Source organism: Sphingopyxis sp. Geo48 (assembly GCF_949769155.1).
In the GTDB taxonomy this organism is placed as follows: Bacteria; Pseudomonadota; Alphaproteobacteria; order Sphingomonadales; family Sphingomonadaceae; genus Sphingopyxis.
Genome location: NZ_CATKPA010000003.1, coordinates 1 through 53,565, shown reverse-complemented (window position 1 = coordinate 53,565; position 53,565 = coordinate 1). Strand labels below are relative to the sequence as shown.

Genomic DNA, 53,565 nt, shown 5'->3' with positions numbered 1-53,565 from the left:
GATGCTCACCTCGGGAAAGCGGAGCAGTTCGACACGCGTGCGCTGCGCCCCGTCGCCGGGGATCGCCATTCCGATCATCGCATAGTCGGCACTTGCAACGGGCGCCGCGAGCAGTGCTTCCGCCCTCTTCCGTTCCGCCTGCCGCGCGTCGAACAGCGCGGCGGTCGCGGGCCGGACGAGCCCGATCGCGATGCCTTTCGGCGTCAACCGCGTCGCGGCATTGTCGGCGCGCAGCCGCAATCGATATTCGGCGCGTGCGGTGAGCATGCGATAGGGCTCGGTCACCCCTTGCAGCACCAGATCGTCGACCATCACCCCGATATAGGATTCGCTGCGGTCGAGGATCAGCGGCGCGCGCCCTTGCACCGCGAGCGCGGCATTCGCCCCCGCGACCAGCCCCTGCGCCGCCGCCTCCTCATAACCCGTCGTGCCGTTGATCTGCCCCGCGCAATAGAGTCCGGCGATCGCGCGCACCTGCAAGGTGCGGTCGAGCGCGCGCGGGTCGATATGATCATATTCGACGGCATAGCCCGGCACGGTCATTTCCACCCCCTCGAGCCCTTCCATCGTCCGCAGCATCGCGAGCTGGACGTCGGCGGGCAGCGAGGTCGAGATGCCGTTGGGATAGACGAGGGGCGAATCGAGTCCCTCGGGTTCGAGAAACACCTGATGTCCGTCGCGGTCGGCGAAGCGATGGATCTTGTCCTCGATCGACGGGCAATAGCGCGGCCCCGCCGCGCCGATCGCACCGGTGAACAGCGGCGAGCGGTCGAGATTTGCCGCGATGATCGCATGGGCCTCGGCGTTCGTGCGCGTGATCGCGCAGAAAATCTGCGGCACCGTCCGCGCCTTGTTCCACGTGGAACAGGTCCAGTCGGCGCCCTCGACGCTGTCCGACGGCTGCTCCTCGAGCCGCGCCCAGTCGATCGTCCGCCCGTCGAGCCGCGGCGGCGTCCCCGTCTTGAGCCGCGCCATCGGCAGATCGGCAGCACGAAGCTGCTGGGCGAGTTTATGCGCCCCCGCTTCGCCGATGCGTCCGCCCTCCATCCGCTCCTCGCCACGGAACAGCTTGCCACCAAGGAAGGTACCGGTCGCGAGCACAACCGCTCCGGCGACCAACCGCGATCCATCGCCGAGCTCGAGCCCTTCGACCCGCGCGCCATCGGCCGCCAGCGCCAAAGCCGCCGCTTCACCCGCAACGACGGTGATGCCATCCTCGGCCGCGAGCAGCGCCTGGATCGCGTCGCGATAGAGTTTTCGGTCGGCCTGGATGCGCGGCCCCTGCACCGCCGCCCCCTTCGACGCGTTGAGCATCCGGTAGTGGATCGCCGCGCGGTCGGCGGCGCGCGCCATCCAGCCATCGAGCGCGTCGACCTCGCGCATCAGATGGCCCTTGCCGAGCCCGCCGATCGCCGGGTTGCACGACATCGTCCCGATCAGCGCCGGATCGAAACTGACCAGCGCCACCCGCGCGCCAAGCCGCGCCGCGGCGGCGGCGGCCTCGGTCCCGGCGTGGCCCCCGCCGACGACGATGACATCGAAAGTTGCTTCAGAGTTCATGATTGCGGCCGCGCATAGCCGAAACCACGGCCCGAATCCATCCACGCTCAACGCCAAAGAGTCGCCCGCACAGGCAAGAGGACTACCGTCTTCTTCGCGCCTTCACGCCTTTGCGTGAAAAGGCTGTGCGCCCGGCCGTTGTGTCTGTGCCCTTATGGTGGGTGCCAATATGATCTCACACAAAGACACAAAGATGGCGCGTCGGGCCGCGGGTAAACGCGCCATCTTTGTGTCTTTGTGTGAGAAATTCGCGCTTACGCGCAGCCCTGCGGAATAATCTGTTCCACGTGGAACATCATTTCCCGATACAGAAACGCCCGAACAAGGCATCGAGCATATCCTCGACCCCCGCGCGTCCGGTGATCCGGTCAAGTGCGGTCGCGGCGAGCCGCAGCCGCTCGGCGATCAGGATCAGATCGCCGGCCTCGCGCGTGCCCGATTCGATCGCAAGCCATTGTTTTGCTTCGGCAAGCGCCGCGCGCTGCCGCTGGCGCAGCGCCGCCTCGCCCTCGCGCGGCAGCAAGGTCCGCGCCATCTCGACGATATAGGCGTGGAGCCTGTCCATCCCCTCGCCCGTCGCCGCCGACAGGCTCAGGTCGCATCGCGCGGCGTCGGCCTCGGCCGCCGCGTCGCCGCGCCAGCGGTCGGCCTGCGCCGCGATCAGGATCGCGCGCGGATGCTCGGGGACGTCTTTTGGCGGTCCCAGCCACAGCAATATGTCCGCGGCATCGACGGCCGCCTTCGCCCGGTCGATCCCGATCGCCTCGATCGCGTCGGCACCCTCGGCGCGAATCCCCGCCGTGTCCGAAAAGCGCATCGCAATCCCGTCAAGCGCGAGCGGCGTCTCGATCACATCGCGCGTCGTCCCCGCGACCGGCGACACGATCGCCAGTTCACGCTGCGCCAAGGCATTGATCAGGGTTGATTTTCCGGCATTGGGCGGCCCCGCGATCACCACCGACAGTCCCTCGGCAATCACCTCCGCCGCGGGCCGCGCCAACCATGCGCCGAGCTCCGCCCCCAGCTCGGCCATCCCCTCGATCAAACGCTGCGCGGCACCTTCGTAAACTTCGACATCATCCTCATCGGCAAAATTGAGCTCGGCCTCCGCCCCCGCCATCAGCGCGAGCAGCCGATCCTGCCACCCCGCAACCGCGCGCGACACATGCCCGCTCGCCAGCCCCAGCGCCTGCACCCGCTGGCTCTCGGTCTCCGCCGCAAGCAGGTCCGCGAGCCCCTCGGCCTCCGCCAGATCGATCCGGCCGTTCAGGAAAGCCCGCCGGGTGAACTCACCCGGCGCTGCATGGCGCAGCCCCGGCAACGCCGCCAAAGCCGCCTCGACCGCGGCGACCACCGCGCGGCCGCCGTGAAGATGAAGTTCGGCAAGATCCTCGCCCGTCGCCGTCGCCGGCCCCGGAAACCACAGGACCAGCGCCCGATCGAGCGGTGCGCCCGCCGCGTCGCTCAGCGACGCCAGCGAAGCCCGCCGCGGCTCGGGCAACCGCCCGGCGAGCGCGGTCAGCGCTTCCCCCGCCCGCGATCCGCTGATCCGCACCACGCCGATCGCTGCCGGCGGCATCCCGCTCGACAACGCGAAAATCGTGTCACTCGCTGCATCCTGGCTCAGCTCTTGCGCCCCTTGGAGCCTTTGTCGTCGTCGTTCGATTTCGGCGATCCGCCCATCAGCCCACCGCCGAACTGGCCGAGCAGCGACTGGACGAGTTCAAGCCCGCTGCCGCCCATCGGCACCCACGTCTTGACCATTTGCTGCACCACGTCGGGGGTTATTCCCTTGGCCATCAGCTCCTTCACGCGGCTCAGGTAGATATCGTGCAGCGGCTCGAGGTCGGGAAGCCCGAACAGCCGCCGCGCTTCCTCCGGCGTGCAATCGATCTCGATATTGAATTTCATCGCCGTGCCTTTCGCCCCTTTCGGCGCTTGAGCCGCGCCCTGACGGCGGCTAGCTTCGCGCTTTCCCTCCCAATTGGCAAGAGTCAGGAGCTTCCCCATGTCCGCGACGAACATCACCATCCCCGCACTCGACGGCGAAGGCGATATCCCAGCCTATGTCGCGCGCCCCGACGCCGATTCGTCGCGCGCGATCATCGTCATTCCCGAAATCTTCGGTGTGAACGCCGGCATCCGCGAGAAATGCGACGATTGGGCGGCTGAGGGCTATCTCGCGATCGCCCCCGACCTTTTCTGGCGCTTCGCCCCCGGCGTCGAACTCGATCCCGATGTCGAGGCCGAGCTTCAGGAAGCGTTCGGCTATTTCGGCCAATATGATGCCGACCTCGGCGTGAAGGATATCGAAGCCGCAATCCGTTGGCTCCACGCACAAGGCGCGAACAAAGTGGGGTGTGTAGGCTTCTGCCTCGGCGGCCGCCTCGCCTACATGACTGCCGCGCGCACCGATATCAACGCTTCGGTCGGCTATTATGGCGTCATGATCGACCAGATGCTGAACGAAAGCCACGCGATCGCGCACCCGCTGATGCTCCATGTGCCGACCGCCGACCATCTCGTCGGACCCGAAGCACAGGCGAAGATGCACGAAGGCCTCGATCCGAACCCCAAGGTCACGCTCCACGACTACGAAGGGCTCGACCACGGGTTCGCCGCAACGAGCGGCAACCGCCGCGACGAGGCTGGTGCGCAACTCGCCGACAGCCGTACCCGCGCTTTCTTCGCCGAGCATCTCGCGTGAGCCGCCACCCCGGTCTCGCCGCCTGGCACGCCTATATGGCGGGCGGCGGCGATCCGCAGGCGCTACGCGACCTGCTTGCAGAGGATGCGGTGTTCCACTCGCCCGTGGTCCACACGCCGCAGGAGGGCCGCGACAAGGTCTTCGCTTATCTCCACGCTGCAAGCCACGTCCTTGGCGGCGATGATTTCCGCTACCTGCGCGAGATCGTCGACGGCGACCAGGCGATGCTCGAATTCCAAAGCGAACTAGACGGTATCCAGATCAACGGTGTCGACATCATCCGCTGGAACGACGAAGGAAAAATTGAAGATTTCAAGGTGATGGTTCGTCCGCTCAAGGCAATCAACAAGGTGTGGGAGAAGATGGCCGCCATGCTCGCGGCGCAGGCAAGCTAGTCCGGCTCGCAAGCGATGCTCCGGCTGATCGCCTATCCGATCCTCATCGTCGCGATCGCACTGGCAGGCTGGTGGGCGCCAGCGCGCTGGACGCTACTGTTGTGGATCCCGCTGCTGCTGGTCGCCATCTACGACAGCGTCCAACAGCACCACAGCCTCCGCCGCAACTTCCCGCTGATCGCGCGCATCCGCTGGCTGTTCGAGGAGCTGCGCCCGTTTCTCTATTCGTATATTGTCGAAGGGCCGCTCGACGGCCGCCCCTTTGCACGTACCGAACGCGACATCGTCTACGCGCGCGCCAAGGGTGAGCTCGACAGTCATCCGTTCGGCACCGAGCTTGACGTCTATTCGGACGAATATGAGTGGATGAGCCACAGCATGGCACCGACGCCACACGCCGATCGGGCGCAGCGGGTGAAGGTCGGCAGCACGCAATGTTCGAAGCCTTACAACGCCGCCTTGCTCAATATTTCGGCGATGAGCTTCGGATCGCTCGGCGCGAACGCGATCGAAGCGCTCAATCGGGGTGCGAAGCTCGGCGGCTTTTATCACGATACCGGCGAAGGCGGCTTCAGCCCCTACCATCGCATCCACGGCGGCGACATTGTCTGGGAGCTTGGCAGCGGCTATTTCGGCTGCCGCGACGATGCCGGTCGCTTCGATCCCGATCGCTTTCGCGATCGCGCAACCGATAATCAGATAAAGATGATCGAGATCAAGCTGAGCCAGGGCGCGAAGCCGGGGCACGGCGGTGTTCTTCCCGGCGCGAAGGTCAGTGCCGAGATTGCTGCAACCCGCGGCGTCCCCAAAGGCCATGATTGCGTTTCGCCCGCCACCCATTCCGCCTTTGCGACCCCGATCGAACTGGTCGAATGGGCCGCGAAACTGCGCGAATTGTCGGGCGGCAAGCCCGTCGGGATCAAACTCTGCGTCGGCCAGCCGCATGAAGTTTATGCCGTCATGAAGGCAATGATCGAGACCGGCATCCGCCTCGATTATATCGTCGTCGACGGGGCCGAAGGCGGCACGGGCGCTGCCCCGATCGAGTTTTCGAACAGCCTTGGCATGCCGCTGCGCGAAGGCCTCATCTTCGTGCGCAATGCGCTCGTCGGCTGCGGACTCAAGGACGAGGTGAAGCTGGCGGCGTCGGGGAAGGTCCACTCGGGCGCAGGGCTTGCGATGAACTGCGCGCTTGGCGCCGACTGGTCGAATGCCGCGCGCGCCTTCATGTTCACCTTGGGATGCGTCCAGTCGCTCAAGTGCCACACCGACAAATGCCCGACGGGCGTCGCGACGCAGGATCCCGGCCGCCAACGCGGGCTCGTGGTCGAGGACAAGGCCGAACGGGTTCGCCGCTTTCAGGCCGCCACAGTGTCGGCGCTCTGGGACATCAGCTGCGCGATGGGGCTCGACAGCCCCTGGCAGATCCGGCCGCATCACCTGCACGAACGGCTCAATTCGGCTCGCTCGGATTCGATCGACCGTATCTATAAATTCTATGATCGCGGCGTGCTGCTCGACGATCCGGACTCGGTATCGGGTGCGCGTTACTGGGCGATGGCACGCGCCAACAGCTTTCGCGCCGCCCTCTAGATAAGGCTGAGTTCAGCGAGTTCGCGATACAATTCGGGCGGCAGTTCACCAAGCCCGCTCGCGTCATCGACGCCCTTCGGCGCTTCTGCATCGGTCAGATAGCGCCAGCCCTGATGCGCACGCTTCGGTTGCGGATGCACGCGTTCCAGTTCGGCGGCGCAGACGATATCGATGCGCCCGTCATCGCGATCGTCGAACCGCAATATCTCGACCCGCCCGACCAGCGTGTGCTTCACGATAAAGTGGAGCTTGCCGCCGATCAGTTCGTCGGCGCGCTTGGGTTTGAACCGCGTCGTGAAACGAATTTCGCCGCCTTGTGCATAGTTTGCGATCCGCGCCTGAAGCGCCGGATAGTCGGCGCAGCCGACGGCGACGCGGGTCATGTGAAGCAGGGGCATGAGCGTCAAATGGGGAGCCGATAGGAAAAAAGCCAGCCCCGCGAAGGACTGGCTTTTCCTTTTCTAGCCGAACAGCGTTCCGATCCCAACGCCGGGATCGATCCAGCCCTCGTAGATCATCTTTACGGCGACATAGAGGATCACGGCGAGCCCGATATAGGCGATCCAGCGATAGCGCTCGATATATTTGGCGATGACATTCGCTGCGAGGCCCATCAGCGCGACCGCGAAGATCAGCCCGACGATCAGTATCCCCGGATGCTCGCGCGCCGCTCCGGCAACCGCAAGAACATTGTCGAGGCTCATCGACACATCGGCAACCGCGACCGCCCACGCGGCGGCAGCAAAGCTCTTGGCAGGCTTGAGCCCCGAATGCTCGTCACCCTCGATCTCGGGCGAACCTGCCGAATGCGCACCTTCGCGCAGCTCGCGCCACATCTTCCACGCGACCCAGATCAACAGCAGTCCGCCGACGAAGATCAGGCCGACGATCTGCATGAGCTGCGTCACGACGAGCGCGAAGGCGATACGGAGCACCAGCGCCGCGAGCACGCCGATCAGGATCACCTTCTTGCGCTGGTCGGCGGGAAGCCCCGCGGCGAGCGCCCCGACGACGATCGCATTGTCGCCCGCGAGTACGATGTCGATCATCAGCACCTGGAGAAACGCCGAGAAAGCCGCTGGCGATGTGATGTTGGAGAAATCCTTGACGATCGCGGCCCAGATATCGCCGGGGCCGCCAAAGCCGCTCGCCGCTGCGCCGGCATGGGTCAAGATTTCCAGGATCACAGTGGCTCTCCGAAATAGCTGACCTCTGGCATAGGGTCATAAAAGCGATGCAGCAACGTCCGCCATTGCTGGTAGCGGTCCGATTGCCGGAAGCCGTCCCGATGATCCGCGATCGACTTCCATCCTGCCAAAAGCAGATAAGGCTGTCCGGTTCCTGTCGGGCGGCGAATTTCGATCGAGATAAATCCGGGCGAAGCCTCGATCAGTGGCCGCGCCTCGGCAAAGGCCGCCTCGAACCCGGCTTCGCTTCCCGCACGAACGGGAAACAAGGCGTGCTCAATGACGGCCATTTTGCCGGCTTACTGGTTCATGCTGTCGAAGAAATCTTCGTTGGTCTTGGAATCCTTGATCTTGTCGAGCAGGAATTCCATCGCGTCGACCGTCCCCATCTGCATGAGGATACGGCGAAGCACCCACATCTTGCTGAGCTTGTCCTTCTCGACGAGCAGTTCTTCCTTGCGGGTGCCCGACTTGCCGACGTCGAGCGACGGGAAGATACGCTTGTCGGCGACCTTGCGGTCGAGCACGATTTCCGAGTTACCCGTGCCCTTGAATTCTTCGAAGATCACTTCGTCCATGCGGCTGCCGGTATCGATCAGCGCGGTCGCGATGATCGACAGCGAACCGCCCTCTTCGATGTTGCGGGCAGCACCGAAGAAGCGCTTCGGACGCTGGAGCGCGTTGGCGTCGACACCGCCGGTCAGCACCTTGCCCGACGAGGGCACCACGGTGTTGTAGGCGCGGCCGAGGCGTGTGATCGAATCGAGCAGGATCACGACGTCCTTCTTGTGCTCGACCAGGCGCTTCGCCTTTTCGATCACCATTTCAGCAACCTGGACGTGGCGCGTCGCGGGTTCGTCGAAGGTCGAGGATACGACCTCGCCCTTCACACTGCGCTGCATGTCGGTGACTTCCTCGGGACGTTCGTCGACGAGGAGGACGATGAGGTAAACCTCGGGATGGTTGTCTGTGATCGCCTTGGCGATATTCTGGAGCAGCACCGTCTTACCCGTGCGCGGCGGCGCGACGATCAGCGCGCGCTGGCCCTTGCCCTGCGGGCTGACGAGGTCGATCACCCGTGCCGACTTGTCCTTGACGGTCGGATCGACGGTGTCGAGCGACAGCTTCTGGTTCGGATAGAGCGGGGTCAAATTGTCGAAATTGACGCGGTGACGCACCGCCTCGGGATCGTCGAAATTGACCTTGATGAGCTTGGTCAGCGCAAAATAGCGCTCGCCGTCGCGCGGCGCGCGGATCTCGCCCTCGACGGTGTCGCCGGTGCGCAGGCCATATTTGCGGACCTGATTGGGTGAGACATAGATATCGTCGGGGCCGGCCAGATAATTGGCCTCCGACGAGCGCAGGAAACCGAACGAGTCCGGGAGAACCTCGATCGTGCCCGACCCGATGATTTCCTCGCCCTCTTCGGCGAGTTCCTTCAGGATCGAGAACATCAGGTCCTGCTTGCGCAAGGTCGACGCGCCCTCGACACCCAATTCCTCTGCCATTTCGACGAGTTGGGCGGGCGCTTTTGTTTTGAGTTCTTTGAGGTGCATGGGATAGATTCCGGGTAGAAATTCAGTAAGAAATTTGGACAAAAAATTCGTCGCACCGGCTGGTGCCTATCCGGCCGTGGGACGACCGTTATCGATAGATCGGCGTATCGAGGCGCCGCCCGCTGAAAAACGGGGTTGATCGGCCCCTATAACCGGCCGCCAGCCAAGTCAATCGCGGCTGCGCCGATCCGAAACCTCAAATGGGCCGAAGCCTCAGAAGGGACGGACGATCACCAGGATGACGACGAGCGCCGCGGCGATGCCGGGAACTTCGTTGAGCATCCGCAGTTGCCTTTCGGTCAGCGGGCGCTCGCCCTTCGCCAGCTTCTTGAAATAGCCGATCATCCAGCCATGGTAGCCGGATAGCGCGACAACGGTCAGGAATTTGGCAATGAACCAGCCCTCGTGCCAATAATCGCCGTCGAACGCGAGCATCAGCCCGAAGATCCAGACGAACAGGATCGACGGATTCAGGATAATCTTGCGCAGGCGATCCTCGCGCTCGATCCACTTCCTGTCCTCGTCCGACCCCACGGGGCATTGGTGGTGATAGACGAAGAATCGCGGCATCATGAACAGCCCGGCCATGAAAAAGATCACGAAGATGACGTGCGCGGCTTTGACCCAAAGCATCGTCACCCCCAAGAATCCTGCCAATTCCATAAGTCCCGCCTATCCACGGACGCGCCGGATCAGATGCTCGACATGAGCGATCGGCGTGTCGGGGACGATGCCATGACCGAGATTGAAGATATGGGGACGATCGGGGAAGGCCGCAAGGATGCGGTCGATCGCCGTATCGAGCGCTTCACCACCCGCCACGAGCGCCAGCGGGTCGAGATTGCCTTGCACCGGCAGATGCGCCGGCAGCGCCTTGTCGGCCCACACCGGATCGACCGTCTCGTCGAGACCGATAGCATCGGCGCCGACCTCGTTCGCATAGTCTGGAAGCTTGCCCCCGGCCCCTTTCGGAAAGCCGATCACCGGCGTGTCGGGATGCAGCGCCTTCAATCGACGGACGATCTCGGCATTGGGGGCGATCACCCAGCGTTCGAACTGCGCGGGGCTGAGACTCCCCGCCCAGCTGTCGAAAAGCTGGACGGCTTCGACGCCATTCTCGATCTGGCCCGAAAGATAGGTGACCGACAGGTCGACGATCGCGTCGATGATCGCCTGAAACGCCACTGGATCGCCGAATGCCATGCGGCGCGCCTGCGCCTGGTCCTTCGATCCCTGCCCCGCAACCATATAAGTCGCAACCGTCCACGGGCTGCCCGCAAAGCCTAGGAAGGTCGTTTCGGCCGGCAGCGACGCCGCGACGCGCGCAACGGTACCATAGACCGGATCGAGCCGCTGCGGCATCGCCTCGAGCGACGCCAATGCGCTGTCGACGAGCGGGGGCGCGAGCCGCGGCCCCTCGCCTGCCTCAAACCATAGCTTCTGGCCCAGCGCATGCGGGACAACGAGAATGTCTGAGAAGAGGATCGCGCCGTCGAAACCGAACCGCCGGATCGGCTGCAGGGTGACTTCGGCCGCCGCCTCGCTGTCATAGCAAAGCTCGAGGAACCCGCCCTTGGTTTCCCTGAGCGCGCGATACTCGGGAAGATAGCGCCCCGCCTGGCGCATCAGCCATAGCGCTGGCTTTTCCTGCCGCACCCCGCGCAGCGTTGCCAGCAAGCTCTTCGACGACGCCCTCACACGGCCCCTCTTTCTCTTCTCAATAAATATATAAAAATGATTGTGGTGGATTGTTGGTCGGCGAACAGCGCGGCTTTAGGCCGCAGCGTCCCTTTTGCCAACATATTGACTCCCCATGTTGCGCGTTCCGTCGCGGAGTCGTTCTGCCCTCTCCCCCTAATTCACAGCCTGTGGATAAGATTCATCCCTTGTGCACAAGCGGTGGAGCGGAATCGGCAGTGCCGGGGACGAATTCGCCGTGCCGATCTTGTCCCGGCACTTATTCGGCAAACTATCCACAGGGGGTAGTTTCAGCCTTTCGGGGTAGGTCGGCGACGATGTGCGGGCAAAGGCTTTGCTTGCCTTTTATGCCGCCGCCGCGAAAGGATGCCGCATGGGCCGGCTCCACTTGCATCTTATATCCGATTCCACGGGCGAGACGCTCGAAAACATCGCCAAGGCGGCGATTGCGCAGTTCGACGACGTCGAGGTTGTGCGCCATTTCTGGCCTATGGTGCGCTCGGAATCGCATCTCGACCGGATCATCGGTGAAGTGCAGGCGAGCCCCGGCATGATCCTATTCACTCTCGTGAACGGCGAGCTGCGTGCGAGCCTCGAACGACGCGCGGCGGCGCTCAACCTGCCGACGGTTCCGGCGCTCGATGCGGTGACCGACGCGCTGTCGCGGATGCTGGGGCAACAGGCCAAGGCACGGCCGGGGCGCCAACACCAGCTCGACGCCGCCTATTTCGCGCGGGTCGAAGCAATCCAGTTCACGGTCGCGCACGACGACGGTATCGGATGGGAGAATTGGGAGCAGGCTGATATTGTCCTCGCCGGCGTGTCGCGGACTTCGAAGACACCGACGAGCATCTATCTCGCGAACCGCGGTTTCAAGACCGCGAACATTCCGATCGTTCCCGAATCGCCGCCGCCCGATGCGCTTTACAATCTCAGGAAGCCGCTCGTTGTCGGACTCACCACCGGTCTCGACCGCCTTGTGCAGGTGCGTCGCAACCGGCTGCTTTCGCTCAATCAGGCGCCCGAAACCTCCTATGTCGACGACGAGCGGGTGAAGGCCGAGCTTGCTTACGCGCGCCGCATGTTCGCCGATAACGGCTGGCCGGTGATCGACGTGACGCGCCGCTCGATCGAGGAAACCGCGGCGGCGGTGATCAAGCTCGTCGAGGATCGTGGCGCCGCATGACCCCTTCGACTTCGCTCAGGACAGGCCTGCTCCTCGCTTCGCAAAGCAGCGGCCGCGCCGCGATGTTCCGCGCCGCCGGGCTGACATTCGAAACCAGCGCTGCGCATGTGGACGAGGAGGCACTCACCGCATCGCTGCTCGACGCCGGCCAGACGCCGCGCAACGTCGCCGACGCGCTCGCCGAGGCGAAGGCGGTGAAGATTTCCTCGCGGCTTCCCCGCGTCACTGTGATCGGCGCCGATTCGACGCTCGCGCTCGACGATGGGTCGATGCTGTCGAAACCGGAAAGCCCCGACGAGGCGGCCGATCATCTGCGTCGCATGGCGGGTACGCGCCACCGGCTTTTCAGCGCGGCGGTCGCCGCGCGCGACGGGGCGCCGGTGTGGCGTGCGATCGGCGAAGCCAAGCTCTGGATGCGTCCCTTGTCCGACGCCTTCATCGCCGACTATGTGGCGAAAAACTGGGACAGCATCCGCTGGACCGTCGGATGCTACGAGATCGAGGGGGCAGGCGTGCAATTATTCGACCGGGTCGAAGGCGACCCCTGGACCATCATCGGCATGCCGATGCTTCCGTTGATGGCATGGCTGCGCGCGACCGGATTGGCGCCGCGATGAGCAAGCCTTATGCCGAAGTGATCGGCGATCCGATCGCCCATTCGAAGTCGCCGCTCATCCATGGTTTCTGGCTCGACGCGCTTGGCATCGACGGCGACTATCGCCGTGCGCATGTGAAACCCGAAGCGCTCGAAGCCTATATCGCCGATCGCAAGGCCGATCCCTACTGGCGCGGCTGCAACGTCACCATCCCGCACAAGGTCGCGGTGATGGATGTGGTGAACGATCCCGGCGATATCCGCGGGACGATCGGCGCGATGAACACCGTCGTGCGGCAGCCGGACGGCGCGCTGATCGGCACCAACACCGATGCCGCGGGATTCTATGCCCCGCTCGCCGAGCTCGACCTCGACGGCGCCGCTGTGGCGGTGGTCGGCGCCGGGGGCGCAGCGCGTGCGGTGCTGTTCGCGCTTGCGCGGGCGGGCGTCGCTCATGTCACGATTCTCAATCGGACGCCGCTCAAGGCGATGGGCCTGCTTGCCACCTTCGGGCTCAAGGGCGAGGTCGTCGGGCTCGCTGCCGCGCTGCCGCCGGTGTCGCTGCTGGTGAACAGCAGCAGCCTCGGCATGACCGGCCAGCCGCCGCTCGATCTCGACCTGTCCCCCCTGCCCGAAGACGCGATCGTCTATGATCTCGTCTATGCCCCGCTTCGGACCGGTCTCCTCAAGGCCGCCGAGGCGCGCGGGCTCGACACCGTCGACGGGCTCGACATGCTGGTCGGCCAGGCCGCGCTGGCCTTCGAACTGTTTTTCGGCCGATCGCCGCCCGAAGGCCGCGATGACGAGCTGCGGTCGCTGCTTACAACATGAGGTTCCACAACCATCTCGGTGCACGGCTTCGCCGTCCGTTCATCCTCGGGCTCACCGGGTCGATCGGGATGGGCAAGTCGACCGCGGCCAGGATGTTCGAGCGCGAGGGCGTACCGGTGTTCGACGCCGATGCCGAGGTGCATCGGCTGCAGGGCCCGGGCGGGGCGCTGGTCGCGGCGATCGAGGCGCGCTTTCCCGGCACCACCGGTCCACACGGCGTCGACCGGCAAAAACTCGGCGCACACGTCCTTGGCAACACCCACGAACTCGCCGCGCTCGAAGCGATCGTCCACCCTGCGGTGGCGAAGGCGCAACATCGATTCCTGATGCGCCACCGCGCGCGCGACGTCGTCATCCTCGACATCCCGCTGCTTTTCGAAAAGGGCGGCTGGCGCCGCGTCGGCGCGATCGCCGTCGTCTCGGCGCCGGTGTGGATGCAGACGAAGCGCGTGATGCGGCGCGCCGGGATGACGCGCGCCAAGCTGAAGGCGATTCGCCACCTGCAGGTGCCCGACCGCGTCAAGCGCGCGCGTGCCGATTTCGTCATCGAAACGGGGCGTCCGAAAAGCTATACACGCCGCCAGATTCGCGCCATCGCCTCTTGTTTCCGCGCGCGATAGGGTCCAGATTGACGCCTCGATGCGTGAGATAATATTCGATACCGAAACCACGGGGCTCGATCCCAAAACCGGGGACAGGCTGGTCGAAATCGGGTGCGTCGAATTGATCGACCGACGCGAAACGGGCGTCACCTTCCACGCCTATTTCAATCCCGAGCGCGACATGCCCGCTGCCGCCGAAGCCGTGCACGGCCTGTCGATCCAGTTCCTGTCGGACAAGCCGCTTTTCGCGACTCGGGTCGACGAGCTGATGGAGTTTCTGGGGGATGCGCCGATGGTCGCGCACAATGCCGCCTTCGACTTCGGCTTCGTCAACGCCGAGTTGATGCTCGCGGGACGTCCCGCGCTCGACATGAACCGGATGCGTTGCACGGTGCAGATGGCGCGCAAGCTGCATCCGGGCGCGAAGCACAGCCTCGACGCGCTCTGCACGCGCTACGGCATCGACCGCAGCCACCGTATCAAGCATGGCGCGTTGCTCGACGCCGAGCTTCTCGCGCACCTCTACATCGAAATGACCGGCGGCCGGCAGATCGGCCTGGGCCTTGCGGCGCAATCGGTAGACGTAGGGCGTTCGCTCGCCGCCGCCCCGGTTCGCGCGGCGGCTCCCGCGCGCGCGTTCCGCGAGCCCCGCCCGCATGGTGCCACGGCCGCAGAGCTGGCGCGCCACACCGAGTTCGTCGCCGCACTCAACCAACCTTTGTGGCACGATAGCCCGTAGCGGCCTCCCCGCCGCTCGCGCGACCCTGGAAGGAGAAGAAAAATGGAAATCCGCGTCTCTGGCCACCAGATCGAAACCGGCGAAGCGCTGCAGGCGCATGTGTCGGACCGGATGAACGCGATTGCCGACAAATATTTTTCGCGGGCGATCGGGGCGCACGCGACCTTCGGAAAAGGGCCGCACGACAGTTTTCAGTGCGACATCGTCGCGCATGTGATGCAGGGGTTGGTGCTCAAGGGGCACGGCCAGGCGCAGGACGCGCATGTCGCGTTCGAGGGCGCGGCCGAGCGCATCGAAAAGCAGCTCAGACGCTATATGCGCCGACTCAAGGACCGCAACAGCGCCGCGGGCGCCACCCTGGCCGCCTCGCTCGACGAGATCGAGGACAACGCCAGCTACACCGTTTTCGACACCGGGACCGAGGAAGAGGATGCGGGCGACGCGCCCGCGATCATCGCCGAAACGCGCGTCGACATTCCGACCAGCAGCGTGTCCGACGCGGTGATGATGCTCGACCTCCGCAACACCAACGCCTTGCTCTTCGTCAACAGCAAGACCGGCTCACACAACATGGTGTACCGGCGCGAGGATGGCACGATCGGCTGGGTCGAACCCCGCTAGGACGATAGCAGCGGGACAAAGGACTGGATTTTCTTCGCCATCCGGCCTAAGGGCCGCGCCCAACGATGCCCGATGCTGGGATGGCGGGGGCCTGCCACGACGGATCCGTGATCGTTTGCCCGCAGGATGTCCTGGTCGGCAACGAACCGGCGTTTTACAGATTTGATCAAAGTGATGAACCTTTCTTCCCTTCTCTACCCGGCGACCGTGCGTGCGCATGTGCAGCTCGATTCGAAAAAGGCGCTCTTTCCCTTCGTCGGCGACCTTGCGAGCCGTTCGCTCGGCCTCGACGCCGGCGAAGTCAGCGAGGCGCTGCTCGAGCGAGAGCGCCTGGGTTCGACGGGTTTCGGGCGTGGGATTGCGCTCCCGCACGCCAAGATGGCGGATCTGACCGGGGTCCGCGGCCTTTTCCTGCAGCTCGCGCGGCCGATCGACTTCCAGGCGGTCGACGGACTACCCGTCGATCTGCTTTTCGTGCTGCTCTCGCCGCTCGACGCCGGCGCCGACCATCTGAAAGCGCTCGCGGGCGTGTCGCGGATGCTCCGCAACGACAGCTTCGCCGAACGGCTGCGCGGCGCGAAGAACGACGAAGCGCTGTATGCTTTGCTCGCCGACGCCGAAACGCGTGACGCGGCGTAACGCCGCGCGCCGGATTTTCCCGTGACGCGGCTCAAGAGCCGGTTTCTCGTCGATCTGCTGATGCGGCGAACCGAAGCGGCCGGCGGTTTTGCGGCTGTTCTCGGCAAAGGGGACGATACGTCGGGCGTAATTCTCGTCCAGTGCAGCGATCGCGGTGAACCCGGACCGCTGCTGGAACGGCGCTTTTCATTGGATGGCACCTATGTCTGGGAGTCCGTGGGCCCCGACGACCCAAAGGATGGAGAATCGCGCGAAAGCTATCGCGAACGGCGGCGAAAGGCCGATCCCGATCTGTGGATCGTTGAACTGGATATCGCAGATGCGCCACGACTCGTCGCGGAGTGGGCTGCGTTAACTTGACTCTGTTGCGCCGCACAATAGGTGCCGCGCACCCCATAACGCGTAGGTCGTTCCGAGGGTTGCGACGTTTCGGCGAAGCACCCGGCAAAACGGTTCGGACACGCAGTCGGGTGACGGCCGCAGGCGGCACTGAGCAAAATTAGCTCGCCCGCCTGTTCTTTGGTTTCGGTCCGTCATCTGCCCTTTTGACGGAATATATGAGTCGCATTCTGAACGTGGCCGGTATGGCTGCCGTCGGCATGACCGCCGTGGCCGCACTTTCACTGGCCGAACCGGGTTTCGCGAGCGATCTCGCGACTAGCGCGAACCTGCCCGCGATCACGCTGCCGCTGGCCGACACGACGGCGACCGAGCCGCCGGCGGACCTGCCGACCGAAGCCCAGACGCCGGTCGAGCCAACCCCTGAAATCCCAACCCCAGAAATCAAGGACGAATCCACCGTCGAGCCCAAGGCGGTTCCGCTGGACGTCGATACGCTAGCCGAACTCGTCGCCGCGACCCCGCGGCCGGCCGATCTGGACGATGAACTGCGCTGCCTGGCCGGCGCGGTCTATTTCGAATCGCGCGGCGAATCGCTCGCCGGCCAGCTCGCGGTTGCGCATGTCGTCATCAACCGCGCCAAGTCGGGCCGTTTCCCCAAGAGCCTGTGCGGCGTCGTCCACCAGCCGAGCCAGTTCAGCTTCGTGCGCGGCGGCCGGATGCCCGCGGTGCGCCAAGGCACGCAGTGGAACAACGCGGTTGCAATCGCGCAGATCGCGCGCGCGGGCAGCTGGAAGAACCAGGCGCCGGGTGCGCTCTTCTTCCACGCGCGCTATGTCTCGCCGGGTTGGCGCAAGACGCGCGTCGCTGCGATCGACAATCACATCTTCTATCGGTGATGGTGAAGGGCGGGATCGGATCCCGCCCTTTTCGTATTCGGCCAGAGCTTCGCATCCCGTTCATTGCCAAGCCATTATTCGTGGCGCATGATCGCCCGATGATGCATCATCTTTCCGTCGCCCTGCTCTCCGCAGCGGCGCTCGCGCTTGGCGGCTGTGCGACGGCCGTGCCGCCGGTCGAAGTCACCCGATTTCACAATGCCATCCCCGGCTGGGCACCGGGCACGCGCTACGCGATCCAGACCGCCCCGCTCGACGATCCGGCCGCGATGCCGTCGATCGAATGGAACAGCTATCGTGCCGCAGTCGAACAGCAGTTGCAGCGGCAGGGTCTCGTCGCTGCGGGCGCCAATGAAACCGCGCCGCTTCGCGTCCGCGTCGGCTTCGATCGCTCCCAGCAACTCGATGGCCCGCGCCGTTCGCCCGTCTCGGTCGGGGTCGGCGGCTCGACTGGCAGCTATGGTTCTGGCGTCGGGCTCGGCATCGGCTTCAATCTCGGCGGCGGGCCGAAGCGGATGGCCGACCTCCAGCTTTCGGTGCGCATCGACGATGCCGCGACGGGGCAGGCGCTGTGGGAGGGCCGCGCGCTGACTGCGGTGCCGGTCAAGGCCCCGGCGGCGCAGCCGAGTCTCGCCGCGGCGAAATTGGCAGAGGCGCTATTCAAGGACTTCCCCGGCGAATCGGGACGCACTATCAGCGTCCCATGACCATCAGCATCACCGCCGCTTTCGACAGCGGCAACATCGTCGTGGATTCCGTCGACGGCACGTCGGCGCGCCTTTCGATCCGCAAGGATCGCGAATCCGATTTCTATCAATGGTTTCACTTCCGCGTCGCGTGCGACGTCGGCGACGAACTCGACCTCACCATCGGCGGGCTCGCCGGGTCGGCCTATCCCGATGGCTGGCCGGGCTACGCCGTCTGCGCGAGCAGCGATCGCGAACATTGGTTCCGTCTCGACACCAGCTATGATGCGGGCGCGGGCGAGCTCGCGATCCGGCATACCGCCGAAAGCCCGATCCTGTGGCTCGCCTATTTCGCGCCTTATTCGATGGAGCGGCACCACGACCTGATCGCCTCGGTCGCCGAGTGCGAGGGGGTGACCTATCGCTGCCTCGGCACCAGCCTCGAGGGCCAGCCGATCGACTGCATCGAACTCGGCACCGGCGCGACGCAGGTGTGGCTCTATGCGCGCCAGCATCCCGGCGAATCGATGGCCGAATGGTGGATGGAGGGCGCGCTCGAAAAGCTCGTCGATCCCGCCGATCCATGGGCGCGCTCGCTGCGGCAGAAGTGCCGCTTCCATATCGTGCCGAACATGAATCCCGATGGCTCGCGCCGCGGCCACCTTCGTACCAACTATGCGGGCGTGAACCTAAATCGCGAGTGGGATAATCCGACCGCCGAGCGCAGCCCCGAAGTGCTGGCGGTTCTCAACGCGATGGATGAAAGCGGGGTCGACTGGGCAATGGACGTCCATGGCGACGAGGCGATCCCCGCGGTGTTTCTTGCCGGCTTCGAGGGGATCAAGTCGCCAAAGCCCGGCCAGATGGAAAAATATAAAGCGTTTGAACAGGCGCTTGCCGCGAACACCCCCGATTTCCAGACCGATCTCGGCTATGCCGAATCGGCGCCGGGACAGGCGAATATGTCGATGTCGACGACGCAGCTCGCCGAACGGTTCGGCGCGGTGTCGATGACGCTGGAGATGCCCTTCAAGGACAATCGCGACCTGCCTGACCCGGTGCAGGGCTGGTCGCCCGAGCGGTCGAAGCTACTCGCGCACGCCTGCCTGCAGACGCTGGACCAGCTTCTGTGAGTGACGCTTGGCGGATCGTCGAGGACGATCTGTCGGGCGCACCGATCCGGGCCTTGCTGGAGGTGCATTTCGCGGGGATGCTGGCGAACTCGCCGGCCGGCAGCTGTCACTTCCTCGATTTCGACGGACTGCGCGCGGGCGGCGTGACCTTCTGGTCGATCCACAAGGGCAATGAACTCGCCGGTTGCGGCGCGCTCAAGCTGATCGATGGCCGCCACGGCGAGATAAAGTCGATGCGCACCGCAGAGGCGTTCTTGCGGCAGGGCGTTGCCGCGCAGATGCTGGGTCACATCATGGACCAGGCCCGCGCCCGGGGCCTCGAACGTCTCAGCCTCGAGACCGGATCGGGCCCGGCGTTCGAGCCGGCACTGGCGCTCTATCGCGCGCATGGATTCACGGATTGCGATCCCTTTGCCGACTACCGGCCCGATCCGTTCAGCCGCTTCATGACCTGCGCACTCTGACCACGAAAACGGGGCCCGGAAGGGACTCCGGACCCCGTATATTTTCGGTCGAAACGGACGCGTGGTTACGCGGCCTTTTTGTCTTCGATCACCGGAGCACCGCCGATTGCAATCTTGTGGGGCTTCATCGCCTCGGGCACCTCGCGGACGAGATCGATCGTCAGCAGCCCGTCGGCGAGGTCGGCGGCGTCGACCCGCACGAAGTCGGCGAGTTGGAAGCGGCGCTCGAATGCGCGCGTCGCGATACCGCTATAAAGCAGCTGGCGCGCCTCGCCTTCGGCCACCGGCGCCTTGCGGCCGCTGACGGTCAGCATATTCTGCTGCGCGGTGATGTCGATCTCGTTCGATTTGAAGCCGGCGACTGCGACGGTGATGCGGAAATGGTCGTCGCCGAGCTTTTCGATATCGAACGGCGGATAATTCTCGGCCCCTGAACCACCGGTTTCGAGGAAATCGAACAGACGGTCGAATCCGACGGTCGAACGGCGATAGGGGGTCCAGTCGAAGCTGTTACGCATGGGTCATTCCTTCCTTTCAAAGCGAAGTCACGGGACCACGGTATATCTACCGCGATCGCGACCCGGCCCCGTATTGGCGGCCGGACAAGGCCAATCTGGTAACCGCCGAAACCATTTCAAGGGGGCGTTGGCTTTCGGCAAAAACCCGCGCTATGGGGCGGCGAATTTCCTCCATCCGAAGGACCGAACATGCCGCAGCTCATCCTCATCCGCCACGGCCAGTCGCAGTGGAATCTCGAAAACCGCTTCACCGGCTGGTGGGATGTCGACGTCACCGAAAAGGGCGCGGCCGAGGCGTGGGCGGCGGGCGAGCTGATGAAGGACAAGGGTCTCACGCCCGACACCTGCTTCACCTCGGTCCAGACGCGCGCGATCAAGACGCTCAATCTCGCGCTCGAGGCGATGGGGCGGCTCTGGCTCCCGGTGACAAAGGACTGGCGTCTCAACGAGCGCCATTACGGCGGGCTCACCGGGCTCGACAAGGCCGAGACCGCAGCGAAGCATGGCGATGACCAGGTGAAGATCTGGCGCCGCAGCTTCGATATTCCGCCGCCGCCGCTCGACGCCGGATCGCCCTACGACCTGTCGGGCGACCCGCGCTATGCCGGCATCGAGATCCCGAACACCGAGAGCCTGAAGGACACGATCGCGCGCGTGCTGCCCTATTATGAAAGCGCGATCGCGCCGCAGCTCGCGGCGGGCAAGACGGTGCTGATCTCGGCGCATGGCAACAGCCTGCGCGCGCTGGTCAAGCATCTGTCGGGCATTTCGGACGCCGACATCACGGGGCTGGAGATTCCGACGGGACAGCCGATCGTCTATGAGCTTGCCGACGATCTGACGGCGCGCGAACGTTATTATCTGAGCGAGCGCTAACGCCCGCAGTCGTCGCCCCGGCGAGGGCAACGCATCTGATCAGTCGCGCAGCAGCTCGTTGATCCCGGTCTTGGCGCGCGTCTGGGCATCGACGCGCTTGACGATGACCGCGCAATAGAGCGACGGCCCCGGCGTTCCGTCGGGTAGCGGCTTGCCCGGCAGCGATCCCGGCACGACGACCGAATAAGCGGGGACTTCGCCGATGAAGACCTCGCCCGTCGCGCGGTCGATGATCTTGGTCGATGCGCCGAGATAGACGCCCATCGACAGCACCGCGCCCTCGCGCACGATCACGCCCTCGGCGACTTCGGCGCGCGCGCCGATGAAGGCGCCATCCTCGATCACCACCGGGCCCGCCTGCAGCGGTTCGAGCACGCCGCCGATCCCGGCGCCGCCCGACAGGTGGACGTTCGCCCCGATCTGCGCGCAGCTGCCGACCGTGGCCCAGGCGTCGACCATCGACCCCTCGCCGACATAGGCGCCGATATTGACGAAGCTCGGCATCAGCACCGCGCCCTTGCTGATGAAGGCGCCGCGGCGGACGATCGAACCGGGAACGGCGCGGAAGCCCGCGTCGCGGAAGCGGTTCTCGCCCCAGCCGGCGAATTTCGACGGTACCTTGTCCCACCAGGTCGCGCCGCCCGCGCCGCCCTCGATGATCTCCATGTCGTTGAGGCGGAAGGAGAGCAGCACCGCCTTCTTGAGCCACTGGTTGACCTGCCACGTTCCCGCGGCGTCGCGTGTCGCAACGCGAAAGCTGCCGTCGTCGAGTCCGGCGAGCGCCGCCTCGACCGCATCCCGCACCGCGCCGGTCGTCGTCAGCCCCAGCGTTTCGCGGGCGTCCCAGGCGGCTTCGATCGTGGCTTGCAGGTCGGTGCTCATGAAATTCCCCAAGGTTGCGGTAAGGTATCGAGCCAGTCGACGATGTCGGTCGCGTGAAAATCGACATGGCTCGGCAGGTGGTCGCGATGGCCGCTTTCGCTGCCATTGTCCAGCCAGACGGTCGTCATGCCCAGCGCTTTGGCGGGCGTCAGGTTGCGCGCCATATCCTCGACGAACAAACTCGTCGCGGGATCGACCGCCAGGTGCGCGACCATCGCGGCATAAGCGGCGGGATCGGGCTTCGGGGTATAGGCGGTGATGCGGATATCGCAGATGCCGTCGAACAGATCGGCGATCCCGCGCGCCTTTAGAACGCGCTCGGCATAGTCGGCGTCGGCGTTGGTGAAGACCAGCCTGCGTCCGGGCAGCCGCGCGAGTCCCGCACGGAACCGATCGTCGACACTCAGCCGGTCGAGTGCAATATCATGGACGTCGGCCAGAAAATCCTCAGGGTGCACGCCGTGATGCCGCATCAACCCGGCCATCGTCGTGCCGTGATCGTGGAAATATTGCTTCTGCACCCGCCGCGCTTCGACCGCATCGACGTCCAGCAGCCGCATGATGAAGGCGCCCATGCGTTCGTCGATTAGGTCGAACAGCTTCGCCGACGGCGGATAGAGGGTGTTGTCGAGATCGAAGATCCAGCTTTCGATATGGTCGATCGGCACGGTCATGACGCCCGGTCGCATAAAGCGCCAACGATCCGGCGGCAAGGCGCGTCGCTTTACCTTCCGGCAAGGCTGTAGGGTCTAGCGTCGGGCCCGTCCGTCGAGCTAGGAGACGGAAGGCAGCGACAGGGGGAAGACCGATGGCCGAGGCGATGCGACAGAGCTTCATGCGCCGGATCGCTACGCGTCCCTTGCCCGCAATATTTTGTATCGCCGCCCTGTCGCTTGGTGGCTGCGGCGGTGGCGGCGGGGCGCGTCCTTCGCCAACCCCTGCCCCGCCCCCGGCTCCGACACCCGCGCCGACGCCGGTGCCAACCCCCACGCCCACGCCGACCCCGCCGCCGGGCAGCAATTTCAACACGGCCGAAACGCGGCGATCCGACGGTGTCAATTTTCACGGCGCGATCACCGCCTATCAGGCGGGCGCGACCGGCCTGGGCGTGCTGGCCGGGGTAATCGACGACGGGATCGACGAGGACAGCGCCGAATTCGCGGGACGCATCTCGACGCTCTCGGCCGATGTCGCAGGCGCGCGCGGGATCAACGGCGAGGGGACGCACGGAACCAATGTCGCGCAGATCCTGCTCGGCGCGAAGAATGACGCCGGCACCTTCGGCATCGCCTATAACGCGAACCTGCTCGTGCTCCGCGCCGACCGGCCGGGAAGCTGCGCGACCGAAGATCCTTCGAACGACGAAACGGGTTGCCGCTTTCCCGAGAGCGCGATCGCGGCGGGGCTCGACCGCGCGGTCACCGCCGGCGCGCGCGTCGTCAATATCTCGCTGGGCGGCGGCGACCCGCCCGGCGCGTCGTTGCGCGCGGCGGTGGCGCGCGCGACCGCGGCGGGGATCGTCGTCATCCTGTCGGCGGGCAACGAAGGTGATACGACGGCAAACGGCAATGACCCGAACAATCCCGAGTTGTTCGCGCAGGGGCTGCGCGATGCGGGCGGCGGGCTTGTCATCATTGCCGGCGCGGTCGATGAAAATGGGCGCATCGCGGACTTCAGCAATCGCGCAGGCGCCTATGCGGGTTCCTATCTGACGGCGCTCGGGGAGGGTGTGTGCTGCGCCTATGAGAATGGCGCGATCAAGACCGAGGGCAGTTTCGTCTTCGTCCTCAACGGCACCAGCTTCTCGGCCCCGCAGGTCGCGGGTGCGGTCGCCTTGTTGGCGCAGGCCTTTCCGAACCTGACCGGCCAACAGATTGTCGATTTGCTCTATCAGTCGGCGCGCGACGCCGGGGCGGCGGGCGACGATGCGGTCTATGGGCAGGGCATTCTCGACATTGCGCGCGCCTTCCAGCCGATCGGCGCGACGACGCTGGCGGGGACGTCGACGACGGTTCCGCTCGGCAGCGCGCTCGGCATACTCGGCGGGCCGATGGGCGATGCGGGCGCGCAGGGCAAGACCGCGGCCGTGGGGCTGGTCACCGACGGCTTCGGCCGTGCCTTCAACGTCGACTTCGCGGGGTCGCTTCGCCAGCGCCGCCCCGACTTCAAACTATCGGGAGCGATCGGCGGGCTCGTCCGCCAGCAGAGCGCCGCCTCGGGCGCGACCGCGCTCTCGCTCGTCACCGCGCCGGGCGTCGGCGGGACCGACGCGCTGGCGGGTCTTTCCTTTCACGATGCGCAGCGCGCGCGGACGATCGCCGCGTCGATGGTGACGCGTCTCGACGCCGACACCCGGCTCGGCCTTGCGGTGGGGCGCGGCGTTGGCGGGTTGCTCGCGGGCGAACGCGGCGAGGCGGGCCATGCGATGCTCGTCGGCGACGCCGCGCAGGAAGGCCTCGGCTTTGCCGCAAGCCCCGGGGTCGGGGCCCTGATCCGGCACAGGATCGCCCCCGGTCAGGCGATCAGCCTGAGCGCCGAGAATGGCACGGTGTCGGGATCGCGCTGGCAGGACGATCCGCTGCTCCGCTATCGGAGTATCCGCGACAGTCGCTACCAACGCCTCGGCGCCTCTTGGGACGGCCGGTTCGGGCGGTTTCAGGCAGCGCTCGGTGGAAGCTGGCTTCGCGAATCGGACAGCCTGCTCGGCGCCCGGCTCGGGCCGGTCTTCGGCGCGGGCGGAGCGACCAGCCTCGTCGGCGATGCGCGGCTCGGCGTCGATATAGGTGACGGTTGGAGCATCGCAGGCGCGTGGCGCCAGATGTGGACGCGGCCCGATCGCGGCGGCCTGATCGCCGGGGGCGCGCTGCGCTCGAACGCCTTCTCGTTCGACATCGCGAAGGCGGGCCTGCTGCGCGCCGGCGACCGTGCGGCGCTCCGCTTCGCGCAGCCGCTTCGCGTCGCGCGCGGCGGGGTCGATCTGACGCTTCCCGTGTCGTACGACTATGCGACGCAGAGCGCTGGATTCGAGCGCCGCACCTACAATCTGGCACCGACGGGCCGCGAACTGGTGGCTGAGGCGAGCTATGCGTTGACTCTGTTCGGCGGCGATCTGGTCGCCAACACATGGTGGCGGCGCGATCCTGGCCATATTGCGGCGATGCCCGACGACAAGGGCGCGGCGCTCCGCTTTACGATGGGCTTCTGATCGTCAGTCGAGCGCGTCGCGCAAGCCCAGCCAGGCTTCGCGTTTCGCTGCAAAGCTTGCGGTGTTCGCGGCGCTACTCGACGGCAGGTCGACGATGGCGATCGCCCCCAGCGGGGCGATCTGACGCCGCCCGATCGCCGCCGCCTTGCCGCCGTTGAAGGCGATCATGCGAAGATCGGGCAGGGTCGACACCAGCGCGGCAAGGTCGTGCGGGTCGGCCCTGCGGATATGCGCGTCGTTGCTTGTGCGCCGCTCGGCGCTGCGAATCACGTCCCACAATCCGATCTTCGCTTGGCGCAGCGCGGCGAGCCGCTCGCCATAGGACCACTCCGCAAGCGGTTGATCGATCACCGCGCCAAGCAGGCGCCAGAACTGGTTCGTCGGGTGGGCGTAATAGCGGCGTTCGGCCAGCGACCTCGCGCCGGGCAAGCTGCCGAGGATCAGCAGGCGCGTGTCGGGCGCGACATGCGGGGCGAAGCTGGCGTGTCGAAGCGCGGCCATATACGACCGATAGCGGCGCAGGCACGGCGCAACAATATTGCCTTCCCCTTGACCGCGGAGGGAATCACCGCTAGGGGCGCGCACGGTCGAAAGCGGCGGACTTCCGCCAAACTCGATCACAACAGCGCTTGAACATTGCTGGCGCGGATGGAGCCTCCGGAGGACGAACGAGTCCGCCGGGGTCTTTTGCTGTTATCAGGTTGGCCGTTTTCTGCCGGTTTCGGCAGGTGTCGGCCAGAGCTTCATCCACCGCGGTACAGTAACCGTTCGCTCCGATGGGCGGACACATAAAGGTGAAGCATTCATGCCCACGATCAACCAGCTCGTCCGCAAGGGCCGGACGCCGCAGAAGGCGAAGTCCAAGGTCCCGGCGATGGACGCGAACCCGCAGAAGCGCGGCGTTTGCACCCGTGTCTATACGACGACTCCGAAGAAGCCGAACTCGGCGCTCCGCAAGGTGGCGAAGGTCCGTCTGACCAACAGCCGCGAAGTCATTTCGTACATCCCCGGCGAAGGCCACAACCTCCAGGAACACAGCGTCGTGCTGATCCGCGGCGGCCGTGTGCGCGACCTTCCCGGTGTCCGTTACCACGTCCTGCGCGGCGTTCTGGACACCCAGGGTGTGAAGGACCGCAAGCAGAGCCGTTCGAAGTACGGTGCGAAGCGTCCGAAGTGACGTTCACGGGGTGAACGTCATCCCGGAAAATCGCTTCAAGCGATTTCATCCGGGATCCATTCACTCCCCGGCTATTTGATCATCCCGCGAGCGCTCCGCGCCGGGATGCTGTTGTAAAAGGAATTACCTATGGCTCGTCGTCGTCGTCCTGAACGCCGCGAAATCCTGCCCGATCCCCGTTTCGGTGATACGGTGCTGTCGAAGTTCATGAACAGCGTCATGCTGGACGGGAAGAAGTCGGTCGCCGAAAGCATCGTTTACGGTGCGCTCGAAGCGGTCGAAGCCCGCGCCAAGAAGGAACCGCTCGGCGTGTTCCACGAAGCGCTCGCGAACATCCGCCCGAACATCGAAGTCCGCAGCCGCCGCGTCGGCGGTGCGACCTACCAGGTTCCGGTCGAAGTCCGTCCGGACCGCGCGCAGGCGCTCGCGATCCGCTGGCTGATCACCGCGGCGCGCAACCGCAGCGAAACCACGATGGCCGCGCGCCTGTCGGGCGAACTGCTCGACGCGTCGAACAACCGCGGCAACGCAGTCAAGAAGCGCGAAGACACGCACCGCATGGCGGAAGCGAACCGCGCCTTCTCGCACTACCGCTGGTAACAGCGGGAAGGTCAGCCGCCGCTGGTAATTTGCGCGACGCCCCGGCGTCTCGCAATCGCAACAAAACTTCCTATATCGGGGGCGGCTCCAAAGGCCTCCCCCCAAATCCAAGGAAAAGATCATGGCACGCAGCCATCCGCTCGAACGCTATCGCAATTTCGGTATCATGGCGCACATCGACGCCGGCAAGACCACGACGACCGAGCGTATTCTCTATTATACCGGCAAGTCCTACAAGATCGGCGAAGTCCATGACGGCGCCGCCACCATGGACTGGATGGAGCAGGAACAGGAACGCGGCATCACGATCACGTCGGCCGCCACCACCTGCCTGTGGAAGGCCGATGAGGGCAAAGGCCCCGAACATCGCCTGAACATCATCGACACCCCCGGCCACGTCGACTTCACCATCGAGGTCGAGCGCAGCTTGCGCGTCCTCGACGGCGCGGTCGCGGCGTTCGACGGCGTTGCCGGCGTCGAGCCGCAGTCGGAAACCGTGTGGCGCCAGGCGGACAAGTACAAGGTTCCGCGGATGTGCTTCATCAACAAGCTCGATCGCACCGGCGCGAACTTCTATTATTGCGTCCAGACGATCATCGATCGTCTCGGCGCGGTCCCGGCCGTCCTCTATCTGCCCATTGGCGCCGAAGGCGACTTCAAGGGCCTCGTCGACCTCGTCAACGAGCGCGCGATCATCTGGAAGGACGAGAGCCTGGGCGCCGAATTCTTCTATGAAGAAATTCCGGCCGACCTTGTCGACAAGGCTGCCGAATATCGCGAAAAGCTCGTCGAACTCGCCGTCGAACAGGACGACGATGCGATGGAAGCCTATCTCGAAGGCACGCTGCCCGACGTCGCGACGCTGAAGGCGCTTATCCGCAAGGGAACGCTCGGCCAGGCGTTCGTTCCGGTTCTCTGCGGTTCGGCGTTCAAGAACAAGGGCGTCCAGACGCTGCTCGACGCGGTCGTCGACTATCTGCCGTCGCCGCTCGACATCCCCGACGTTCAGGGCGTCAACCCCGACACGAACGAACCCGACTCGCGCGCGACGTCGGACACGGCGCCGCTGTCGATGCTCGCGTTCAAGATCATGAACGACCCGTTCGTCGGTTCGCTCACCTTCGCCCGTATCTACTCGGGCACCCTGACCAAGGGCAGCTATCTGAACTCGGTCAAGGACAAGAAGGAAAAGATCGGCCGTATGCTCCTGATGCACGCCAATTCGCGCGAGGACATCGAGGAAGCCTATGCGGGCGACATCGTCGCGCTCGCCGGCCTCAAGGAAACCACGACCGGGGACACGCTCTGCGCCGCCAATGCGCCGATCATCCTCGAGCGGATGGAATTCCCCGAGCCGGTCATCGAGCTGTCGGTGGAACCGAAGACCAAGGCCGACCAGGAAAAGATGGGCATCGCGCTCAACCGCCTGGCTGCCGAGGATCCTTCGTTCCGCGTGTCGACCGACCATGAATCGGGTCAGACGATCATCAAGGGCATGGGCGAGCTTCACCTCGACATTCTCGTCGATCGCATGAAGCGCGAGTTCAAGGTCGAGGCGAACGTGGGTGCGCCGCAGGTGGCGTACCGCGAATCGCTCGCGAAGCCGGTCGACGTCGACTACACCCACAAGAAGCAGTCGGGCGGCTCGGGCCAGTTCGGCCGCGTCAAGGTCAGCGTCGCGCCCGGCGAACGCGGCTCGGGCATCACCTTCATCGACGAGATCAAGGGCGGCAACATTCCGCGCGAATATATCCCCTCGGTCGAAAAGGGCATGCGCGAGAGCGCCGAAAACGGCCACATGATCGGCTTCCCGATCATCGACTTCGAAATCCGTCTGACCGACGGTGCGTACCACGACGTCGACTCGTCGGCGCTGGCGTTCGAAATCGCGGGCCGTGCGGCGATGCGCGAAGTGGCGGCGAAGGCCGGCATCAAGCTGCTCGAGCCGGTGATGAAGGTCGAAGTCGTGACTCCCGAGGAGTTCATGGGCGACGTCATCGGCGACCTCAACAGCCGTCGTGGCCAGATCCAGGGCACCGACAGCCGCGGCAACGCGCAGGTGGTTGAAGCCATCGTGCCGCTTGCCAATATGTTCGGCTACGTGAACCAGCTGCGCTCGTTCACCCAGGGTCGCGCACAATACTCGATGCAATTCTCGCATTATGAGGAAGTGCCGACGAACGTGGCTGAAGAAGTGAAGGCCAAGATGGCCTGACGGGTCCCAGTAAGGGTCCTGGGCCGCGCGGACTTGCGCCGCGCGGCAAGACCCTCTAAGGGCGGCGCCTGATTCAGCAGGCTCGTCCACGACTGATCAACGGAAACACCTAAGAAGAAGGTTCTTAAATCATGGCTAAGGCTAAATTTGAGCGGACGAAGCCGCACTGCAACATCGGCACCATCGGTCACGTCGACCATGGCAAGACCTCGCTGACCGCCGCGATCACCAAGGTGCTCGCCGAAAACGTCGCGGGCAACGCAGCCGTCGACTTCGCGAACATCGACAAGGCGCCCGAAGAGCGCGAGCGCGGCATCACCATTTCGACGGCGCACGTCGAATATGAAACCGAAGGCCGTCACTATGCGCACGTCGACTGCCCCGGCCACGCCGACTACGTCAAGAACATGATCACCGGTGCCGCCCAGATGGACGGCGCGATCCTCGTCGTGTCGGCCGCTGACGGCCCGATGCCCCAGACCAAGGAGCACATCCTGCTCGCGAAGCAGGTCGGCGTTCCGACCATGGTCGTCTTCCTCAACAAGGTCGACCAGCTGGACGACCCCGAGCTGCTCGAGCTCGTCGAACTCGAAATCCGCGAAGAGCTCTCGAAGCGCGACTTCGACGGCGACAATATTCCGATCATCGCGGGTTCGGCCCTCGCTGCTCTGGAAAGCCGCGACGACAACATCGGCAAGGACGCGATCCTGAAGCTGATGGCTGCCGTCGACGAATGGATCCCGCAGCCGGAGCGTCCGCTCGACAAGCCCTTCCTGATGCCGATCGAGGACGTGTTCTCGATTTCGGGCCGTGGTACGGTTGTCACCGGCCGCGTCGAAACCGGCATCGTCAAGGTTGGTGAAGAAGTCGAGATCGTCGGCATCAAGGACACCAAGAAGACGACCGTCACCGGCGTCGAAATGTTCCGCAAGCTGCTCGACCAGGGCCAGGCCGGCGACAACATCGGTGCGCTGATCCGCGGCGTCGGTCGTGAAGAAGTCGAGCGTGGCCAGGTTCTGGCGAAGCCCGGCTCGATCACGCCGCACACCGAGTTCACCTCGGAAGTGTACGTCCTGTCGAAGGATGAGGGCGGCCGTCACACGCCGTTCTTCGCGAACTATCGTCCGCAGTTCTACTTCCGCACCACGGACGTCACCGGCGAGGTTATCCTCCCCGAGGGCACCGAGATGGTCATGCCGGGCGACAACGTCCAGCTGTCGGTCAAGCTGATCGCCCCGATCGCCATGGACCAGGGTCTGCGCTTCGCGATTCGCGAAGGCGGCCGCACGGTCGGCGCAGGGGTTGTCGCGACCATCACAAAGTAATATAGGGCCGCGAGCCGCGCGATTCGGACTGATTCGCGCGGCTCGTAGCTAAAAGATTTTCGATGGCCTCTCCGGCCTCCTTTGGGGGTCGGAACAGGCCATTTCGCTCTTTCGCATCGTCAGACGGGATTCGACTGGAACAGTCATGGAAACGCAGAATATTCGCATTCGCCTGAAGGCCTTTGATCACCGCGTGCTCGATCAGGCCACCACCGACATTGCCGACACGGCACGTCGCACGGGCGCTCTCATTCGCGGTCCGATCCCGCTGCCGACGCGCATCGAGAAATTCACCGTGAACCGCGGTCCGCATGTCGACAAGAAGTCGCGCGAGCAGTTCGAGGTGCGTACCCACAAGCGGCTGCTCGACATCGTGCAGCCCACCCCGCAGACGGTCGATGCGCTGATGAAGCTCGACCTTGCCGCGGGCGTGAACGTCGAGATCAAGTTGGCCTAAGCCAACGCCGCCCCCGCGAAAGCGGGGGTCTCTATCGGCAGGACGGTTCGCCGCCTGCATCACGATAGGGTGGATACCGCCGGTCGCTCTCTTCGGAGAGCATTTACGACCGGGCTGCGTCCCCCGTCTCGTCGCTGGTCCTTCGGGACGGTGGCATCTCAGCCCGGACGGGGCGATGCATCGAAATTTTGGGCTGGGAGGGTTCTGCTGGGGCTTGCCTCGGTGGGTCCCGCAAGCCGTGCGGAATGGTCCGCCCGGCCTCTGTTTAGGAGTATGGATCATGCGTACTGGCGTGATCGCGAAGAAAATGGGGATGACCCGCCTGTTTCAGGACGACGGCCGCCACGTGCCCGTCACCGTCCTGAGCCTCGAAGGCTGTCAGGTCGTCTCCGTGCGCGATAAGGAACGCGACGGCTATGTGGCCGTTCAACTGGGTGCCGGCTCGGCCAAGGCGAAGAATGTCGCCAAGCCGCAGCGTGGCGCCTATGGCAAGGCCGAAGTCGAGCCCAAGGCGAAGCTCGTCGAATTCCGCGTCGCCGAAGACGCGACGCTCGACGTCGGCGCCGAACTGTCGGCCGACCATTTCGTCGCCGGCCAGATCGTCGATATCCAGGGCGTGACCCAGGGTAAGGGCTTTGCCGGTGCGATGAAGCGTTGGGGTTTCGGCGGTATGCGCGCGACCCACGGTGTTTCGATCAGCCACCGTGCGCATGGTTCGACCGGTAACCGTCAGGATCCGGGCCGCGTCTTCAAGAACAAGAAGATGGCCGGCCATATGGGTGCCCGCAATCGCACCCAGCAGAATCTCGAAATCGTCCGCACCGACGCCGAGCGCGGCCTTCTCTTCGTCAAGGGCTCGGTCCCTGGCTCGAAGGGCGGCTGGCTGCTCGTCCGCGATGCGGTGAAGCTGCCGCGTCACCCCGAGGCCCCCTATCCGGCGGGCATCAAGAGCGCGGCCAACACCAACGAAGCCCCGGCTGACGCGCCGGTCGAAACGCCGGTCGAAGAAACCGTCGTCGACACCGCGGCCACCGACGGCGCACAGGAGTCCTGATCATGAAGGTCAAGGTACAGACCCTCGATGGCAAGGCTGGCGCCGACATCGACCTTAACGACGACGTCTTCGGCGTCGACGCGCGTGCCGACATTCTGCACCGCGTCGTCGCGTGGCAGCTCGAAAAGCGCCGCGGCCCCGCCCGCGCCGCCCGCGAGCGCAGCGACGTCGCCCGCACCGGCAAGAAGTTCGGTCGCCAGAAGGGCGGCGGTACGGCTCGCCACGGCGACCGCAAGGCGCCGATCTTCATCGGCGGCGGCAAGGCGCACGGCCCGCGTGCCCGCACCTTCGGCCACTCGCTGAACAAGAAGATCCGCACCCTCGGCCTGAAGATGGCTTTGAGCGACAAGGCGAAGGGCGGGAAGCTCGTCGTCATCGACACGCTCGAGCTCAAGGACGCGAAGACCAAGGCGCTCGCCGGCAAGCTCGGCAAGCTCGAACTCGGCAACCGCGCGCTCTTCATCGACGGCGATGCGGTGCACGAAAGCTTCGCGATGGCGTCGGCCAACCTGATCGGCATCGATTCGCTGCCGGCCATCGGCGCCAACGTCTATGACATCATCCGTGCCGACACGCTGGTCCTGACCCGCGCGGCGGTCGAAAAGCTGGAGGCCCGCTGCAATGGCTAAGGCAAAGACCATCGACGCGCGTCACTATGACGTGATCCTCGCTCCGGTGATCACCGAGAAGTCGACGCTGCTCGGCGAAAACAACGCCGTGGTGTTCAAGGTCGCGGACGACGCGACCAAGCCCGCGATCAAGGCCGCCGTCGAGGCGCTGTTCGATGTCAAGGTGCTGAGCGTCAACACGCTCGTCACCAAGGGCAAGACCAAGCGCTGGAAGGGCAAGCCCTACACCCGCAGCGACGTGAAGAAGGCGATCGTTCGCCTGGCCGAAGGCCAGTCGATCGACGTCACCACGGGCGTCTGAGCGGCTCGGGAAGGGACAAGAAAATGGCACTCAAACATTATAATCCGACCAGCCCCGCGCAGCGCGGCCTGATCCTCGTCGACAAGTCGTCGCTGTGGAAGGGCAAGCCCGTCAAGGCGCTGACCGAAGGCAAGCGCAAGACCGGTGGCCGCAACAACAAGGGTCATGTGACCTCGCGCGGTATCGCCGGCGGCCACAAGCAGAAGTACCGCTTCATCGACTTCAAGCGTCGCAAGTGGGACATGCCGGCCACCGTCGAGCGTCTGGAATATGACCCGAACCGCACGGCGTTCATCGCGCTCGTGAAGTATGAAGACGGAACGCAAGCCTACATCCTCGCGCCGCAGCGCCTGGGCGTCGGCGACACGATCGTCGCGGGCAAGAAGACCGACGTGAAGCCGGGCAACGCGATGGAATTGTCGCAGATGCCGGTCGGCACGATCGTCCATAACATCGAGATGAAGCCGGGCAAGGGCGGCCAGATCGCCCGTTCGGCCGGCACCTATGCGCAGGTGGTCGGTCGTGACCGCGGTCTCGTCATCGTGCGTCTCGGTTCGGGCGAACAGCGTTACATCCGCGGCGAGTGCATGGGCACGGTCGGCGCGGTGTCGAACCCCGACAACCAGAACACCAACCTGGGCAAGGCTGGCCGTGGCCGCTGGCTCGGCAAGCGTCCGCTGACTCGCGGCGTCGCGAAGAACCCGGTCGACCACCCGCACGGCGGTGGTGAAGGTCGGACCTCGGGTGGCCGTCATCCGGTGACCCCGTGGGGCAAGCCGACCAAGGGCGCTCGTACCCGTCACAACAAGTCGACCGACAAGATGATCATCCGGTCGCGTCACGCGAAGAAGAAGAGGTAAGCCATGGCTCGCTCGGTCTGGAAGGGTCCGTTCGTCGACCTTCATCTCCTCAAGAAAGCCGAAGCGGCTCAGGACGGTGGCAGCTCTGCCCCGATCAAGACCTGGTCGCGTCGCTCCACCATCCTGCCGCAGTTCGTCGGGCTGACCTTCAACGTCTACAACGGCCGCAAGTTCGTGCCGGTGTCGGTCAATGAAGACATGGTCGGCATGAAGCTGGGTGAATTTGCGCCGACGCGCTTCTTCCCCGGTCACGCGGCCGACAAGAAGGGCAAACGCTAATGGGCAAGGAAAAGTCCCCCCGCCGCGTTGCGGATAATGAGGCATTGTCCGTGGGCACGCAGATCCGCGGTTCGGCGCAGAAGCTGAACCTCGTCGCGGCGCTGATCCGCGGCCGCAAGGTCGAAGACGCGATGAACGTCCTCGCTTTCTCGAAGAAGGCGATGGCCGTCGACGTGCGCAAGGTTCTTGCCAGCGCCGTCGCCAACGCGGAAAACAACCACAACCTCGACGTTGACGCGCTGATCGTCAAGGAAGCGAGCGTGGGCAAGTCGATCTCGATGAAGCGCTGGCACGCTCGTGGCCGCGGCAAGTCGACCCGGATCGTCAAGCCCTTCAGCCGCATCCGCATCGTCGTCCGCGAACAGGAAGAAGAGGCGTAAGATGGGCCAGAAGAGCAATCCGATCGGCCTGCGCCTGCAGGTCAACCGCACCTGGGACAGCCGCTGGTTCGCCGAAGGCCAGGACTATGGCCGCATGCTTGTCGAGGATCTGAAGATCCGCAAGTTCGTGTTCAAGCACCTGCCGCAAGCCGCGATCTCGAAGGTCGTGATCGAGCGTCCGGCAAAGCTGTGCCGCGTGTCGATCTATGCCGCCCGTCCGGGCGTAATCATCGGCAAGAAGGGCGCCGACATCGAAAAGCTGCGCAAGCAGCTCGGTGAGATGACGGGCAGCGACGTGTCGCTGAACATCGTCGAGATCCGCAAGCCCGAAGTCGACGCCAAGCTCGTCGCACAGGGCATTGCCGACCAGCTCGAACGCCGTGTCGCCTTCCGCCGCGCCATGAAGCGCGCGGTGCAGTCGGCGATGCGTCTGGGCGCCGAGGGCATCCGCATCAACTGCGCCGGCCGTCTGGGCGGCGCGGAAATCGCGCGCACCGAATGGTATCGCGAGGGCCGTGTGCCTCTGCACACGCTCCGCGCCAACGTCGACTATGCCGAGGCCGAAGCGCACACCGCTTATGGCGTTTGCGGCATCAAGGTGTGGATCTTCAAGGGCGAGATCCTGGGTCACGACCCGATGGCGACCGACCGTCTGATGCTCGACGCGCAGACGACCGGCGTCCGTCCGGCTCGCGATGATCGCCGCTAAGGAACGCTGACATGCTGCAACCGAAAAAAACCAAGTTCCGCAAGGCGTTCAAGGGCCGCATCCACGGCCTCGCCAAGGGCGGCACCGACCTGAACTTCGGCTCCTATGGCCTGAAGGCGATGGAACCCGAGCGCATCACCGCGCGCCAGATCGAAGCGGCTCGCCGTGCGATCAGCCGTGCGATCAAGCGTCAGGGGCGCCTGTGGATCCGCGTGTTCCCCGACGTCCCCGTGTCGTCGAAGCCCGCCGAAGTCCGTATGGGTAAGGGCAAGGGTTCGCCCGAATATTGGGCCGCCCGCGTCAAGCCCGGCCGCATCCTGTTCGAACTCGACGGCGTTCCCGGCCCCGTGGCCGCGCTGGCGTTCGAACGCGCGGCGATGAAGCTGCCGATCAAGACGAAGGTCGTTGCCCGCCTCGGCGACACCTCGCATCTGGAGGGTTGAGGGCCATGGCCAAGACCGAAGATCTGACCAAGAAGACCGACGACCAGCTCGCCGAACAGCTTGGCGAACTGAAGCGCGAGGCGTTCAACCTCCGTTTCCAGGCCGCCACCGGCCAGCTGGAAAAGGCGTCGCGGGTCAAGGAAGTGCGCCGCACGATCGCGCGCATCAAGACCGAACAGACCGGGCGCGTGCGCTCGGCTGCGAAATAAGGAGACCAACCCATGCCGAAGCGCATTCTGACCGGCACGGTGGTGTCCGACAAGGGCGACAAGACCGTCGTGGTGAAGGTGGAGCGTAAGGTCAAGCACCCGCTCTACGGCAAGATCATCCGCCGTTCGAAGAAGTATCACGCCCACGATGAGGACAACAGCTTCAAGGCTGGCGAAACCGTCCGCATCGAGGAAACGCGTCCGATCTCGAAGTTGAAGACCTGGAAGGTCCTCGACAAGGTCGAGGTTTCGACCAAGGCGAAGAAAGCCGACGAGATCGACGCGTAAGCGCGAAGAGTTTCACGGAACCGCCGGGATGGCCCGGTAGGCCAGAGAAGAAGGAAATGCATCGATGATTCAGATGCAGTCACAATTGGAAGTCGCCGACAACAGCGGTGCGAAGCGCGTCCAGTGCATCAAGGTGCTGGGCGGCTCGAAGCGTCGCACTGCCGGCGTGGGCGACGTGATCGTCGTCTCGATCAAGGAAGCCCAGCCGCGCGGCAAGGTGAAGAAGGGTGACGTGCATCGCGCCGTCATCGTCCGCACCGCGAAGGACGTTCGCCGCGCCGACGGCTCGGTGATCCGTTTCGACAGCAACGCCGCCGTGCTCGTCAACAAGAACGAAGAGCCCATCGGCACGCGTATCTTCGGCCCCGTCGTCCGCGAACTGCGCGGCCGCGGCTACATGAAGATCATCAGCCTGGCGCCGGAGGTGCTCTGACCATGGCGAACAAGATCAAGAAGGGTGACACCGTCGTCGTCCTGTCCGGCAAGGACAAGGGCAAGACCGGCGAAGTGACGCAGGCGCTGCCGAAGGATGGCAAGGTCGTCGTCGCGGGCGTGAACGTCATCACCCGCCACCGCAAGCCGACCCAGCAGAACCCGCAGGGCGGTCTCGAGCGCAAGGAAGCGCCGCTCTTCGCGAGCAAGGTCGCGCTGGCCGATCCGAAGACCGGCAAGCCGACGCGCGTCCGCTTTGAAACCAAGGACGGCAAGAAGGTCCGCGTGGCCGTGAAGTCCGGGGAGACGATCAATGGCTGATGCTTACACCCCGCGTATGCGCAAGCTCTATGACGACAAGATCGTCAAGGCGATGACCGAGAAGTTCGGTTACAAGAATGCGATGGAAGTGCCGAAGATCGAAAAGATCACGCTCAACATGGGCGTCGGCGAAGCCACGCAGGACAAGAAGAAGGTCGAAGCGGCCGCTGCCGAGATGGAACTCATCGCCGGCCAGAAGCCCGTCGTGACTCGCGCGAAGAAATCGATCGCCCAGTTCAAGCTGCGCGAAGGCATGCCGATCGGTTGCAAGGTCACCCTGCGCCGCGAACGCATGTACGAATTCCTCGATCGCCTGATCACGATCGCCATGCCGCGCATCCGCGACTTCCGCGGCGTGTCGGCGAAGAGCTTCGACGGTCGTGGCAACTATGCCATGGGCCTGAAAGAGCAGATCATCTTCCCCGAGATCAACTATGACCGCATCGACACGGTGCGCGGCATGGACGTGATCGTCACCACCACCGCCCGCACGGACGAAGAGGCCCGCGAACTGCTCAAGCTGTTCGGCTTCCCCTTCCCGATCGAAGCGCAGGAAAAGGAAGCCGCCTGAGTCCCGCAAGGGACCAGGCAGGCTCTTTCAAGAAGGAAAGAGAACTTAAGTCATGGCGAAACTGAGTTCGGTGAACAAGAATGAGCGTCGCAAGAAGCTGGTGAAGAAATACGCCGGCCGTTATGCGAAGCTGAAGGCGATTGCGGCCGACACCTCGCTCGACGATGGCGAGCGTCTGATCGCGCGCCTCAAGATGGCGGAAATTCCGCGCAACGGTAACCCGACCCGCATCCGCAACCGGTGCGAGCTGACGGGCCGTCCGCGTGCCTATTACCGTAAATTCCGGCTGTGCCGCGTGCAGCTCCGCGATCTGGCCAACAAGGGCCTGATCCCGGGTGTTGTGAAGTCGAGCTGGTAAGGGACTAGAAGATGGCAATGACCGATCCCCTGGGTGATATGCTCACCCGCATCCGCAACGGCCAGCAGGCGAAGAAGGACAGCGTCCTGACTCCCGCCTCGACCCTGCGCGTCCGCGTTCTCGATGTGCTCCAGCGCGAAGGCTATATCCGCGGCTACAGCGAAGAATCGCTGGGCGCGAAGGGCCAGCACAAGGGCATTCGCATCGAGCTCAAATATTTCGAAGGCCAGCCGGCGATCCGCCACGTGGCCCGCGTCTCGAAGCCGGGCCGCCGCGTCTATTCGGGCTCGAAAGAGCTGCCGATCGTGCGCAACGGCCTGGGCATCACCATCGTGTCGACCCCGCGCGGCGTTCTTTCGGACGCCGAGGCCCGCGAGCATAATGTCGGCGGCGAAGTGCTGGCGGAGGTGTTCTGATGTCGCGCATTGGTAAAAAGGCAGTGGCGATCCCCAGCGGTGTGACCGCTGCGATCGACGGCGGCCAGCTCTCGGTGAAGGGCCCGAAGGGCACCCTCGCGATGACGCTCTCCGACAACATCAAGTATGAAGTCGGTGAAGGCAGCATCTCGGTGCAGCCCGCGAACGACACGCGTGAAGCGCGCGCCTTCTGGGGCATGCAGCGCACGCTGGTGCAGAACCTGATCACGGGCGTGACCGAGGGCTTCACCAAGGTGCTCGAAATCACCGGTGTCGGCTATCGCGCCAACTCGCAGGGCAAGACCTTGAAGCTGCAGCTCGGCTACAGCCACGATGTCGATTTCGCGGTGCCCGAGGGCATCGAGATCAAGACGCCGGACAACACGACGATCGAGATCAGCGGTATCGACAAGCAGAAAGTCGGTCAGGTGGCGGCGGAAATCCGTCGCTGGCGCAAGCCGGAGCCCTATAAGGGCAAGGGCATCAAGTATCGCGGCGAGTACATCTTCCGCAAAGAAGGCAAGAAGAAGTAAGCCATGGCACATCTTACCACTTTCGAAAAACGCCGCCAGCGCGTGCGTACCGCCCTCCGCCAGCGTGCCGGTGGACGTCCGCGTCTCTCGGTGCACCGTTCGGGCCGTCACATCTATGCGCAGCTCATCGATGACGCTGCCGGTGCGACGCTGGCCGCCGCTTCGACGCTCGACAAGGATGTCCGCGGCAAGACCTCGGGCGCCACGGCTGCGGCCGCTGCCGAAGTCGGCAAGCGCCTCGCCGAGGCCGCCAAGAAGGCGGGCGTGACGCAGGTCGTGTTTGACCGTGGCGGCTTCCTGTTCCACGGGCGCATCAAGGCGCTGGCCGACGCGGCTCGCGAAGGCGGATTGGAGTTCTAATATGGCTGACGAAATTCAGAACGCCGAAGCGGCGCCCGAAGCGACCGAAAACACCGGCGCTCCCCGCCGTGGCCGTGGCGGCCGCGACGGTGGCCGCGGTGGCCGTGACGGTGGCCGTGGCCGCCGCGACGATCGCCGTCCGCGCGACGAAGACGGTGGCGAAGAGCTCATTGAAAAGCTCGTCCACATCAACCGCGTTTCGAAGACCGTGAAGGGCGGCAAGCGCTTCGGTTTCGCCGCGCTCGTCGTCGTCGGTGACGGCAAGGGCCGCGCCGGTTTCGGTCATGGCAAGGCGCGCGAAGTGCCCGAAGCCATTTCGAAGGCGACGGCTGCTGCGAAGAAGGCGATGATCCGCGTTCCGCTCCGCGACGGCCGCACGCTGCACCATGACGGCCGTGGCCACTTCGGTGCCGGCAACGTCACGCTGCGCTCGGCGCCCGCGGGTACCGGCATCATCGCCGGCGGTCCGATGCGCGCCGTGTTCGAATCGCTGGGCGTCGCCGACGTGGTGACCAAGTCGGTCGGCACCTCGAACCCCTACAACATGATCCGCGCGACCTTCGAGGCGCTCGGCGAACAGACGAGCCCGAAGTCGGTCGCACAGCGTCGCGGCAAGAAGGTTTCGGACCTGATCAAGCGTGGCGGTTCGTCCGACCGCGCAGCCGAGGCGGAAGCCGCGGCGGTGACGGAGTAAGACGATGGCCGACAAGAAGATCAAGATCCGCCAGATCGGTTCGCCGATCCGTCGCCCCAAGGACCAGCGCAAGATCCTGACCGGCCTCGGCCTGGGCAAGATGCACCGTGAAGTCGAACTGGTCGACACGCCGGAAGTGCGCGGCATGATCCGCAAGCTTCCGCACATGGTGGAAATCGTCGAGGGCTAAACGCCAGTGAAGCTCTACCGCCTGTTGACCGGTCCCGACGACAGCGCCTTTTGCGCGCGGGTTGAGGGACTGCTCAACCGGGGATGGCAGCTTCACGGCAGCCCCTCGATTACCGAAGTCGATGGCCGCGGCTATGTCGCCCAGGCCATCGTGATGGAGAAGGCCGGGCCCTATCCCGGTTTTCAGCCGTCGAATGAAATCGAACCGGACTGAAATCTTTCGGTCCACAGCGCGACCACAGCGAAAGCGAGTGCACAGACATGACGATCAAGCTTAACGAACTCAGCGACAACAAGGGCGCCCGCAAGGGCCGGATGCGCGTCGGACGCGGCATCGGCTCGGGCAAGGGCAAGACCGCCGGCCGCGGCCAGAAGGGTCAGAAGGCCCGCAGCGGCGTCGCGATCAACGGTTTCGAGGGCGGCCAGATGCCGCTCCACATGCGTATCCCGAAGCGCGGCTTCAACAACATCTTCGGCAAGGATTTCGCGATCGTGAACCTTGGCCTGGTGCAGAAGCTGGTCGATGCCAAGAAGCTCGATGCGAAGGCCGTGATCGATCACGCCGCGCTGAAGGCCGCTGGCGTTGCGCGCGGCGGCAAGGACGGCGTCCGTCTCCTCGCCAAGGGTGAACTCACGGCCAAGCTGACCTTTGCGGTCGCCGGCGCGTCGAAGGGCGCGATCGAGGCGGTCGAGAAGGCCGGTGGCAAGGTCGAGCTTCCTGAAGTCAAGGAAGCGGCGCCCGAAGGCAAGAAGGCCCAGCGGCGCGCCAAGGCCAAGGCCGAGTAATATACGAGGGCGGCTCCGAAAGGGCCGCCCTACGTCATTTGACGACCTCTCTTTTCCCGTTCGTGTCGAGCGAAGTCGAGACACCCATCGGGACAGCGCAAGTTCGAGGGGCATCTCGACTTCGCTCGATGCGAACGGACAATGAAGGCGGCATTCGGTATCAACCTGCCGCTTAAGTAAGGCCTTTCCCCTTGCGCTTCGTGACCTCCGAACGCACATAGGCGCCGGGTCGCGGGGGCGCGGTCCGGAATATCCTCGAGGAAACTACCGATGGCCTCTCGCGCCGACCAGCTTGCATCCAACCTCAATTTTTCTAAGTTCGGCCAGGCGACCGAACTCAAGAACCGCATCTGGTTCACGATCGGCGCGCTGATCGTCTTCCGCTTCCTGTCGTTCGTGCCGCTGCCGGGGGTTGACCCCGTCGCGTTGTCGCGACTCTACAGCCAAGCCGCGTCCGGCGGCGTCCTCGACATCTTCAACACCTTCTCGGGCGGCAGCCTGGAGCGCATGAGCATCATCGCGCTCGGCGTCATGCCCTATATCACCGCCTCGATCGTGGTGCAGCTCGCCTCGGCGCTGGCGCCGAGCCTCGCCGCGCTCAAGAAAGAGGGCGAGAGCGGGCGCAAGAAGCTCAACCAATATACGCGCTACGGCACGGTGTTCCTCACCGCGATCCAGGGCTATTTCATCGCGGTCGGCCTCGAAACGCTCGGCCAGAGCCAGGGCATCGCGGCGGTCGTCGACCCCGGCATGATGTTCCGCATCGGCGCCGTCATCTCGATCGTCGGCGGTACGTTGTTCCTGATGTGGCTCGGCGAGCAGATCACCAGCCGCGGCATCGGCAACGGCGTCTCGCTGATCATCATGGCGGGCATTCTCGCCCAGCTGCCACGCAGCTTCGCGCAGATGTTCACGCAGGTGCGCGAAGGCTCGATGGGCGGCGGCACGATCGTCGCGGTCGTCGGCGGCGCGATCGTCGTCATCGCCTTCATCGCCTTCATGGAACGCGCACAGCGCCGCGTCCTCGTCCAATATCCGAAGCGCGCGACGCAGCGCGGCGTGATGCAGGCCGACCGCAGCCACCTGCCGCTCAAGGTCAACACCGCGGGCGTCATCCCGCCGATCTTCGCCTCGTCGCTGCTGCTGATGCCGCTGACGGTGACCCAGATGCTCGGCAACAATGTCCAGCAGGACACGGCGTGGGGCGAATTCCTCGTCTCGCTCAACCAGTATCTCGCGCACGGCCAGCCGCTCTACATGGCGCTCTATGCCGCGGGGATCATCTTCTTCTGCTTCTTCTACGTCGCCGTGGTCTTCAATCCCGAGGAAACCGCCGACAATCTGAAGCGCCAGAACGGCTTCATCCCCGGCATCCGCCCGGGCAAGAACACCGCCGCCTATCTCGACTTCGTGCTCACGCGCATCACCGTGATCGGCGCTGCGTACCTCGCGGCGATCTGTCTTATCCCCGAATATTTCATCGCGGGATCGGGCCTGCCCTTCCAGCTCGGCGGCACCAGCCTGCTGATCATCGTGAACGTCACGATCGACACGATCAGCCAGATCCAGAGCCACATGCTCGCGCATCAATATGGCGACCTCATCAAGAAGGCCAAATTGAAAGGCGGCATTGCGCGTCGCTGACGCCGCCGCTACGCGAATCCCGACAGGGCAGAGGTAACAGGGGCTTCCATGACGCTGAACATCATTTTGCTTGGACCGCCGGGCGCGGGCAAGGGAACGCAGGCATCGCGGCTCGAAAGCCAGCATGGCATGGTTCAGCTCTCGACCGGCGACATGCTCCGCGCGGCGGTCAAGGCGGGCACCCCGATCGGCCTCCAGGCGAAAGCGGTCATGGACGCGGGCGAGCTCGTCTCGGACGAGATCGTCTCGGGTCTGATCGGCGAACGGCTCGACGAGCTCGGCGGCGACACCTCGGTGATCTTCGACGGCTATCCGCGCACCGCCGCACAGGCCGACGCGCTCGACCAGATCCTGTCGGATCGCGGCCGCAAGCTCGACCATGTGATCGAGCTGGTCGTCGAGGAGGACGCGCTCGTCGACCGCATCACCGGCCGCTTTTCGTGCGCCAAGTGCGGCGAGGGTTATCACGACCGCTACAAGCTGCCGACGGTCGAAGGCACCTGCGATGTGTGCGGTAGCCACGAGTTCAAGCGCCGTCCCGACGACAATGAGGAAACGGTGCGCACGCGCATGGCCGAATATCGTGCCAAGACAGCGCCGATCCTGCCGATCTACGAGGCGCGCGGCATCGTCAGCAAGGTCGACGGCATGGCCAACATCGACCATGTCAACGGCGCGATCGAGGCGATCCTCGGCAGCTAAGCCGAACCCATTGTAAACGCCATTGCGAGGGCCGCAGGCCCGTGGCAATCCAGAGCGGTGTAAGGCCGCCTTGGATTGCTTCGCTTCGCTCGCAATGACGGAGCTCAGGGAGGAGGGGGATTGTATGAAATCTAAATCCTGTCTCGCCGCTGGGATACTCTCGGCCGCTGCGCTGGCTATGCCCGCGCAGGCGAAGGTGATCGACCAGAGCGACATCGGCTTCACCGTTGCGCACAGCGCGCAGGTCGCCGCCTCGCCCGAAGACGTCTGGAAGATGCTCCGCACCCCCGACAAATGGTGGTCGAAGGATCATAGCTGGTCGGGCGACGCGGCGAATTTCTGGCTCGATTCGCAGGCCGGCGGTTGCTTCTGCGAGAAGCTGCCTCCCGCCAAGCCGGGCGGCGCGCCGGGCAGCGTCCAGCACGCGCGCATCCTGTTCGCAAAACCCGACGAAATGATGCGCCTGTCGGGCGCCTTCGGTCCGTTGCAGGGTGAAGCGGTGGTCGGCACGTTGACGATCCAGATCAAGCCGACGTCGACCGGAAGCGCGATCCGGTTCGATTATACGGTGGGCGGCTATATGCGCTTCAAGGTCGCCGACGTTGCGCCGGGGGTCGACCGCGTCCTCGGCGAGCAGCTCGTCGGGCTGGCGAAGGCGCTCGGCGGATCGTTGCCCGTCGCGCGAGGTGAGACCGATGGCGCGGCCAAGGAAGCGCCTCCGAAGGACGAGCAGGGTCTCGACGCCGCGGTCGCGGACCTCGTCAAGGACGAACCGAAAGAGACGCCCGAGAGCGATTAGGCGCCGGGTTTGCCGCGCAGCTTTGCGAGCGCCGCGAAAGGCCCCGCCTGCTCCTCGCGGAGCACGCCCTTCTCGGCAAGGATGCGGTCGGCGTCCGGATGACGCGGAAAGGGATCGAGTGCCAGCGACAATGTCTGCACCGCCGCCTCGCCGATATCGACGCGGTCGTCCTCCAGCGGCAGGATATCGCAGTCGCCGTCGCTGATCTCGATCTCCTCGTCGGGATCGACGGCGGGCTCGGCGCCCTTCAGGAAGCGAAGATCGAAAGGTTCGGTGAGCTTCGCGGGCACCGGCAGGGCGGTCGCGGCGCAGCCCTGCACGACCACCGCCTCGATCTCACCCTTCGCGGCCATCCCGCCCGCGACCGCGCGCACCTCGGCGGTGACGACGAACCGGTCGAGCGCGACGAGGTCGAGCCGCGTCGCGATCGCCGCGCGGACGGCTTCGTCGGCTTCGAGGCGCATCGTGCGACCTTGCGCCGCCTCGGCAAGCGTGACGACGTGCGAAAATTCGGGCGCGCTCATCCGGGCAGCCGGTCGGCGACGACGAGCGTATCGACCGGGGTCGCCGCCAGCGCCGCGCGCTGCGCCGCCACCCGCGCCATCACATGCGCCAGCCCGGCGGCGGGCGGCTCCTTGCCGCGCCACAGGTTGCGCACCAGCGCCGCCCTGAGTTCATCCGATCCGTCGGCGGCCTGATAGGCGCCGAGGCGGCCGCCGAGCGCGCCGACCATCCGCCCGATCTGCTTGCCGACGACCATGTCGCCGAACCCGATCTGGCGCATCTGCCCGTCCATGTCGTCGACGAACAATTCGGTCAGTTCGACGCCCGCGCGCGCCTGGTCCGGATCCTCGTCGATCCGGTGCAGGACAAGCGCGAGGATCAGGCTGATCATGTCGAAGCGACCGTCGAGCGTGTCGGGGACGCCGCCCTCGCTATACCAGTGCGGTTGCCGCGCGGTCGCGACGATGGCGTTCCACAGCGGGCGCCGTGCTTCACGGGGATCGGGTTCGGACTTGAAGAGCTTGCGGAGGGAAGAAAACATGCCGCAACGCTTAGGCGCATTCGGCCCATCCGAAAAGACTTCTGAGTCAGCTTGGCGCAAGCATTCGGGCGGCATAAGCCGCTTGTGCGCGCCGTCCGCTTGCGGTTAAGAGGCGCGATTGCCAGCGCCGGCGCCCGATGCGGGGAAAAGCGGCGCAAGGAGACGAGTTGATGCCGATTGCCGACCCCAAGTCTTTCGCCCGTCCCGCACGCCTGATCGTTGCGGGCGTGGCGCTCGCGCTGACCGCCAGCGGCTGCGCGCAGGTCAAGGGCCGGCAGGGCTATTTCGTCGATCCGGTGCTGACCGATGCGATCGCCCCCGGCGTCGACAACCGCGAATCGGTCGAAAAGACCCTCGGCCGCCCGACCTTCGTCGGTCAGTTCAGCGACAATGAATATTATTATGTCTCGCGCGAGACGCGCCAGCTGGCGTTCGCCCGGCCGCGCCCCGTCGCGCAGCAGGTGCTGCGCGTGCGCTTCGATCCCGCGGGCAATGTCGTCGCGGTGGACAAGACCGGGCTCGAGCTGGTGAGCAAGATCAACCCCGATGGCGACAAGACGCCGACGCTCGGCCGCGAGCGCAGCTTCTTCGAGGACATCTTCGGCAATATCGGGGCGGTCGGTGCGCCGGGAACGACCGGTGGTGGCGCGCCGGGGCAGTAAGCCGGCGGCCTTTGCCAGGCGGATTGCAACAGCGGCGGCGTCTCCCCGACGACCGCCGCCTTTCTTTTACTGCGCGATACCGCCCGCCGCCAGGACGGCGAGGGTGACGAGGTCCGACGCGGTCGACGACATCGTCGCGACCTGCACCGGCTTTTCCATCCCGATCAGCATCGGGCCGATCACTGCGCCGCCGCCAAGTTCGCGCAGCAGCTTCGCCGACAGGTTCGCCGACTGCAGCCCCGGCATGACGAGGACGTTCGCCGGGCCTGACAGACGGCAGAAGGGATAGTTCTTCATCGCGCGCAGGTTGAGCGCGACGTCGGGCGCCATTTCGCCTTCATATTCGAAGCCGGGATTGCGTTCGTCGAGGATGCAGACGGCCTCGCGGATATTGTCGAGCCACGAGCCCGGCGGGTTGCCGAAGGTCGAATAGGAGAGAAAGGCGACGCGCGGTTCATGCCCCATCCGCCGCGCGACGTGCGCGGTACGCTCGGCGATGTCGGCAAGCATCTCGGCGCTCGGGCGCTCGTTGACCGTCGTGTCGGCCATGAAGATGGTGTGATGCTGGTCGACGAGGACGTGGATGCCGAACGGCGTCTTGCCTTCGGCGTGGTCGATCACGCGCCGCACCTCGCGCATCGACTGCGAATAGGTGCGCGTCGTGCCGGTGATCATCGCATCGGCGAGGCCGAGCTGGAGCAGAAGCGAGCCGAAGATGTTGCGGTCGCGGTTGACCATGCGCTCCACGTCGCGGCGGAGGTATCCGCGCCGCTGCAGCCGTTCGTAGAGCATGTCGACCATCTGCGGAACGTGCGGCGAATTGACGCTGTTGTGGACCTCGAAACTCTCGGCGTCGGGCACGCCCATCGCGCGCAGCTTGTCGTGCAGCCCTTCGCGTCCGACGAGCACCGGAATGCCATAGCCGCCGTCGCGGAACTGGATCGCCGCGCGCAGCACCACTTCCTCTTCGCCCTCGGCAAAAACGATGCGCTTCGGATTGGCGCGCGCCGCCTCATAGGCGAGCGTCAGCACCGAGGTCGTCGGGTTGAGCCGCGCGCGAAGCTCGGTGCGATAGTCCTCCATATCGGCGATCGGCCGCTGCGCGACGCCGGTGTCCATCGCCGCCTTGGCGACCGCGGCGGGGACGATTTCCATCAGGCGCGGGTCGAAGGGCGAGGGGATGATATATTCGGGGCCGAAGCTCGACGCGCGCCCGCCATAGGCTGCGGCCACCTCTTCCGGCACCTGCTGGCGCGCAAGGTCGGCGATGGCATAGGCGGCGGCGATCTTCATCTCCTCGTTGATCGCGGTCGCGCGCACGTCGAGCGCGCCGCGGAAGATGAAGGGGAAACAGAGGACGTTGTTGACCTGGTTCGGGAAATCCGAACGGCCCGTGGCGATGATTGCGTCGGGGCGCGCCGCGCGCGCATCGGGCGGAGAGATTTCGGGGTCGGGATTCGCCATCGCGAAGATGATCGGCGCGGGCGCCATGTCCTTGACCATCTCGGGCTTCAGCGCGCCGGCCGCCGACAGGCCGAGGAAGACGTCGGCGCCCTTCAGCGCTTCGGTCAGGTTGCGCGCTTCGGTGGGCACCGCGTGCGCCGACTTCCACTGGTCCATGCCCTCGGTGCGGCCCTGATAGATGGTGCCCTTGCGGTCGCACATGATCACATTCTCGTGCCGCACGCCCAGCGCCTTGATCAGCGCCGTGCAGGCGATCGCCGCCGCGCCGGCGCCGTTGACGACGACCTTGACCGTCGACAGGTCGCGCCCGGTCAGGTGGCAGGCGTTGATCAGGCCGGCGGCGGTGATGATCGCGGTGCCATGCTGGTCGTCATGGAACACCGGGATGTTCATCTTTTCTTTCAGCGCCGCTTCGATGATGAAGCAGTTCGGCGCCGCGATATCCTCGAGGTTGATGCCGCCGAAGCTCGGCTCGAGCAGTTCGACCGCCTCGATGAAGCGCTGCGGATCTTCGGTGGCGACTTCGAGGTCGATCGAATCGACGTCGGCGAAGCGCTTGAACAGGACGGCCTTGCCCTCCATCACCGGCTTCGAGGCGAGCGCGCCCAGATTGCCGAGGCCGAGGATCGCGGTGCCGTTCGATATGACGGCGACGAGGTTCCCCTTGACCGTATAGTCATAGGCGCTCCCCGGATCCTCGGCGATTGCGAGCACGGGCACCGCGACGCCGGGCGAATAGGCGAGCGAAAGGTCGCGCTGCGTCGCCATCGGTTTCGAGGCGACGATCTCGATTTTCCCGGGCCGCCCATATGAGTGGTAGAGCAGGGCCTCACGATCCGAAAACTGCACCTTGCTGCCGCTGTCCATTCCTTGTCCCCTGTTTCGTGTTTCCAGACCGCGCGCCCGTTTCCGATTCCCCTAGCGCCACCGGGGCGAATTGTAACCGGCAATGTTGCAAACTCGGGTGGCGTCCAGGCGCAAGGGTTGCGAACGACTGGGAGCGACCGAAGGTTGCCGTTTGGTTCCTCCCCGTGGCGAAGCCATGGGGAGGTGGCAGTGCGAAGCGCTGACGGAGGGGCAAATGACGCGAGGTTGCGGCCCCTCCACCACTCGCTTCGCGAGCGGTCCCCCTCCCCACGGCTGCGCCGCAGGGAGGATATTCCTTTCTTCGTCATCCCGGACTTGATCCGGGATCCATCGCGGCGTTGAAGTCGTGGACCCCGGATCAAGTCCGGGGTGACGAATGTCTGGAATCCACCCCAAAGCCGCCATTCGCGACCCGCGCCTTGCCTTGCTGCCCCCAATCACTAAGCAGGGTGCGATGTCCGCCACCGCCCGCACCGCCGCCAACAGCAACGCCGCACCCGCCGCCCATCCCGCGGCGACGCCGATGATGGCGCAATATTGGTCGCTGAAGGCGAAGGCGGGCGACTGCCTGCTCTTCTACCGCATGGGCGATTTCTTCGAGCTGTTTTTCGACGATGCGAAGGCGGCGGCTTCGACGCTCGACATCGCGCTGACCTCGCGCGGCGAACATGGCGGCGAGCCGGTGCCGATGTGCGGCGTGCCCGTCCATTCGGCCGAATCTTATCTCGCGCGGCTGATCAAGGCGGGGCACCGCGTCGCCATAGCCGAGCAGGTCGAAACGCCCGCCGAGGCCAAGGCGCGCGGCGGATCGAAGGCGCTCGTTGCGCGCGACATCGTGCGTTTCGTGACCGCGGGGACGCTGACCGAGGAGGCGCTGCTCGAAGGCCGCAGCGCGAACCGCCTCGCCGCCCTCGCGCAGGTCGGCAGCGAGGGTGAGGTCGCGATCGCCGCCGCCGATATCTCGACCGGGCGGTTCGAGGTCGTTGCGGTGCGCCCCGAACAGGTCGACGCCGAACTCGCGCGGCTGGCGCCGTCGGAGCTTCTGGTGACCGAGAGCGCCGACGCGGTACCCGAATGGGTCGCGCGGCAGGTCGTGCGGCGTCCGCAATCCGATTTTTGGAGCACGGCGGCGCAAAAGCGCCTCGAGACTTTCTTCGGCGTCCAGACGCTCGACGGCTTCGGCCAGTTCGGCCGCGGCGAGCTCGCCGCGATGGGCGCGCTCGTCGCCTATCTCGATCATGTCGCGACCGGGCAGCCGATCTTCCTCCAGCCGCCGCTGAAGCATCAGGCGTCGGGCCGCATGGCGATCGACGCCGCGACGCGCGAAAGCCTCGAACTCGTCCGCACGATGGCGGGCGGGCGCGACGGCAGCTTGCTCGGCACGATCGACCGCACCGTTACCGCCGCGGGGGCGCGGCTGCTCGCCGACGATCTGGCGAGTCCGCTGATCGACAAAGCGGCGATCCTCGACCGGCTCGACCTCGTCGATGGCTTTGCCCGCGATGCACTCTGGCGCGGCGAGCTTCGCGCCGCCCTGCGCGCGCTGCCTGACGCCGGGCGTGCGCTCGGCCGCCTCGTCGCGGGGCGCGGCGGGCCGCGCGACCTCGCACAGCTTCGCGATGCGCTGGGCGGCGCGCGACTCTTGCGCGAGCGGCTTGCCCGCCGCCCCGACCTGCCGCCCTTGCTTGCGCGGCTGCTTCCGGGCCTCGACGGTCATGGCGCACTCGTCGACGAACTGACGCGCGCGCTGATCGAAACCCCGCCGGTCGATGCCGTGCAGGGCGGTTATGTCGCCGAGGGCTATGACGCCGCGCTCGACGCGCTGCGCGAAACCGCGCGCGACGGTCGCAAGGCGATTGCCGCACTCGAAGCGCAGTATCGCGACCGTACCGGCATCGCCTCCTTGAAGATCCGCCACAATGGCGTGCTCGGCTATCATGTCGAGGTGCCCGCGAAGCACGCCGACGCGCTGATGGCGCCCGAATCGGGCTTCACCCACCGCCAGACGCTCGCAGGTGTCGTGCGCTTCAACTCGTCTGACCTTCACGAAGCCGCGAGCCGCGTCACCCAGGCGGGCGTCCACGCCATTGCCGCCGAGGCCGCGCATCTCGAAGCCCTCACCGAAGCCGCTGTTTCCCGCCGCGAGGCGATCGCCGCGAGCTGCGACGTCCTCGCGCGTATCGACGTCGCCGCCGCGCTCGCCGATCATGCTATGAGCCACAACTGGTGCCGCCCCGACCTTGCCGACACGCCGTGCCTCGATGTCTCCGGCGGGCGGCACCCGGTGGTCGAGGCTGCGCTGGCGAAGGCGGGCGAGCGTTTCGTCCCCAACGATGTCTCGCTTTCCGAAGCCGACCGGCTGTGGCTCGTGACCGGCCCGAACATGGGCGGTAAATCGACCTTTCTCCGCCAGAATGCCCTGATCGTCGTGCTCGCCCAGGCGGGTGGTTTCGTCCCCGCGGCGTCGGCGAGGCTCGGGCTCGTCGACCGGCTGTTCAGCCGTGTCGGCGCGAGCGACAATCTCGCGCGGGGGCGTTCGACCTTCATGGTCGAGATGGTCGAAACCGCGGCGATTCTTGCGCAGGCGACGCCGCAGAGCTTCGTCATCCTCGACGAGGTCGGGCGCGGCACCTCGACCTATGACGGGCTCGCGCTCGCCTGGTCGGTGGTCGAGGCGGTGCATGAGGTCAACAAGTGCCGCTGCCTCTTCGCGACGCACTATCACGAGCTCACGCGCCTCGCCGAGACGCTGAACGCGCTCTCGCTCCACCATGTCCGCGCGCGCGAGTGGCAGGGCGATCTGGTGCTGCTCCACGAAGTTGCTGAAGGGCCCGCCGACCGCAGCTACGGCCTTGCCGTCGCGCGGCTTGCCGGCGTTCCTGCGGGTGTCGTCAAGCGCGCCGAGGCGGTGCTCGCGAAGCTCGAAGCGGGGCGCGAGAAGACCGGCGGGCTCGCCGCGGGGCTCGACGACCTGCCGCTGTTCGCCGCGACGCTGGCGGAAGCGCCCGCCGCCGCGAAGGACGCGCTCCGCGACGCGCTCGCGGGCATCGAACCCGACACACTCGCGCCGCGCGAGGCGCTCGATGCGCTCTACCGGCTGAAGCAGATCGTGGCGGACGAGCGATGAGCGACATCTTCGACAATCTTGAGGGCCGCCGCGCGATCATCGATCGGCGCGCGCTGTCCGACCGGCTCGGCGAGATCGCGGGCGAAACGAGCGATACCGGCAAGCGCCGCGCGGCGATGGTAGCCCTGCTCAAGACCGCGCTCGAAGAGGGACGCGCGGAGATCAACCGGCGGCTGCTCGCGCACCCCTCGTCGGGGCGCGTCGCGGCAAACGCGACCGCCTTCCTGATCGACCAGATCGTCCGCCTCAGCCACGACTTCACCGTCGGCCATCTCTATCCCTCGGGCAATCGCTCGGCGGGCGAGCGCATCACGCTGATCGCCGTCGGCGGCTATGGCCGTGGCGAAATGGCACCGTTCAGCGACATCGATATCGGCTTCCTGACGCCGTTCAAGCAGACGAGCTGGACCGAGCAGGTGATCGAGGCGCAGCTCTATACTCTCTGGGATCTGGGGCTGAAGGTCGGGCACAGCTCGCGCTCGCTCGACGAGATGATCCGCGCCGCGAAGGATGATCTCACGATCCGTACCGCACTTCTGGAGGCGCGTTTCATCTGGGGCGATCGCGAGCTTTACGATCAGGCGAGCGCGCGCTTCGACGCCGAGGTCGTCGCGGGCAACGCGCGCGCGTTCGTCGCCGAAAAGCTTGCCGAACGCGACGAACGGCACAAGCGCATGGGCGATTCGCGCTATGTCGTCGAACCCAATGTGAAGGAAGGGAAGGGGGGGCTGCGCGACCTTCACACGCTCTTCTGGATCGGCAAGTTCATCCACCGCGTGCGCACGGTGCCCGAGCTGGTCGACGCGGGGCTGCTGACGAGCCGCGAGCTCAGGCAGTTCGAACGCGCCGAGAATTTCCTGCTCGCGGTGCGCTGCCACCTCCACATCCTCGCCGGGCGGGCGGAGGACCGGCTGACCTTCGACTTCCAGCGCGAGATTGCGCAGAGGATGAACTTCGCCGAGCGTCCCGGCAAAAGCGCGGTCGAGCGCTTCATGCAGCTCTATTTCATCCATGCGAAGGCGGTCGGCGACGTCACCGGCACCTTCCTTGCGCATCTCGACGAGCAGATGGCGGCGCGCGGGCGGCGCTTCCTGCCGACCCTGCGACGGCGGCCGGGCAAGCTCCACGGCTTCGTCCTCGACCGCGGCCGGCTCGCGCTGCCGTCGGACGATTTCTTCCAAGCGGATCCGGTGCGGCTGGTCGAGATTTTCGCGCTCGCCGACAAGCATGGCCTCGAAATCCATCCGCAGGCGATGCGGCAGGCGCGCCACGACGCGAAGCTGATCGAGACCAAGGCAATTCGTCGCAACCCCCGCGCGAACGAGCTGTTCCTCGACGTGCTCACCTCGCCGCGCGATCCCGAAACGGTGCTGCGCTGGATGAACGAGGCCGGGGTGTTCGGCCGTTTCGTGCCCGATTTCGGCCGTGTCGTCGCGCAGATGCAGTTCGACATGTATCATCATTATACGGTCGACGAGCATACGATCCGCGCGATCGGGCTGCTCGCCGATATCGAGCAGGGGCGCCTCTCCGACGACCATCCGCTTTCGACCGCAATCCTCGACCAGATCCATTCGCGGCGCGTGCTCTATGTCGCGGTGCTGCTCCACGATATCGCCAAGGGGCGCGGCGGCGACCATAGCGTGCTCGGCGCCGAGCTTGCGCTGCGCGTCTGCCCGCGACTGGGGCTGAGCGATGCCGAGACCGAGACGGTGTCGTGGCTGGTGCGCTATCACCTGCTGATGTCGGCGACGGCGTTCAAGCGCGACCTTGCCGACTTCAAGACGATCCTCGATTTCGCACAGGTCGTGCAAAGCCCCGAGCGTCTGCGCCTGCTGCTCGTCCTCACCGTCGTCGATATTCGCGCGGTCGGCCCCGGCGTCTGGAACAGCTGGAAGCGCCAACTTCTTACCGAACTGTACGACGCGGCCGAGGAAGTGCTGCGCCTCGGGCACAAGCAGCGCGGGCGCGAGGCGCGGATCGAGGCGAAGAAGGAGGCGGTCGCCGATCTGCTGGGCGACGACGAGAAGGCGTTCGCCAAACTCGTCAAGCGCCTGCCCGAAAGCTATTGGATCGCCGAACCGGTCGAGGTGATCGCCGCCAATCTTCGCCATATCCAGGCCGCGGGCGACGCGCCGCTCCACATCGCGGCGGTGCCCGACGAGGATCGCGGCGCGACCCTGGTGATGGTGCTCGCCGCCGACCATCCGGGGCTCTTCTACCGCATGGCGGGGGGCATCCACCTCGCCGGCGGCAACATCATCGACGCGCGCATCCACACGACGCGCGACGGTCTCGCGCTCGACAATTTCCTCGTCCAGGATCCGCTCGGCCGCCCGTTCGCAGAGGAGGGACAGATCGGCCGGCTGACGCGGGCGATCGAGGATGCGCTCGCCAACCGCCAGAAATTGCTTCCGAAACTCGAAGCGCGCGCGCTGCCGCGCACCCGCGCCGAGGCCTTCCGCGTCGCCCCCAGCGTCTTCGTCGACAACAAGGCGTCGAACCGCTTCACGGTGATCGAGGTCAATGCGCAGGACCGCCCGGCGCTGCTGAACCAGCTCGCCTACGCGCTCTTCCAGTCGAAGGTGACGGTGCACTCGGCGCATGTGGCGACCTATGGCGAGCGCGCGGTCGACACTTTTTACGTGACCGACCTGATCGGCGACAAGATCGACAGCGCCGCGCGCGTCAAAAGCCTCGAGAAGCGGATGCTCGAAGCCGCCGCGAGCCGGAGCGAGGAAGCCGTCGCTGCGTGACT

65 protein-coding genes (1 of these 65 only partly in view) are annotated in these 53,565 nt (G+C 65.4%); 49 read left to right on the top strand and 16 right to left on the bottom strand.

The window, feature by feature from the left end; all coding sequences use genetic code 11:
• From mnmG to QOL79_RS11780, 3 genes are all read right to left on the bottom strand, one after another.
• Positions 1-1,560: the 5' portion of a tRNA uridine-5-carboxymethylaminomethyl(34) synthesis enzyme MnmG gene (mnmG, locus tag QOL79_RS11790; RefSeq protein WP_283419712.1), read on the bottom strand. 312 nt of this gene lie to the left of the window's left edge; only the first 1,560 of its 1,872 coding nucleotides appear in the window; it begins with the start codon at positions 1,558-1,560; its stop codon lies beyond the left edge, outside the window.
• A 295-nt stretch (positions 1,561-1,855) separates the two neighbouring features.
• Positions 1,856-3,160, bottom strand: a complete 1,305-nt coding sequence (mnmE, locus tag QOL79_RS11785; protein WP_283420007.1) for a tRNA uridine-5-carboxymethylaminomethyl(34) synthesis GTPase MnmE — start codon at positions 3,158-3,160, stop codon at positions 1,856-1,858.
• Positions 3,161-3,183: 23 nt separating this feature from the next.
• Positions 3,184-3,471 (bottom strand): DUF6489 family protein, encoded by a 288-nt coding sequence (locus QOL79_RS11780; protein ID WP_058454412.1) that lies wholly within the window; start codon positions 3,469-3,471, stop codon positions 3,184-3,186.
• Positions 3,472-3,568: 97 nt separating this feature from the next.
• Here QOL79_RS11780 and QOL79_RS11775 point away from each other — a divergent pair, with 97 nt between their 5' ends.
• From QOL79_RS11775 to QOL79_RS11765, 3 genes are read left to right on the top strand one after another with little or no spacing between them, the layout of a single operon-like run.
• Entirely contained in the window at positions 3,569-4,267 is a 699-nt protein-coding gene (locus tag QOL79_RS11775) for a dienelactone hydrolase family protein (protein ID WP_283419711.1), read from the top strand.
• Between the two features lie 35 nt (positions 4,268-4,302).
• Positions 4,303-4,662 carry a nuclear transport factor 2 family protein gene (locus tag QOL79_RS11770; protein ID WP_058454413.1) on the top strand — a complete coding sequence of 120 codons (360 nt, stop codon included), beginning with the start codon at positions 4,303-4,305 and terminating at the stop codon, positions 4,660-4,662.
• A gap of 15 nt (positions 4,663-4,677) precedes the next feature.
• Entirely contained in the window at positions 4,678-6,255 is a 1,578-nt protein-coding gene (locus QOL79_RS11765) for an FMN-binding glutamate synthase family protein (RefSeq protein ID WP_283419710.1), read from the top strand.
• Here the strand turns inward: QOL79_RS11765 and QOL79_RS11760 are convergent.
• From QOL79_RS11760 to hemE, 6 genes are all read right to left on the bottom strand, one after another.
• Positions 6,252-6,653, bottom strand: coding sequence for a DUF1489 family protein (locus tag QOL79_RS11760; protein ID WP_283420006.1), 402 nt, complete (start codon positions 6,651-6,653; stop codon positions 6,252-6,254). The genes QOL79_RS11765 and QOL79_RS11760 overlap by 4 nt on opposite strands.
• Positions 6,654-6,716: 63 nt before the next feature.
• The gene (locus QOL79_RS11755; RefSeq protein WP_204993533.1) at positions 6,717-7,442 is read right to left on the bottom strand and encodes a TerC family protein; all 726 of its coding nucleotides are present in this window, start codon (positions 7,440-7,442) and stop codon (positions 6,717-6,719) included.
• The gene (locus tag QOL79_RS11750) at positions 7,439-7,732 is read right to left on the bottom strand and encodes an antibiotic biosynthesis monooxygenase family protein (RefSeq protein WP_283419709.1); all 294 of its coding nucleotides are present in this window, start codon (positions 7,730-7,732) and stop codon (positions 7,439-7,441) included. Before QOL79_RS11750 ends, QOL79_RS11755 begins: the two co-directional genes overlap by 4 nt.
• A gap of 9 nt (positions 7,733-7,741) precedes the next feature.
• The gene (rho, locus tag QOL79_RS11745; RefSeq protein WP_058454326.1) at positions 7,742-8,998 is read right to left on the bottom strand and encodes a transcription termination factor Rho; all 1,257 of its coding nucleotides are present in this window, start codon (positions 8,996-8,998) and stop codon (positions 7,742-7,744) included.
• 213 nt (positions 8,999-9,211) lie between these two features.
• Positions 9,212-9,631 (bottom strand): CopD family protein, encoded by a 420-nt coding sequence (locus tag QOL79_RS11740; RefSeq protein WP_283420005.1) that lies wholly within the window; start codon positions 9,629-9,631, stop codon positions 9,212-9,214.
• A 39-nt stretch (positions 9,632-9,670) separates the two neighbouring features.
• Positions 9,671-10,696: a uroporphyrinogen decarboxylase gene (gene hemE, locus QOL79_RS11735; RefSeq protein WP_283419708.1), complete on the bottom strand. Its 1,026-nt coding sequence runs from the start codon at positions 10,694-10,696 to the stop codon at positions 9,671-9,673.
• Positions 10,697-11,069: 373 nt separating this feature from the next.
• On the opposite strand from hemE, the gene QOL79_RS11730 reads away from it, so the two are divergent.
• The 12 genes from QOL79_RS11730 to QOL79_RS11675 all read left to right on the top strand — a co-directional run bounded on the left by QOL79_RS11730 (position 11,070) and on the right by QOL79_RS11675 (position 19,430).
• Positions 11,070-11,882, top strand: a complete 813-nt coding sequence (locus tag QOL79_RS11730) for a pyruvate, water dikinase regulatory protein (protein WP_283419707.1) — start codon at positions 11,070-11,072, stop codon at positions 11,880-11,882.
• Positions 11,879-12,499, top strand: a complete 621-nt coding sequence (locus QOL79_RS11725) for a Maf family protein (RefSeq protein WP_283419706.1) — start codon at positions 11,879-11,881, stop codon at positions 12,497-12,499. The genes QOL79_RS11730 and QOL79_RS11725 overlap by 4 nt, the downstream gene beginning before the upstream one ends.
• Complete coding sequence (gene aroE / locus QOL79_RS11720) at positions 12,466-13,308, top strand: shikimate dehydrogenase (RefSeq protein WP_283419705.1); 843 nt, start codon at positions 12,466-12,468, stop codon at positions 13,306-13,308. Before QOL79_RS11725 ends, aroE begins: the two co-directional genes overlap by 34 nt.
• On the top strand, positions 13,305-13,928 hold the full coding sequence (gene coaE / locus QOL79_RS11715) for a dephospho-CoA kinase (RefSeq protein ID WP_283419704.1): 624 nt from the start codon (positions 13,305-13,307) through the stop codon (positions 13,926-13,928). Before aroE ends, coaE begins: the two co-directional genes overlap by 4 nt.
• Positions 13,929-13,947: 19 nt before the next feature.
• Complete coding sequence (gene dnaQ / locus QOL79_RS11710) at positions 13,948-14,649, top strand: DNA polymerase III subunit epsilon (RefSeq protein ID WP_058454330.1); 702 nt, start codon at positions 13,948-13,950, stop codon at positions 14,647-14,649.
• Positions 14,650-14,691: 42 nt separating this feature from the next.
• A complete protein-coding gene (gene hpf / locus QOL79_RS11705) occupies positions 14,692-15,270 on the top strand; it encodes a ribosome hibernation-promoting factor, HPF/YfiA family (protein ID WP_058454331.1) in 579 nt (192 codons plus the stop codon).
• Positions 15,271-15,444: 174 nt separating this feature from the next.
• A complete protein-coding gene (locus QOL79_RS11700) occupies positions 15,445-15,909 on the top strand; it encodes a PTS sugar transporter subunit IIA (RefSeq protein WP_058454332.1) in 465 nt (154 codons plus the stop codon).
• Between the two features lie 21 nt (positions 15,910-15,930).
• Positions 15,931-16,269: a DUF1491 family protein gene (locus tag QOL79_RS11695; protein ID WP_283419703.1), complete on the top strand. Its 339-nt coding sequence runs from the start codon at positions 15,931-15,933 to the stop codon at positions 16,267-16,269.
• A gap of 197 nt (positions 16,270-16,466) precedes the next feature.
• Positions 16,467-17,147: a cell wall hydrolase gene (locus tag QOL79_RS11690; RefSeq protein WP_283419702.1), complete on the top strand. Its 681-nt coding sequence runs from the start codon at positions 16,467-16,469 to the stop codon at positions 17,145-17,147.
• An 80-nt stretch (positions 17,148-17,227) separates the two neighbouring features.
• Positions 17,228-17,854 carry a DUF4136 domain-containing protein gene (locus tag QOL79_RS11685; RefSeq protein ID WP_283419701.1) on the top strand — a complete coding sequence of 209 codons (627 nt, stop codon included), beginning with the start codon at positions 17,228-17,230 and terminating at the stop codon, positions 17,852-17,854.
• Positions 17,851-18,966, top strand: a complete 1,116-nt coding sequence (locus tag QOL79_RS11680; protein ID WP_283419700.1) for a M14 family metallopeptidase — start codon at positions 17,851-17,853, stop codon at positions 18,964-18,966. Before QOL79_RS11685 ends, QOL79_RS11680 begins: the two co-directional genes overlap by 4 nt.
• Positions 18,963-19,430 carry a GNAT family N-acetyltransferase gene (locus QOL79_RS11675; protein ID WP_283419699.1) on the top strand — a complete coding sequence of 156 codons (468 nt, stop codon included), beginning with the start codon at positions 18,963-18,965 and terminating at the stop codon, positions 19,428-19,430. The genes QOL79_RS11680 and QOL79_RS11675 overlap by 4 nt, the downstream gene beginning before the upstream one ends.
• 65 nt (positions 19,431-19,495) lie before the next feature.
• Here QOL79_RS11675 and QOL79_RS11670 read toward each other — a convergent pair whose 3' ends face one another.
• Positions 19,496-19,948 carry an Hsp20 family protein gene (locus tag QOL79_RS11670; protein WP_058454337.1) on the bottom strand — a complete coding sequence of 151 codons (453 nt, stop codon included), beginning with the start codon at positions 19,946-19,948 and terminating at the stop codon, positions 19,496-19,498.
• Positions 19,949-20,137: 189 nt separating this feature from the next.
• Here QOL79_RS11670 and gpmA point away from each other — a divergent pair, with 189 nt between their 5' ends.
• Positions 20,138-20,824, top strand: a complete 687-nt coding sequence (gpmA, locus tag QOL79_RS11665) for a 2,3-diphosphoglycerate-dependent phosphoglycerate mutase (protein ID WP_283419698.1) — start codon at positions 20,138-20,140, stop codon at positions 20,822-20,824.
• A gap of 39 nt (positions 20,825-20,863) precedes the next feature.
• On the opposite strand, the gene dapD is transcribed toward gpmA, so the two are convergent.
• Both dapD and QOL79_RS11655 read right to left on the bottom strand, forming a co-directional pair.
• Positions 20,864-21,706 carry a 2,3,4,5-tetrahydropyridine-2,6-dicarboxylate N-succinyltransferase gene (gene dapD, locus QOL79_RS11660; protein ID WP_283419697.1) on the bottom strand — a complete coding sequence of 281 codons (843 nt, stop codon included), beginning with the start codon at positions 21,704-21,706 and terminating at the stop codon, positions 20,864-20,866.
• A complete protein-coding gene (locus QOL79_RS11655; RefSeq protein WP_283419696.1) occupies positions 21,703-22,380 on the bottom strand; it encodes a pyrimidine 5'-nucleotidase in 678 nt (225 codons plus the stop codon). The genes dapD and QOL79_RS11655 overlap by 4 nt, the downstream gene beginning before the upstream one ends.
• Positions 22,381-22,682: 302 nt before the next feature.
• Here QOL79_RS11655 and QOL79_RS11650 point away from each other — a divergent pair, with 302 nt between their 5' ends.
• Positions 22,683-24,911 (top strand): S8 family peptidase, encoded by a 2,229-nt coding sequence (locus QOL79_RS11650; protein WP_283419695.1) that lies wholly within the window; start codon positions 22,683-22,685, stop codon positions 24,909-24,911.
• Positions 24,912-24,914: 3 nt separating this feature from the next.
• Here QOL79_RS11650 and QOL79_RS11645 read toward each other — a convergent pair whose 3' ends face one another.
• Entirely contained in the window at positions 24,915-25,412 is a 498-nt protein-coding gene (locus tag QOL79_RS11645; RefSeq protein WP_058454341.1) for a DNA-deoxyinosine glycosylase, read from the bottom strand.
• A gap of 304 nt (positions 25,413-25,716) precedes the next feature.
• Between QOL79_RS11645 and rpsL the strand changes: the two genes are divergently transcribed.
• From rpsL to QOL79_RS11500, 29 genes are all read left to right on the top strand, one after another.
• Positions 25,717-26,088, top strand: coding sequence for a 30S ribosomal protein S12 (gene rpsL, locus QOL79_RS11640; RefSeq protein ID WP_058454342.1), 372 nt, complete (start codon positions 25,717-25,719; stop codon positions 26,086-26,088).
• 129 nt (positions 26,089-26,217) lie between these two features.
• Positions 26,218-26,688 (top strand): 30S ribosomal protein S7, encoded by a 471-nt coding sequence (rpsG, locus tag QOL79_RS11635; protein ID WP_058454343.1) that lies wholly within the window; start codon positions 26,218-26,220, stop codon positions 26,686-26,688.
• 121 nt (positions 26,689-26,809) lie between these two features.
• Positions 26,810-28,903 carry an elongation factor G gene (gene fusA, locus QOL79_RS11630; RefSeq protein WP_058454344.1) on the top strand — a complete coding sequence of 698 codons (2,094 nt, stop codon included), beginning with the start codon at positions 26,810-26,812 and terminating at the stop codon, positions 28,901-28,903.
• A gap of 131 nt (positions 28,904-29,034) precedes the next feature.
• Entirely contained in the window at positions 29,035-30,228 is a 1,194-nt protein-coding gene (tuf, locus tag QOL79_RS11625; protein WP_058454345.1) for an elongation factor Tu, read from the top strand.
• 145 nt (positions 30,229-30,373) lie between these two features.
• A complete protein-coding gene (gene rpsJ / locus QOL79_RS11620; RefSeq protein ID WP_003042199.1) occupies positions 30,374-30,685 on the top strand; it encodes a 30S ribosomal protein S10 in 312 nt (103 codons plus the stop codon).
• A 280-nt stretch (positions 30,686-30,965) separates the two neighbouring features.
• Positions 30,966-31,739, top strand: a complete 774-nt coding sequence (gene rplC, locus QOL79_RS11615) for a 50S ribosomal protein L3 (protein ID WP_058454346.1) — start codon at positions 30,966-30,968, stop codon at positions 31,737-31,739.
• Positions 31,740-31,741: 2 nt separating this feature from the next.
• Positions 31,742-32,368, top strand: coding sequence for a 50S ribosomal protein L4 (rplD, locus tag QOL79_RS11610; RefSeq protein WP_058454347.1), 627 nt, complete (start codon positions 31,742-31,744; stop codon positions 32,366-32,368).
• A complete protein-coding gene (locus tag QOL79_RS11605) occupies positions 32,361-32,669 on the top strand; it encodes a 50S ribosomal protein L23 (RefSeq protein ID WP_058454348.1) in 309 nt (102 codons plus the stop codon). Before rplD ends, QOL79_RS11605 begins: the two co-directional genes overlap by 8 nt.
• A gap of 23 nt (positions 32,670-32,692) precedes the next feature.
• A complete protein-coding gene (rplB, locus tag QOL79_RS11600; RefSeq protein ID WP_282950185.1) occupies positions 32,693-33,529 on the top strand; it encodes a 50S ribosomal protein L2 in 837 nt (278 codons plus the stop codon).
• A gap of 3 nt (positions 33,530-33,532) precedes the next feature.
• Positions 33,533-33,808: a 30S ribosomal protein S19 gene (gene rpsS / locus QOL79_RS11595; RefSeq protein ID WP_003042215.1), complete on the top strand. Its 276-nt coding sequence runs from the start codon at positions 33,533-33,535 to the stop codon at positions 33,806-33,808.
• The gene (gene rplV, locus QOL79_RS11590) at positions 33,808-34,188 is read left to right on the top strand and encodes a 50S ribosomal protein L22 (RefSeq protein ID WP_283419694.1); all 381 of its coding nucleotides are present in this window, start codon (positions 33,808-33,810) and stop codon (positions 34,186-34,188) included. Before rpsS ends, rplV begins: the two co-directional genes overlap by 1 nt.
• A gap of 1 nt (position 34,189) precedes the next feature.
• On the top strand, positions 34,190-34,897 hold the full coding sequence (gene rpsC, locus QOL79_RS11585) for a 30S ribosomal protein S3 (protein ID WP_058454350.1): 708 nt from the start codon (positions 34,190-34,192) through the stop codon (positions 34,895-34,897).
• Positions 34,898-34,908: 11 nt separating this feature from the next.
• Positions 34,909-35,340, top strand: a complete 432-nt coding sequence (rplP, locus tag QOL79_RS11580) for a 50S ribosomal protein L16 (RefSeq protein WP_058454351.1) — start codon at positions 34,909-34,911, stop codon at positions 35,338-35,340.
• Positions 35,341-35,345: 5 nt separating this feature from the next.
• The gene (rpmC, locus tag QOL79_RS11575; RefSeq protein WP_058454352.1) at positions 35,346-35,549 is read left to right on the top strand and encodes a 50S ribosomal protein L29; all 204 of its coding nucleotides are present in this window, start codon (positions 35,346-35,348) and stop codon (positions 35,547-35,549) included.
• A gap of 12 nt (positions 35,550-35,561) precedes the next feature.
• Entirely contained in the window at positions 35,562-35,837 is a 276-nt protein-coding gene (gene rpsQ, locus QOL79_RS11570) for a 30S ribosomal protein S17 (RefSeq protein WP_058454353.1), read from the top strand.
• 64 nt (positions 35,838-35,901) lie between these two features.
• Complete coding sequence (rplN, locus tag QOL79_RS11565; RefSeq protein WP_011543078.1) at positions 35,902-36,270, top strand: 50S ribosomal protein L14; 369 nt, start codon at positions 35,902-35,904, stop codon at positions 36,268-36,270.
• 2 nt (positions 36,271-36,272) lie between these two features.
• Positions 36,273-36,590, top strand: coding sequence for a 50S ribosomal protein L24 (gene rplX, locus QOL79_RS11560; protein WP_058454354.1), 318 nt, complete (start codon positions 36,273-36,275; stop codon positions 36,588-36,590).
• Positions 36,583-37,161: a 50S ribosomal protein L5 gene (gene rplE / locus QOL79_RS11555; protein WP_058454355.1), complete on the top strand. Its 579-nt coding sequence runs from the start codon at positions 36,583-36,585 to the stop codon at positions 37,159-37,161. The genes rplX and rplE overlap by 8 nt, the downstream gene beginning before the upstream one ends.
• Before the next feature lie 52 nt (positions 37,162-37,213).
• On the top strand, positions 37,214-37,519 hold the full coding sequence (gene rpsN / locus QOL79_RS11550; protein ID WP_058454356.1) for a 30S ribosomal protein S14: 306 nt from the start codon (positions 37,214-37,216) through the stop codon (positions 37,517-37,519).
• A gap of 11 nt (positions 37,520-37,530) precedes the next feature.
• Complete coding sequence (gene rpsH, locus QOL79_RS11545; RefSeq protein ID WP_058454357.1) at positions 37,531-37,935, top strand: 30S ribosomal protein S8; 405 nt, start codon at positions 37,531-37,533, stop codon at positions 37,933-37,935.
• Positions 37,935-38,468 carry a 50S ribosomal protein L6 gene (gene rplF, locus QOL79_RS11540; protein ID WP_058454358.1) on the top strand — a complete coding sequence of 178 codons (534 nt, stop codon included), beginning with the start codon at positions 37,935-37,937 and terminating at the stop codon, positions 38,466-38,468. The genes rpsH and rplF overlap by 1 nt, the downstream gene beginning before the upstream one ends.
• A gap of 3 nt (positions 38,469-38,471) precedes the next feature.
• Positions 38,472-38,828, top strand: a complete 357-nt coding sequence (gene rplR / locus QOL79_RS11535; RefSeq protein ID WP_058454359.1) for a 50S ribosomal protein L18 — start codon at positions 38,472-38,474, stop codon at positions 38,826-38,828.
• 1 nt (position 38,829) lies between these two features.
• The gene (gene rpsE, locus QOL79_RS11530; RefSeq protein WP_058454360.1) at positions 38,830-39,522 is read left to right on the top strand and encodes a 30S ribosomal protein S5; all 693 of its coding nucleotides are present in this window, start codon (positions 38,830-38,832) and stop codon (positions 39,520-39,522) included.
• Positions 39,523-39,526: 4 nt separating this feature from the next.
• Positions 39,527-39,712 carry a 50S ribosomal protein L30 gene (gene rpmD / locus QOL79_RS11525; RefSeq protein ID WP_058454361.1) on the top strand — a complete coding sequence of 62 codons (186 nt, stop codon included), beginning with the start codon at positions 39,527-39,529 and terminating at the stop codon, positions 39,710-39,712.
• Positions 39,713-39,718: 6 nt separating this feature from the next.
• The gene (locus tag QOL79_RS11520; protein WP_058454362.1) at positions 39,719-39,925 is read left to right on the top strand and encodes a DUF1737 domain-containing protein; all 207 of its coding nucleotides are present in this window, start codon (positions 39,719-39,721) and stop codon (positions 39,923-39,925) included.
• A 47-nt stretch (positions 39,926-39,972) separates the two neighbouring features.
• Positions 39,973-40,497 carry a 50S ribosomal protein L15 gene (gene rplO, locus QOL79_RS11515; protein WP_282950186.1) on the top strand — a complete coding sequence of 175 codons (525 nt, stop codon included), beginning with the start codon at positions 39,973-39,975 and terminating at the stop codon, positions 40,495-40,497.
• A 270-nt stretch (positions 40,498-40,767) separates the two neighbouring features.
• The gene (gene secY, locus QOL79_RS11510) at positions 40,768-42,141 is read left to right on the top strand and encodes a preprotein translocase subunit SecY (protein WP_058454363.1); all 1,374 of its coding nucleotides are present in this window, start codon (positions 40,768-40,770) and stop codon (positions 42,139-42,141) included.
• A gap of 48 nt (positions 42,142-42,189) precedes the next feature.
• A complete protein-coding gene (locus tag QOL79_RS11505) occupies positions 42,190-42,843 on the top strand; it encodes an adenylate kinase (protein WP_283419693.1) in 654 nt (217 codons plus the stop codon).
• Between the two features lie 124 nt (positions 42,844-42,967).
• Entirely contained in the window at positions 42,968-43,642 is a 675-nt protein-coding gene (locus QOL79_RS11500) for an SRPBCC family protein (protein ID WP_283419692.1), read from the top strand.
• Here the strand turns inward: QOL79_RS11500 and QOL79_RS11495 are convergent.
• Both QOL79_RS11495 and QOL79_RS11490 read right to left on the bottom strand, forming a co-directional pair.
• A complete protein-coding gene (locus QOL79_RS11495) occupies positions 43,639-44,166 on the bottom strand; it encodes a YceD family protein (protein ID WP_283419691.1) in 528 nt (175 codons plus the stop codon). The genes QOL79_RS11500 and QOL79_RS11495 overlap by 4 nt on opposite strands.
• Positions 44,163-44,687, bottom strand: a complete 525-nt coding sequence (locus QOL79_RS11490; RefSeq protein ID WP_283419690.1) for a ubiquinol-cytochrome C chaperone family protein — start codon at positions 44,685-44,687, stop codon at positions 44,163-44,165. Before QOL79_RS11490 ends, QOL79_RS11495 begins: the two co-directional genes overlap by 4 nt.
• A gap of 170 nt (positions 44,688-44,857) precedes the next feature.
• Between QOL79_RS11490 and QOL79_RS11485 the strand changes: the two genes are divergently transcribed.
• The gene (locus QOL79_RS11485; RefSeq protein ID WP_204993509.1) at positions 44,858-45,349 is read left to right on the top strand and encodes an outer membrane protein assembly factor BamE; all 492 of its coding nucleotides are present in this window, start codon (positions 44,858-44,860) and stop codon (positions 45,347-45,349) included.
• A 66-nt stretch (positions 45,350-45,415) separates the two neighbouring features.
• Here the strand turns inward: QOL79_RS11485 and QOL79_RS11480 are convergent, their stop codons facing one another.
• Positions 45,416-47,680 carry an NADP-dependent malic enzyme gene (locus QOL79_RS11480; protein ID WP_283419689.1) on the bottom strand — a complete coding sequence of 755 codons (2,265 nt, stop codon included), beginning with the start codon at positions 47,678-47,680 and terminating at the stop codon, positions 45,416-45,418.
• 523 nt (positions 47,681-48,203) lie between these two features.
• On the opposite strand from QOL79_RS11480, the gene mutS reads away from it, so the two are divergent.
• Together mutS and QOL79_RS11470 are read left to right on the top strand one after the other, a co-directional pair.
• A complete protein-coding gene (mutS, locus tag QOL79_RS11475; protein ID WP_283420004.1) occupies positions 48,204-50,807 on the top strand; it encodes a DNA mismatch repair protein MutS in 2,604 nt (867 codons plus the stop codon).
• Positions 50,804-53,563 carry a [protein-PII] uridylyltransferase gene (locus QOL79_RS11470; RefSeq protein ID WP_283419688.1) on the top strand — a complete coding sequence of 920 codons (2,760 nt, stop codon included), beginning with the start codon at positions 50,804-50,806 and terminating at the stop codon, positions 53,561-53,563. Before mutS ends, QOL79_RS11470 begins: the two co-directional genes overlap by 4 nt.
• The last annotated feature ends 2 nt before the right edge of the window (positions 53,564-53,565 follow it).

What these genes read in the sequence shown, in the direction of transcription:
- QOL79_RS11780 (WP_058454412.1), bottom strand. Translation starts at nt 3,471, where the DNA reads ATGAAATTCAATATCGAGATCGATTGCACGCCGGAGGAAGCGCGGCGG.
- QOL79_RS11775 (WP_283419711.1), top strand. Translation starts at nt 3,569, where the DNA reads ATGTCCGCGACGAACATCACCATCCCCGCACTCGACGGCGAAGGCGAT.
- QOL79_RS11770 (WP_058454413.1), top strand. Translation starts at nt 4,303, where the DNA reads ATGGCGGGCGGCGGCGATCCGCAGGCGCTACGCGACCTGCTTGCAGAG.
- QOL79_RS11765 (WP_283419710.1), top strand. Translation starts at nt 4,678, where the DNA reads ATGCTCCGGCTGATCGCCTATCCGATCCTCATCGTCGCGATCGCACTG.
- QOL79_RS11760 (WP_283420006.1), bottom strand. Translation starts at nt 6,653, where the DNA reads ATGCCCCTGCTTCACATGACCCGCGTCGCCGTCGGCTGCGCCGACTAT.
- QOL79_RS11750 (WP_283419709.1), bottom strand. Translation starts at nt 7,732, where the DNA reads ATGGCCGTCATTGAGCACGCCTTGTTTCCCGTTCGTGCGGGAAGCGAA.
- rho (WP_058454326.1), bottom strand. Translation starts at nt 8,998, where the DNA reads ATGCACCTCAAAGAACTCAAAACAAAAGCGCCCGCCCAACTCGTCGAA.
- QOL79_RS11740 (WP_283420005.1), bottom strand. Translation starts at nt 9,631, where the DNA reads ATGCTTTGGGTCAAAGCCGCGCACGTCATCTTCGTGATCTTTTTCATG.
- QOL79_RS11730 (WP_283419707.1), top strand. Translation starts at nt 11,070, where the DNA reads ATGGGCCGGCTCCACTTGCATCTTATATCCGATTCCACGGGCGAGACG.
- QOL79_RS11725 (WP_283419706.1), top strand. Translation starts at nt 11,879, where the DNA reads ATGACCCCTTCGACTTCGCTCAGGACAGGCCTGCTCCTCGCTTCGCAA.
- aroE (WP_283419705.1), top strand. Translation starts at nt 12,466, where the DNA reads ATGGCTGCGCGCGACCGGATTGGCGCCGCGATGAGCAAGCCTTATGCC.
- coaE (WP_283419704.1), top strand. Translation starts at nt 13,305, where the DNA reads ATGAGGTTCCACAACCATCTCGGTGCACGGCTTCGCCGTCCGTTCATC.
- dnaQ (WP_058454330.1), top strand. Translation starts at nt 13,948, where the DNA reads ATGCGTGAGATAATATTCGATACCGAAACCACGGGGCTCGATCCCAAA.
- hpf (WP_058454331.1), top strand. Translation starts at nt 14,692, where the DNA reads ATGGAAATCCGCGTCTCTGGCCACCAGATCGAAACCGGCGAAGCGCTG.
- QOL79_RS11700 (WP_058454332.1), top strand. Translation starts at nt 15,445, where the DNA reads ATGAACCTTTCTTCCCTTCTCTACCCGGCGACCGTGCGTGCGCATGTG.
- QOL79_RS11690 (WP_283419702.1), top strand. Translation starts at nt 16,467, where the DNA reads ATGAGTCGCATTCTGAACGTGGCCGGTATGGCTGCCGTCGGCATGACC.
- QOL79_RS11680 (WP_283419700.1), top strand. Translation starts at nt 17,851, where the DNA reads ATGACCATCAGCATCACCGCCGCTTTCGACAGCGGCAACATCGTCGTG.
- QOL79_RS11670 (WP_058454337.1), bottom strand. Translation starts at nt 19,948, where the DNA reads ATGCGTAACAGCTTCGACTGGACCCCCTATCGCCGTTCGACCGTCGGA.
- gpmA (WP_283419698.1), top strand. Translation starts at nt 20,138, where the DNA reads ATGCCGCAGCTCATCCTCATCCGCCACGGCCAGTCGCAGTGGAATCTC.
- dapD (WP_283419697.1), bottom strand. Translation starts at nt 21,706, where the DNA reads ATGAGCACCGACCTGCAAGCCACGATCGAAGCCGCCTGGGACGCCCGC.
- QOL79_RS11655 (WP_283419696.1), bottom strand. Translation starts at nt 22,380, where the DNA reads ATGACCGTGCCGATCGACCATATCGAAAGCTGGATCTTCGATCTCGAC.
- QOL79_RS11645 (WP_058454341.1), bottom strand. Translation starts at nt 25,412, where the DNA reads ATGGCCGCGCTTCGACACGCCAGCTTCGCCCCGCATGTCGCGCCCGAC.
- rpsL (WP_058454342.1), top strand. Translation starts at nt 25,717, where the DNA reads ATGCCCACGATCAACCAGCTCGTCCGCAAGGGCCGGACGCCGCAGAAG.
- rpsG (WP_058454343.1), top strand. Translation starts at nt 26,218, where the DNA reads ATGGCTCGTCGTCGTCGTCCTGAACGCCGCGAAATCCTGCCCGATCCC.
- fusA (WP_058454344.1), top strand. Translation starts at nt 26,810, where the DNA reads ATGGCACGCAGCCATCCGCTCGAACGCTATCGCAATTTCGGTATCATG.
- tuf (WP_058454345.1), top strand. Translation starts at nt 29,035, where the DNA reads ATGGCTAAGGCTAAATTTGAGCGGACGAAGCCGCACTGCAACATCGGC.
- rpsJ (WP_003042199.1), top strand. Translation starts at nt 30,374, where the DNA reads ATGGAAACGCAGAATATTCGCATTCGCCTGAAGGCCTTTGATCACCGC.
- rplC (WP_058454346.1), top strand. Translation starts at nt 30,966, where the DNA reads ATGCGTACTGGCGTGATCGCGAAGAAAATGGGGATGACCCGCCTGTTT.
- rplD (WP_058454347.1), top strand. Translation starts at nt 31,742, where the DNA reads ATGAAGGTCAAGGTACAGACCCTCGATGGCAAGGCTGGCGCCGACATC.
- QOL79_RS11605 (WP_058454348.1), top strand. Translation starts at nt 32,361, where the DNA reads ATGGCTAAGGCAAAGACCATCGACGCGCGTCACTATGACGTGATCCTC.
- rplB (WP_282950185.1), top strand. Translation starts at nt 32,693, where the DNA reads ATGGCACTCAAACATTATAATCCGACCAGCCCCGCGCAGCGCGGCCTG.
- rpsS (WP_003042215.1), top strand. Translation starts at nt 33,533, where the DNA reads ATGGCTCGCTCGGTCTGGAAGGGTCCGTTCGTCGACCTTCATCTCCTC.
- rplV (WP_283419694.1), top strand. Translation starts at nt 33,808, where the DNA reads ATGGGCAAGGAAAAGTCCCCCCGCCGCGTTGCGGATAATGAGGCATTG.
- rpsC (WP_058454350.1), top strand. Translation starts at nt 34,190, where the DNA reads ATGGGCCAGAAGAGCAATCCGATCGGCCTGCGCCTGCAGGTCAACCGC.
- rplP (WP_058454351.1), top strand. Translation starts at nt 34,909, where the DNA reads ATGCTGCAACCGAAAAAAACCAAGTTCCGCAAGGCGTTCAAGGGCCGC.
- rpmC (WP_058454352.1), top strand. Translation starts at nt 35,346, where the DNA reads ATGGCCAAGACCGAAGATCTGACCAAGAAGACCGACGACCAGCTCGCC.
- rpsQ (WP_058454353.1), top strand. Translation starts at nt 35,562, where the DNA reads ATGCCGAAGCGCATTCTGACCGGCACGGTGGTGTCCGACAAGGGCGAC.
- rplN (WP_011543078.1), top strand. Translation starts at nt 35,902, where the DNA reads ATGATTCAGATGCAGTCACAATTGGAAGTCGCCGACAACAGCGGTGCG.
- rplX (WP_058454354.1), top strand. Translation starts at nt 36,273, where the DNA reads ATGGCGAACAAGATCAAGAAGGGTGACACCGTCGTCGTCCTGTCCGGC.
- rplE (WP_058454355.1), top strand. Translation starts at nt 36,583, where the DNA reads ATGGCTGATGCTTACACCCCGCGTATGCGCAAGCTCTATGACGACAAG.
- rpsN (WP_058454356.1), top strand. Translation starts at nt 37,214, where the DNA reads ATGGCGAAACTGAGTTCGGTGAACAAGAATGAGCGTCGCAAGAAGCTG.
- rpsH (WP_058454357.1), top strand. Translation starts at nt 37,531, where the DNA reads ATGGCAATGACCGATCCCCTGGGTGATATGCTCACCCGCATCCGCAAC.
- rplF (WP_058454358.1), top strand. Translation starts at nt 37,935, where the DNA reads ATGTCGCGCATTGGTAAAAAGGCAGTGGCGATCCCCAGCGGTGTGACC.
- rplR (WP_058454359.1), top strand. Translation starts at nt 38,472, where the DNA reads ATGGCACATCTTACCACTTTCGAAAAACGCCGCCAGCGCGTGCGTACC.
- rpsE (WP_058454360.1), top strand. Translation starts at nt 38,830, where the DNA reads ATGGCTGACGAAATTCAGAACGCCGAAGCGGCGCCCGAAGCGACCGAA.
- rpmD (WP_058454361.1), top strand. Translation starts at nt 39,527, where the DNA reads ATGGCCGACAAGAAGATCAAGATCCGCCAGATCGGTTCGCCGATCCGT.
- rplO (WP_282950186.1), top strand. Translation starts at nt 39,973, where the DNA reads ATGACGATCAAGCTTAACGAACTCAGCGACAACAAGGGCGCCCGCAAG.
- secY (WP_058454363.1), top strand. Translation starts at nt 40,768, where the DNA reads ATGGCCTCTCGCGCCGACCAGCTTGCATCCAACCTCAATTTTTCTAAG.
- QOL79_RS11505 (WP_283419693.1), top strand. Translation starts at nt 42,190, where the DNA reads ATGACGCTGAACATCATTTTGCTTGGACCGCCGGGCGCGGGCAAGGGA.
- QOL79_RS11500 (WP_283419692.1), top strand. Translation starts at nt 42,968, where the DNA reads ATGAAATCTAAATCCTGTCTCGCCGCTGGGATACTCTCGGCCGCTGCG.
- QOL79_RS11495 (WP_283419691.1), bottom strand. Translation starts at nt 44,166, where the DNA reads ATGAGCGCGCCCGAATTTTCGCACGTCGTCACGCTTGCCGAGGCGGCG.
- QOL79_RS11490 (WP_283419690.1), bottom strand. Translation starts at nt 44,687, where the DNA reads ATGTTTTCTTCCCTCCGCAAGCTCTTCAAGTCCGAACCCGATCCCCGT.
- QOL79_RS11485 (WP_204993509.1), top strand. Translation starts at nt 44,858, where the DNA reads ATGCCGATTGCCGACCCCAAGTCTTTCGCCCGTCCCGCACGCCTGATC.
- QOL79_RS11480 (WP_283419689.1), bottom strand. Translation starts at nt 47,680, where the DNA reads ATGGACAGCGGCAGCAAGGTGCAGTTTTCGGATCGTGAGGCCCTGCTC.
- mutS (WP_283420004.1), top strand. Translation starts at nt 48,204, where the DNA reads ATGATGGCGCAATATTGGTCGCTGAAGGCGAAGGCGGGCGACTGCCTG.
- QOL79_RS11470 (WP_283419688.1), top strand. Translation starts at nt 50,804, where the DNA reads ATGAGCGACATCTTCGACAATCTTGAGGGCCGCCGCGCGATCATCGAT.